Origin of the sequence: Trujillonella humicola (assembly GCF_046233715.1) — a bacterium.
GTDB classification, from domain to species: domain Bacteria; phylum Actinomycetota; class Actinomycetes; order Mycobacteriales; family Geodermatophilaceae; genus Trujillonella; species Trujillonella humicola.
This window is the reverse complement of sequence record NZ_JBJNRJ010000007.1, coordinates 101,871-143,842: the sequence shown is the minus strand read 5'-3', so window position 1 is coordinate 143,842 and position 41,972 is coordinate 101,871. Positions and strand designations below refer to the sequence as shown.

The following is a 41,972-nucleotide window of genomic DNA, read 5'->3' as shown; positions in this document are numbered from 1 at the left end:
CATGTCCTGAGCTGGTCCTTCTGGCGCCGCAGACACCAGGCCCGGGCCCGCCGCTGTCACTACGTTCGAAGGGGTGCAGCCGACGAAGTGCGGCTGTAGTACCAGGACCCGTGCTCGGCCAGCCAGGCGGCCCGCCGGCGGGAGGCCTGCGCCAGCCAGGCGTCCTGCACCACCTCGGCCAGCTCCTGCCGGCTGAGCTCCTCCAGTCGCGAGGCGCGCACCAGCACGGACGGGTGCCCGTCGAAGTGCGGGGTGGTGAAGAACGGCGTCGACCCGTCCTGCACCAGCGCCAGCTTGTCGGCCTCGGACTCCACCCAGAACACGATGACGTCGGTCAGCCGCTCCCCCGTCTCCGGGTCGACGGCGTCCGGCCGCGGCGTCCGGAAGAAGACGAACGACTTGCCGCCGACCTGGTAGATCGCGTTGCCCTTGCCGCCGTCGACGACGGTGACGTGCGGCATGGCCAGCGCGAGCTCGTGCACGTCCTCGACGCGGGCCGGCCGGTCAGCGGTCACGACCGGCAGCGTAGGACCGCCCGGTGCGGCTGCGCAGTCCCCTTCCCGTGGCCGTCCCGCGACCGCGCTCGAGCCGGCGTCGGCGGGAGGTCGATCAGGTCGGGCGGCCGAGCCAGCGCAGCACGGCGAGCACGCGCCGGTGGTCGTCGTCGGACTCGTCGATCCCGAGCTTGAGCATGATGTGCGCGATGTGGGTCTCCACCGTCTTGACCCCCACGAACAGCGCGGTGGCGATACCCCGGTTGGACCGCCCCTCGGCCATCAGCCGGACGACGTCGCGCTCCCGCTCGGTGAGGGTGTCGAGCGCCCGCAGGGTGGCGCGCTGCGCCGAGAGGACGGCGACCAGCTCGGGGTCGACCACCGATCCGCCGGCGGCGACCGTTCCGACCGCGTCGGCCAGCGTCCGCTCGTCGGCGACGCGCTCCTTGAGCAGGTAGCCGGTGCCCCGGCCGACGGCGAGGACGCGCAGCGCCGAGGGCACCGACACGTACATCGACAGCAGCAGCACACCGACCGGCGACCCTGCCGCGCGCAGGGCCTCCAGCGCCCGCACGCCCTCGTCGGTGTGCGTGGGCGGCATCCGGATGTCGACCACCGCGGCGTCCAGGTGGTCGGCGGCGGCCACCTGGAGGAGGTCCTCGGCCGTGCCGACCTCCGCGACGACGTCCAGCCCGCAGCTGTCCAGCAGCCGGCTGACGCCCCGGCGCATCAGCACCGCGTCGTCGGCGACCGCGACCCGCAGGCTCACGACCCGGCCCACGGGAACCCGGCCGCGGCCGACTCCGGCAGGCTCCCCGTCGCTCGATCGGCGAGCGGGAGGACGACGCTCAGCCGGGTGCCGCCCGCGGGCGGGCTGTCGACCCGCAGCCGCCCGCCCACCGCCTCGACCCGGTCGGCGAGCCCCCGCAGGCCGGAGCCCTCTGGGTCGGCTCCCCCGGCCCCCTCGTCGGCGACCTGCACCTCCAGCCGGTCACCGTCGACCGCCGCCCGCAGCGAGCACGCGGCGGCCAGCGAGTGCTTCGCCGCGTTGGTCAGCGCCTCGGCGGCGGTGAAGTACGCCGTCGCCGCGACCACCTCGGGCAGCGGCTCGGGCACGTCGACGTCCACGTCGACCGGCAGCGGGCTGCGCGCGGCGAGCTCCCGCAGCGCGGCCTCCAGCCCGCCCTCGGTGAGCACGCTGGGGTGGATCCCGCGGGCCAGCTCCCGCAGCGAGGCGAGCGCCTCGGCCAGCAGGTCCCCGGCGTCGGACAGCTGCCCGGCGAGCTCGGCGTCCCCGCGCGCCGAGGCCTGGGCGTGGGCGATCCGCAGGCTCATCGCGAGCGAGACCAGCTGCTGCTGCGAGCCGTCGTGCAGGTCCCGCTCGATCCGCCGGCGTGCGGCGTCCCCCGCCCCCACGATCCGGGCCCGCGACTCCTGCGCCTCGCGCAGCGACGCCTGCAGGTCGCGGGTGAGCCGCTCGTTGTCCGCCGCCAGCCGCAGCGCCGCCGCCAGGGACTCCAGCAGGGGGCGGCTCTCGGCCAGCGCCGGGTCGTGCAGGACCAGGGCGACCGGCTGCTCCGGGCTCCCCACCAGGAGGCGGGCCAGGTCGCGGTCGAGCCGGTCGGGGTCGACCCGCCGCCCGGCGCTGTCACGGTGCACCCGGTCCCCGTCGTCCCACCACAGCAACCGCATCCGCGGATCGCCGACCGCGGCGCTCAGCGCCTGCTCCCACGCCGCCCGGTCGGGCCCGCCCCCGGCAGCCGCGACCAGATCCACGACACGGCCACGCATCGTCCGCAGGTGCACGAGACCCGCCACGTAGGCCAGCGGCACGGCCGACACGATCGGCTGCTCCAGGTACTGCGAGTTGATCCCCCAGACCTCGATGCCGAAGAAGGCCTGCAGGTCGAAGCCGAGGCTCAGCGCGGTCCACAGGCCGAAGGCCAGCGGCATGAGGAAGGCGACCGAACGCAACGGCGCGCTGCTGCGCGCCCAGCGGACGAGGACGAGCGTCAGCGCCGCGGCGTACAGCACGGCGTGCATCCACTGCCCGGTGACGTCGTGCAGCGTCGCCACGAGCTCGGGATCGGCCGGCAGCGCCAGCGGGTTGGGGAGGCAGTCGCACCAGCCCCACGTCCCCGCGTCTATGAAGAAGGCACGCAGCAGCGACCGGCCCGCGTAGAGCAGGAGCAGCCCGGTGACCACCGCGCGGGACCACACGTCGCCGAGCCGGCCGCGGGGGTAGGCCAGCGCGATCCACGGGGCGAGCGCGTCGACCCACCCCTGCCCGGCGAACAGCAGCGACCAGGACCAGTGCTCGGTGAGGAGCGCCACCCCCAGCGTGCCCACCGCCCGGGAGTACGAGACGGCGAGCATGAGGACGGCGGGCGTGCGGCGCGGCGACAGCTGCCACACCAGAGCGGCGCAGACCGCGTAGACGACCCCGACCGCGGCGTCGAACACCTGGTAGCCCAGCTGCGGGCGGAAGGGGCTGGCGGCGAACGGGATCTGCCCCAGCACGTTGCCGACGACGGCGACACCCACGGCGCCGGCGAACAGGGCATCGAGCGGCCGGAGCCGGCGACCGGTCGGGACGAGCGTCATCGCAGCACCTCCCGCACCGCGGCCGGCGAGAGGTCCGCCTTGCTGAGGAACCCCTCGGCGCCGGACCGCTCTATCCGGCCGCCGTAGTCGCTCCGGTCCCGGCTGGAGATCAGCACCACCGCGGCTCCCGAGCGCTGCAGCGCCGGCACCAGGTCGAAGCCCTCGCCGTCGGTCAGCATCACGTCGAGCAGCACCAGGTCCGGCCGCAGGACGGCGGTGATCGCCACGCCCTCCGCGCTGCCGGCGGCGTCGCCGACCACGTCGAAGGCATCCAGCGCGAGGAGCTCCCGGAGCTGCGCCCGGAAGCCGTCGTGGTCGTCGACGATGACGACACGGATCGCCACCGGGCCATCCTGGCCGCATCCGGCGCCGCACGGGTCAGGGACAGCCCTGATGTGCCGGCCCCGGCGCGGCGACAGCGTTGCGCCATGACCACTCCACGAGTTCCTCCCCGCCCCTGCGCCCCGCTCCGCCGTCTCGGCACCACCGCGCTGGTCACCGCCGCCCTCCTCGGCGCCGGCGGCACGGCCGCGGCGGCCGCCCCGGTGCCGCCCGAACCCTCGTGCGCCCAGGTCCTGGCCCGCGCCGCGCAATGGCCGGGCAGCATCCGCGTCGACGGGCAGACGGTCCGCCTGTACTCCGACGCCTACGCCAGTCGTCTGGCCGGCTCGGCGGCCTGCACCGCACCCGGCGCGTAGACCGACCCGTCCCACCCGAGGGTCGCCTCGGTGGCGTAGGACCGGGCGCGGGCGGGCATCGCCCCCGTCGTGACCCGCCCGGGAGACGACCGTCCGTCCACGGCCTCCGGTGCCGGGGAGCCCGCCCCACCGGTCGCCGAGCCGACCGTCCGGCTCGACCGGCGGCCGGCATCCGGCCGGAGGGGCGAGACGGCCGGCGGCCGGCCGCCGCGGCCCGCCCACCCCGACGACGAGGCCACGGTCGACCTCCCCCGCCCCGCACCGCCGATCCGCCAGCCGACGGTGCCGTTCGGCACGCCGGTACCCGTCAGGGTCACCGTGCGCCCGCGGGTCCACCCCCGCCGCCGCCGGACGTGGCCGTGGATCGCGGCCGTGGTCGTCGCGCTGCTCGTCGTCGGCGCCGTCCTGGCCGTGATGCTGCTGCGGGGGGACACCGTCGACACCCGGCTCGACGCGCCGGGGACCGCGCCGGCCGCCCCGGGGCCGCCGTTCCCGGGCTCCGCGATCGCCGGCTGACACGATGGGCCCGTGTGCACCGTCGTCGTCCGCCGGTCGGAGGGGCAGCCGGTGCGGATCCTGGCGCTCCGCGACGAGTCCACCGCCCGCGCGTTCGACGACCCGGGGCGGTGGTGGCCGGATCACCCCGACGTCGTCGGCGGCCGCGACCGGACCGCCGGCGGCACCTGGTGCGCCACGCACGTCGGCACCGGGACGACGGCGCTGCTGGTCAACCGGCCGGCCAAGCGTGACGCCGACCCCGGGGCGCCCAGCCGCGGCGTCCTGCCCCTCCTGGCGGCCGAGCGCGGGTTCGACTGGCCCGCGCACGTCGACCTCCGGGGGATGGCCAGCTTCGCGCTGCTGCTCGCCACCCCCGAGCGGGCCGTCACCTGGGACTTCGACGGCTCCGACGTCCGCGTCACCGAGCACCCACCGGGCACCCACATGCTCACCTCCGGCGGCCCGGAGGACCTCAAGGCCGACCGCTTCCTGGCCGATTTCGCGGCCGCCAGCTACCCCGACGGCTGGCGCGACCGGCTCGAGCCGCCGCAGGACGACCAGGGCGCGCTCGTCGTCCGCCACGAGGAGGACGGCCGGGTGTGGGCGACCGTGTTCGCCGAGCTCATCGAGGCCCGGCCCGGCGCGCTGCGGATCGAGCACAGCCGGCGGCCGTGGACCGGCGAGCCGTGGCAGGTCCTCGAGGTGTGAGACCCGGCCGGCGCGCCGTCCCCGCCGGTGGTCGCACGATCAGGTGAATCGAGCCTGAACCGGCTCACTCCGGGTAGTCGCCGCCCCGACACACCCCAGCAGACGGAGGCCCCGCCATGAGCCAGGACACCTCGCACACCGGCCACCCCCCGGCCGGCACCAGGCAGCAGGGCAACGGACTGGCGATCGCCGGCTTCGTCTGCGGCCTGGTGGGCCTGCTGTTCTTCTCCGTCATCCTCGGCCCGCTGGCGATCGTCTTCGGTGGCATCGGCCTCAACCGCGCCCAGCGCGGCGCCCCGCACAAGGGCCTGTCCATCGCCGCCATCGTCCTCGGCGTCGTCGACCTGATCCTCTTCGTGGTCCTCGTCGTCGCGGCCGCCAACAACGGCGGGTCGTTCACCTTCAACGTCGGCTGAACGCCGCTGCGGTGACCACCCTGCGCCCCGAGCTGTCGGAGGCCCAGGCCCGGCGCCTGCTCGTCGAGCGCACCGTCCTCGACGAGCAGGCCCGCGCCGCCCACGAGCGCGACCCCGGGTCGTGGGGTCTGCGCACCTGGCTCGGCCCGCTGCTGGTCCTGGCCGGCGTCCTCGTCCTGGGCCACCTCGTCGCGCGCTACGACGGGCCCGGCGGCGTCGCCCTCGCCGTCGCCGTCCTCATCGGCGGCGAGCTCCTCGTGCTCGCCGCGCTGCTCGCGTTCGGCCGCCCCGTCGCCGCCCGGGCAGGCGGCTGGCGGGCGGCCTTCGGTCTCGACCGGGTCCGGCGGCACGACTGGCTGCCCTGGCTCGTCGGGTTCTGCGTCATCTACGCCTGCCGGACGGCGGTCGTGTTCGTCGCCGCCGTCCTCAGCGACGGCCGCGCACTGGAGGAGTCGTCCAACCTGCCGACCGGCGACCTCACGCTGCTCGGGATCGTCGTGCTGGTCCTCGCGGCGGTCGTGCTCGCCCCGGTCACCGAGGAGCTGATGTTCCGCGGGCTGCTGCTGCGCAGCTTCATGCGCCGGATGCCCTTCTGGCCCGCCGCGCTGCTGTCGTCGCTGCTGTTCGCGCTCTTTCACGTGCACCAGGTCCAGACGCTGCTGGGCGCGGTCACCCTGGCCCTGTCGGTCGGCGTGCTGGGGGTGGGCGCCTGCTTCGTCGTCCGGATCACCGGCCGCCTCGCGCCGGCGATGATGATCCACGCGACCTACAACGCCCTGGCGCTCGTGATCGCCCTCGCGACGGCCGCCTGACGTCCCGCGCTGACCCGGCGCCGGGCCGGGTAGGTGGCCCGGCATGAGAGCGCGTCATGCGGCGGTCGCGGCCGCCGGCACCTGGGTCGATCCCGACGACGGCATCCGGTACCCGGCCGGTGAGGTGCACGCCTGGGAACCCGGCCGCAACGAGACCGTCTGCGGGCTCTCGTTGCACCGGTCGGCCCTCTCCCGGTTCCCGCACGTGGGCTGGGCCGACGTGCAGCCCGAGTCGGGCCGGCACGCCGAGGAGGTGCGCGCGGTCTGCCGCCGCTGCGCGGCCGGCACCGGGGCCCGCCGCGACGAGCGCGGTTGGACCCGGAGGAACCCGCGGCCGTGACCGACGGCGCGGCGGTCAGGTCGCCTTGCCGGGCAGGGCCGCGGTCGCGTCGCGGGCGATCCCCGGGTCGCTGACCATCGACTGGATGCCCGCGGTGAGGCCGCCGATGACGTCGGTGCGCAGCCGGGACAGGAACTGGGTGGAGATCCGCCAGCCGTCGTCCTCGCGCCGGTAGGTCTCGTGGTAGTAGCCGTACCCCTGGATCGGGGTCTCGGGGAACCCGACGTAGTCGAACATCGGCCACAGCCCGGTCGCGGTGGTCGGCGAGAGGATCTCCAGCACCGGGGCGTGGAACTGGTGCACGGTCGGGACGGCGTCGATCGCCCCCCGCACCATCTCCACGAAGGCGTCCCGCCCCTCGACGGCCAGGTCGTTCTCCGTGCCCCAGCGGAAGTCCGCGGTGAAGAGCTGCGCCCAGGCGTCCCACTGCTTGGTGTCGAGCAGGTAGGAGTACCGGGCCTTGAGCTGCCGGATCTCCTCGAACGTGGACAGCTGGTCCGGTGTGAAGGCGGTCACGACGGGGCATGGTGGCGTGCCGGGCACGGTCTCGACAAGACCTCCGCGGCGGTGCGGGGGCACCATGGGGGGCCAGGGGCCACCCCGGCTCCCGGGGAGGTGGCGACGGCGATGCTGGCGACGTCCGTGGCGGATGCCTTCGCGCTCGCCGACCTGACCGTCCGGCAGCTGTGGGTCAGGTACCTCGCGCTCGGCGGGGACGCCGACGAGGTGGAGGTCGACGCCTTCGTGCACGAGCTCGCCCCGATGTCCCGGCGGGAGACCGACGTCCTGGTCCACACCCTCAACGAGCGTCTCCAGGACCTGCGCCGACCGATGCGCCTGCCCTACAGCTGGTCGGCGTCGGGCGGCCCGCCGCCGCGCTCCCCGGCGGCCACGCTGCTGCTGCTGCAGGCCCGCGCCGCCCGCCGGCGCGCCGCCGACGTGCGCGACCGGGCCCGTCGGGCGCTGCACCGGTCCGCCGAGACGCGGGCCGTCGCGGTGGCCGCGCTCGAGCAGGCCGCGACCCTGTGCCACCGGAACGCGGCGCGGCGGGAGGCGCTGACGGCCCGGGGCACCGCCGGCGGGCCGCGCCCGGAAAGCGGATGCCCTACCGTCGGAGGATGACGGTGGACTCCGACCCCCCGGGAGAGCCCGCCGCCACCGATCCCGCCGACCTGGCCGGGATGATGAGCCGGGTCGCCCGCTCCCTGCAGGAGGAGCACGGCGACGTCGAGTCGACCCTGCACACCATCACCTCCACCGCGGTCGGGCTGGTGCCCGGCGCCGGCCACTGCACGGTCACCTACGTGACCGGCCGCCGGTCGGTGGAGGCGCGGGCCGCGACCGGGGACCTCCCCCGGCTGGTCGACCAGACGCAGAACGACCTCGGCGAGGGGCCCTGCCTGGACTCGGTCTGGGAGCAGCGCACGGTCCGCATCGACGACATGCGCGCCGAGCAGCGCTGGCCGCGGTTCGCGCGCGCCGCCGCCGCTCGGGGTGCGCTCAGCTCGCTGAGCTTCCAGCTGTTCGTCCAGGGCGACACCCTGGGCGCCCTCAACGTCTACGCCGAGACCCCGCACGCCTTCGGCGAGGAGTCCGAGGACGTCGGCCTGCTGCTGGCCTCGCACGCGGCGGTCGCCCTGGCCGGCGCGCAGCACGAGGAGAACCTGCAGCGAGCGCTGAGCAGCCGTGACCTCATCGGCCAGGCCAAGGGCATCCTCATGGAGCGGTTCAGGCTCACCGGGGACCAGGCCTTCCAGGTCCTCGCCCGCGTCTCGCAGCAGACCAACCGCAAGCTGGTCGACATCGCCGACGAGCTGTGCACCAGCGGGGCGCTACCCGGTCCGTCGTCCTGATCCCGCCGGCCGGCGCCACGCCCGCGCCCGCACGTCGGCGATCTCCAACCGGATCCGCACCGTGTCCGAGCGCAGCTCCCATGCGCGACGCCGGGCCGCCAGGGCCGACGAGCGCAGGGCGAGGGCGTCGCGGACGAGCGGAGAGAGCTGAGCGGCCATCGCGAGAACCGTTCCGGTGCCCCTGCCGGGGCCGGCAGGCGGCTCCCGCGGGCCGTTGCGTCGACCGCCGGGGACCTGGACCCGGACGACGCCGGGACCTGCCCCCAGCGTGGCACAGTCCGCTGCCCGTACCGGCGTCGCCCCCGGAGGTCCGCGTGCCCGAGCCCTACCGCGTCGGTGTCCTGAACGACATGGCCGCCGGTCCCGGCGGCCCGGCCGGTGACCCCGCCGACCTGCTCCGGGTCGCCGTCGAGGAGCTGCAGGAGGCCGGCCGGCTGGACCGCGACGTCGAGTTCCTCCCCGCCTACGGCCTGGGCCTGCCCGAGGGGACGGCGGCGGCGGTCGAGCGCGCCTACGCGCGGCTGGTCGACGACGACGTCCTGCTCGTCGTCGGGCCGGCGATCGGCGACAACGCGCTGGTCGTGACCCCGCTGGCCGAGCGGGACCACGTGCCGACGATCAACTGGGCGGGCACCGAGCGGGGCCGCGGCGAGTGGATGTTCCACCTCCAGGTCGGCTCGCACGAGGACGAGTCGCTGGTCATCGCCCGCCACCTCGCCGCGGTGGGTGCCCGCCGCGTCGGCGTGGTGCACGACCGGTCGCCGATCGGCCGCCGGCACCTGCAGTTCCTCCAGGACGAGGCCGACGTCCTCGGCGTCCGCCTGTCCGGGACCGCCGGCGTCGCGGTCTCGGCGGAGGACGCGGGCGTGGAGGTGGGGGCGGTCCTCGACGGGGCGGACGCCGTCGTCTACCTCGGGCTCGGCCTGGCCGCGCCGGCCGTCGCCCGCGCGGTGACGGCCGCCGGGTTCGCCGGGCCACGGGTGATGAACACCTGCGGGCTGCGCGGCTACGCCCCCGACGTCGCACGGGTGATCGACGGCTGGGTCTACGTGGACATGGTGTCCGACGCCAACACCACGCTGGCGGATCTGCGCCGCCGGCTGGGCCCGCGCGACCGGCCGGGGTTCGGCGTGGCCTACCAGTACGACATGGGCCGGCTCGTCGCCGAGGGGCTCGCCCGCGCGCCGGAGCGCACGCGCGGCGGCGTCCGCGAGGGCCTGGAGGCGATCAAGTGGTTGCCCGCGGCGCAGGGGCACGAGGGCACGCTGCTCGGGTTCGGCCACCGGGACCGGGGCGCCCTCCACGGCCGCTACCTGGTGCTGCGCCAGTGGCGGGACGGCGTCACCGTCGAGCTGTAGCCGTCGTCCCGCCGCGCGCGGTGCGGCGGGGCGTCCCTTCTCCCCCGTGCGAGGGAGTCGGGGCCCGCGACCCCTTGGGAGGATTCCCGGGTGACCGGCCTCCCCCGCGACTGGAAGCGCCAGTGGGCCGACCACCCGTGGGCGGTCGACGCGCTGCTGGCCGTGGTCGTGCTGACGGTCTCGCTGCAACCGCTGCTGCGGCCGGCCTCGTGCGGCTGCCCGCCCACACCGTGGTGGGGGTGGGCGGTGGTGGTCGCCCAGTGCCTGCCGCTGGTCTGGCGCCGCCGGTTCCCGTTCACCGTGAGCCTGGTCTGCGGCGCGCTCACCGCGGTGCAGGGGCTGAGCTCGCTGCCCGACCCGGCGGTCTACTTCGCCGGCCTGGTCGCGATGTACAGCGTGGCCGCGCACGCCACCCGCCGGCTGGCCCTGGTCGCCGCCGGCATCGCGACGGTCTCCATCGGCCTGGCGCTGCTCTCCGACGGCAGCTCCGCCGACGTCGAGGACTGGACGATCCTCTACCTGACCTTCGCCGCCGCCTGGCTGCTCGGTGACGGCGCCCGCAGCCGCCGGCTCGCCGCGGCCCGGGCCGAGGAGCGCGCGGCCTCCCTGGAGCAGACCCGGGCGGCCGAGGCGCGGCAGGCCGTCGTCGAGGAGCGCAACCGGATCGCCCGGGAGATGCACGACGTGCTCGCCCACTCGGTCAGCATGATGGTCGTGCAGGCCGAGGCCGGACCCGTCGTCGTCGAGCGCGACCCCGAGCGGGCGGTGCAGGCCTTCGACGCCATCGGCGCGGCGGGCAGGGGCGCGCTCACCGAGCTGCGCCGGCTGCTCGGCGTCCTCCGCGAGGACGAGGCGGGACCGCTGGCGCCGCAGCCGGGCCTGGACCGGCTGCCCGACCTGGTCGACTCCGTCCGGGCCGCCGGGGTGGACGTCGCGTGGACCCCGCCGACCGGGCTGCCGCCGGTCCCCGCGGCGCTCGGCCTCGCGGCTTACCGGATCGTGCAGGAGGCGCTGACCAACGTGGTGAAGCACGCCGGACCCGCGCGGGTCGACCTGCGGATCGGGACCGACCGCGACCGGCTCCGCATCGACGTCACCGACGACGGGCTGGGCGGTGGCGGGCCGGGCGGGACCGCGGGCGGCAGCGGCGGCCGCGGGCTCGAGGGCATGCGCGAGCGCGCCGCCGCGGTCGGCGGGTCGGTCCTCACCGGGCCCGGTCCCGACGGCGGCTGGCGGGTGACCGCCGAGCTGCCGCTCGCCGCGGTGCCGCAGCGGTGAGCACCCGGGTGCTGCTGGCCGACGACCAGGGGCTGGTGCGGGCCGGGTTCCGGATGATCCTCGAGGCCCAGGACGACCTGGTGGTCGTCGGCGAGGCCGGGGACGGCGAGCAGGCCGTGGCGCTGGCCCGGCGGGAACGACCCGACGTCGTCCTCATGGACATCCGGATGCCCCGGCTGGACGGCATCGCCGCCACCCGCGCCGTCGTCGCCGACTCCCCGGCCACGCGGGTGCTCGTGCTGACCACCTTCGATCTCGACGAGTACGTCTACGCCGCGCTGGAGGCCGGCGCGAGCGGCTTCCTGCTCAAGGACGTCGGCCGCGACGACCTCGTGACCGCCGTCCGGGTGGTGGCCGCCGGCGAGGCGCTGCTGGCGCCCTCGGTGACCCGGCGGCTGCTGGCCGACTTCGTCCGCGCGCGTCCCGCCCCGGCTCCGGTGGTCCCCGCCGGGCCGCTCACCGCCCGCGAGCAGGAGACGCTGGAGCTGCTGGCCCGCGGGCTGTCCAACGCCGAGATCGCCGCACGCATGGTCGTCAGCGAGCACACCGTGAAGACCCACGTCGGCAACGTGCTCATGAAGCTCGGCCTGCGGGACCGGATCCACGCGGTCATCCACGCCTACGAGCACGGGATCGTCCGCCCCGGCGCCTGATCTGCCCTCACCTCCCGGGCAGAAGTGCAGTTCTGCACCGGGCAGAAGTGCAGTTCTGCACCGGGGGTCCGCCGGCGGAAGGGGTCCGCCGGCGGAGGGATCCGGGAGCGGCCCTCCCCCGCGCGGGGGAGGCGGCAGACCGCCGGTGCGCGGGAGGCGGGCGAGGGGGCCCGGTCGGGAGGGTGGTCGCACCCCGTCCCGACCGAGGAGACCGCCATGTCGCTCCCCCGCCTCGCCGCCTGGTGCGCCCGCCACCGCCGGCTGGTCCTGCTGCTGTGGGCCGCCGTCCTCGTCGGCGGCGTGCTCAGCGCCCCGGCGCTGTTCGGCCGCCTCTCCGGCGACGTGGGACACATCGACGGCAGCGAGTCCGCGCGGGCCGGCGAGCTGCTGCGCGAGGCCGCCCCCGGCGGCAGCACCATCGCCGCCGTCCTCGACGGCCGCCCGGCCGGGGAGCTGCGGCCCGAGGTGGACCGGCTGGCCACCGAGCTGGCGGCGCTGCCCGGCGTGGCCTCGGTCGTCACGCCGTGGTCCGGCGGCGACGCCGGCCTGGTCGCCACCGACGGCGAGGCGGTCGCCGTGGCCGTCACCTTCGAGGCCGGCCCGGGAGGCCGGGCCGCCGTCGACGACGCCGCCGCCCTCCTCCGGGACGCCGACGTGCCGCGCGCCGTCGTCGGCGGCGGTCCGCTGCAGGACGACGAGATGGACCAGCAGGCCGCCAGCGACCTCGCCCGCGCGGAGATCGTGTCCATGCCGATCGCCCTCGTGCTGCTGGTCGTCCTCTTCGGCGGGGTGGTCGCCGCCGGCGTCCCGGTGCTCGTGGCGCTGGCCGGCGTCGCGGCGACCCTGGGTGCGCTGCTGCTGGCCACCGCGGTCGCCGACGTCTCGGTGTACGCCGTCAACGTCGTCACGATGCTCGGCCTGGGCCTCGCCGTGGACTACGGCCTGCTGCTGGTCTCCCGCTTCCGCGAGGAGAAGGCGCTGACCGGCGATGCCGACACAGCGCTGCGCGCCACGTTCGCCACCGCCGGGCGCACCGTCGCCTTCTCCGGCTTCACGGTGGCCGCGGCGCTGAGCGGGCTGCTGGTGTTCCCCGACGACTTCCTGCGCTCGATGGGGCTCGCCGGCCTGGCGGTCGTGCTGCTCGACCTGGTCGCGGCCCTCACCCTCGTGCCGGCGCTGCTCGCGGCGTGGGGACGGCGGATCCGCCCGGCCCCGGCCCGCGCCACCGGCGACGGCTTCGCCCGGCTGGCCCGCCGGGTACGGCGGCGGCCGGTGCTCGTGCTCGTCGCGGTCGGCGGGGTGCTGGTGCTGGCCGCCACCCCGTTCCTGGGCGTGCGCTTCGCCGACCCCGACGCGCGGTCGCTGCCGGAGTCGTCGGCCTCCCGGCAGCTGGCCGAGCTCGCCGAGGACCGGTTCCCCGGCGCCGCCGACGTCGACCCCGTCACCGTCGTCCTGCCCTCGCCGCTCACCGCGGCGCAGACCGTGGAGCTGGCCGGCCGGCTCGCCTCGCTCGACGGCGTCCGGGACGTGTCGGTGCGCCCGGACACCCCCGGGCTGACGGTGCTCGACGTCGCGCCGGAGGGTGAGGCGCAGGGGCCGGTCGCGATGCGCCTGGTGGACGACGTCCGCGCCCTCGGCACGGGCGCCCTGGTCACCGGGGACGCCGCCGAGCTGAGCGACTACCAGGACGCGCTGGCGCAGCGGCTGCCCTGGATGCTCGCGGTCATCGCCGTGGCCACCACGGTGCTGCTGTTCCTGTTCACCGGCTCGCTGGTCGTGCCCATCAAGGCGCTCGCCCTCGGCGCCCTCAGCCTGGGGGCCAGCTTCGGGGCGCTGGTGTGGGTGTTCCAGGACGGCAACCTGGGCGCGCTGGTCGGCACCGAGGCGCTGGGCAGCCTGAGCATCACCACCCCGGTGATCGTGCTGGCGATCGCGTTTGGGCTGTCGATGGACTACGAGGTGTTCCTGCTCGGCCGGATCGCCGAGGAGCACCGCCGCACCGGCGACAGCGACCTCTCCGTCGAGCGGGGGCTGCAGCAGACCGGGCGGATCGTGACCGCGGCGGCGGCGCTGATCATCGTGGTCTTCGCCGGCTTCGTGGCCGGCGGCTTCTCCCCGATCAAGCAGATCGGGCTGGGCCTGGCGCTGGCGGTGCTCGTGGACGCCACGCTCGTGCGGATGCTCCTGCTGCCGGCGGTGATGACGCTGATGGGCCGGCGCAACTGGTGGGCCCCGCGGCCGCTGCGCCGGCTGCACGACCGGCTGGGGCTCACCGAGGGGACGCCGGCCGCCGTCCCGGCTCCCGCGCCGGTGCCCGCCGCCGACGCCCCCGAGCCCGTGCCCGTCCCCGCCTGAACCCGCCGCCCACCGAGGCATAGGAAGCTCTACCCACGTCCTCGAGGGCTGGACGTGGGTAGAGCTTCCTATGCCTGACGTGGGACGGCGTGGGGTGACCCGGGTGGCCGGTCCCGCCGGGCGGGCCGGTCAGGCCGCGGGCTCGGGCTCCAGCGCGGCCGGCAGCCCCATCCGCTCGAACAGGCCGGTGTCGAGGTCGAGGAAGCTGGAGATGTGGGCGATCTGCCCCTCCTCGATCTCCAGCACGTGCAGCGCCCACGGCACGTGGCCGCCGGCCGCGGTCGGCCGGTACTGCGCGAAGGCCGGCGAGCCGTTGGCGCGGGTCTCGACCAGGCGCGAGTTCCGGCAGCCCGAGCCCGGGCCGAGCATCCACGCGCCGATGTCCTCGCGGCCGCGCAGCCACATCTCGAACGGCGGCATGTGCTGGGTCGCGTCCTCCCGCAGCAGCGCCACGAACGCGTCGATGTCGTAGCGCAGGAACGCGTCGGTGTAGCGGTCGAGCAGGTCCCGGTGGTCCTCGCTCAGCGGCCGCTCGTCGAGCTCGCCGCCGACGGCCGCCAGCGTGGCCCGGGCGCGCTGCAGGGCGCTGTTGACCGAGGCGACGGTGCTCTCCAGCAGCCTGGCCACCTCCTCGGCGCGCCAGCGCAGCACGTCGCGCAGCAGCAGCACCGCCCGCTGGCGGGGCGGCAGGTGCTGCAGCGCGGCGACGAAGGCCAACCGGATCGACTCCCGCGCCACCGCCTGCTCGGCCGGGTCGGCGTCCTCGGCCACCACCTGGCGGTCGAGCACCGGCTCGACCCAGGCGTCGGCCGGCCGCTTCGCCGCCAGCGAGGCCTCGACCGGCTGCCACGAGGTGCCCGACAGGTCCATCGGCAGCGCCCGGCGGTTGCGGCCGTTGAGCTGGTCGAGGCACACGTTGGTGGCGATCCGGTAGAGCCACGACCGCAGCGCCGACCGGCCCTCGAAGTCGGCCAGCCCGCGCCAGGCCCGCACCATCGTCTCCTGCACCGCGTCCTCCGCGTCGAAGGACGAGCCCAGCATGCGGTAGCAGTAGCCGGTCAGCTCCCGGCGGTGCTCCAGCAGGCGCGGGTCGAGCTCGCTCGGCAGGACGGTCGTCACGGCTCCTCCTGAGGTGGCTGGGGAGGCGCCAGCACACCACAGGGGACCGACAGGACGGGAGCCCCTGCGGCTACTGGTAGCTGACCAGTTCCGGCAGGGGCACCACCTGGGTGACGGTCTCCTGCGGGGTGAGCATCGGCTGGTCCTCGTCGATGAAGTTCTTCCAGCCCCACCACACCGGCGGTGCGTCGGCGCGCAGCGCCTGCCAGGTCGCCTGCTTCGACCCCTGCGGGCCCTGCCCGTCGGCGTGGATCAGCACCGCGAGCTCGTCGCGGGAGAGGTCCAGCCGCTCCCGGCCCGGGAGCATGTCGAGCCGGAACTGGTGCAGGACCAGCAGCTTCTGCGGCAGCGCGTTCTCCCGCGTCAGGTCGGCCAGCCAGGTGACGACCCGGTTGACCTCCTCGATGTCCACCGAGCCGATCTGGGTCAGGTGCACCTGGTTCGGTTCGAGCCGCCACTCCGGGTCCAGCGCCAGCCCGACGTGGGGCAGCTCGAGCAGCGGCCGGTACAGCTCGGCCTGGGTCACGAAGTCGGTCCGGCCCGGCTGCAGGTCCAGGAAGACGTAGACGCCGGCCTCGCCGGCCGCCTCGACCCAGGGGCGCAGCACCTCGATGTCGGCCTCGGTGGAGTAGTTGCCGTCGGGGCCGGCGAACTCCGAGGCCACCGTCGCGATGATCTCGAAGGAGGGGACGACCGTCGCGTCGACGAGCGGCTCGTACTCGGCGGCGTACTGCCGGGCGCGGTCGATGGCGCCGTCGACGTCCTGCTCGCCGAGCAGGCCGAGCGCCGCCGTCCCCGGGTGGCCGTAGAGCGCGATGAGCAGCTTGCCCGGGAACAGCGTCTGGCCGCCGCCGGGCAGCTGCTCGCCGGTGGCCGCCGTCTCCAGCTTCCAGTCCAGGCCGTCCTCGGCGTCGAGGTCGGCCCCGAGGGCCACCACCGACTCCGGCTGCTCCTCGGCCATCAGGTCGACCAGGTCGGCCGAGGCGCGCGGGTCCGCGACGCCGTCGGTGACGTGCACCCGGGCCCCGGCCGCCCGCGCGGTGGCCACGGCGGCGAGGGACTCGGGGCTGCCGGTGGTGAGCACCAGGGTCCCGGTCAGCGGCTCGGGCCTGTCGACGGCGGGCAGCCGCCCGTCACCGTCGACGTCGTCCGCCGGGGACCCGTCCTCGGGCACGAGCGCGACCGGCTGCTCGGGGTCGAGCGCGGCGACCGCGGCCACCGCGCCGTCCTCGGCGACCTCCTCGGCGTCCCCGAGGTCCAGACCCGTCGCGTCCTCCACGGCGCCGGGGTCGGCGGCGACGCGGACGACGTCCACGCCGGCGTCCTCGGCGGTGGCCTCCCCGACGGCCAGCACGGTGGTCACCCCGAGCCGCTCCAGCTCGTCGGTGGCGGCGGACGATCCGCCGCGGGCGGGCTCGAGCAGCAGCGGCACCCCGAGGCCGGCGGCGGCCGAGGCGCCGAGCAGCTCGCCGGCGCGGTCGCCGTCGCGGGCCAGAACCGCGACCCCGGCCTCGTCGAACAGCGCCCGGCTGGCGCCGGCGGCGGCCGCGACGGGATCGGCGTGGCCGACCACGGTGAGCCGCTCGTCGGGCGCCGAGGTCCCGACGGTCGCGGTGCCCCGCTCGTCCCGGTCCGGTCCCTCGCCGTCCCCGCCCGAACAGGCACCGACCAGCAGGACGGCCAACCCGGCCGACCAGATCCTCCTGCGCACGACAGCCGCTCCTCCCCCGGCCCGCGCCGGCGGCACCGTCGCCGCCGTCCGAGGCCGGTGTCGACAGTAACGACCTCCCCGCACGGGCCGGGTCCTGGACACCGGCCGCAGGCCGGCGGGAGCATCGCCGTCGCCATGCCCGCCGAGCCCCCGCCGCCGAACCCTCGCCCCCGTGCATCCGCCCCGCCGTCGGGCCAGCCCGACACGGGACCGGCCGGGTGGCGGGATCGGCCCGGAGCCGCCGCGGCCGCAGGTTCGACGCCATGACGTCCAGCACGCAGAGCCCCGGCACGCGAGCCGGCACCGTCCGCCTGCCCGCCGTCCCCGCCGCACCCGGGCCCCGGCGCACGGTCGTCCGGCAGCTCGGCGTCGACACCGGCTACGCGCTCGCCTCGTTCCCGGTGGCGCTCGCCGCCTTCGTCGTCGTCGTTCCCGGGCTGTCTCTGGGCGTGGGCCTGCTGGTGGTCTGGGTGGGGGTCGCCGTCCTCGCCCTGACCCTGGTCGCCGCGCGCGGCCTCGCCACCGCCGAGCGGGCCTGGCTCCCCGCGGTGCTGCGGCGGGAGCTGCCCCGGCCGGTCTACCGGCGGGCCGAGGGGTCGGCGCTGCGCCGGCTGCTGACGCCGCTGCGGGACGCGCAGTGCTGGCTGGACGCCCTGCACGCGGTGGTCCGCCTCCCGTTCGCGATCCTGTCGTTCGGCGTCACCGTCGCGTTCTGGGCCGGCGCCCTCGGCGGGCTGACCTGGGCCGCCTGGGGCTGGGCGCTGCCCGACGGCCCCGACGACCAGGACCTGCCGGAGCTGCTCGGGTTCGGCGACGGCTACGCCGTCCGGGTCGCCTTCCACGCCGCGCTCGGGCTGCTGCTCGCGCTGCTGCTGCCCGTGGTCGTGCGCGGTGTGGCGGTGCTGCAGGCCCAGGTCGGCCGGGCGCTGCTCACCTCCCGGGCCGCCGCGCAGGAGCAGGTCGAGCGGGCCACCCGGGGCCGGGACGCGGCCGTCGCCGCCGAGGCCGTGGCGCTGCGCCGGCTGGAGCGTGACATCCACGACGGCCCGCAGCAGCACCTGGTGCGCCTGGGCATGGACCTGGCCCGTGCGCAGCGGCAGCTCGACCGCGACCCCGCCGCCGCCCGCAGCACGCTCGGCGAGGCGGCCGGCCTGGCCCGCGAGGCGCTGGAGGAGCTGCGGGCGCTCTCCCGCGGCATCGCACCACCGGTGCTCGCCGACCGCGGGCTGGCCGCCGCGCTCGCCGCGCTGGCCGCGCGCCCGCCGGTGCCCGTGGAGCTCTCCGTCGACCTGCCCGGGGAGCGGCTCGCGCCGGCGGTGGAGAACACCGCCTACTTCGTGGTGAGCGAGGCCCTGGCCAACGTGGCCAAGCACAGCGGCGCGTCGGTCTGCCGGGTGGCGGTCTCCCGGGCCGACGGCGGCCTGCTGCGGGTCGTGGTCGAGGACGACGGGCACGGCGGGGCCGTGGCCGCGCCCGGGCACGGCCTGGCCGGCCTGGCCGACCGGCTGCGCGCCGCCGACGGCACCCTGGCCGTGGACAGCCCCCGCGGCGGCCCGACCCGGCTGACCGCCGAGGTCCCCGGCGCGTGATGCGGGTCGTGCTGGCCGAGGACTCGGTGCTCCTCCGCGAGGGCCTGGTGCGCCTGCTGGAGGAGGCCGGGACCGAGGTCGTGGCGGCGGTCGGCGACGGACCGTCGCTGGTGCGGGCGGTCACCCGCTTGCGGCCCGACGTCGCCGTCGTCGACGTCCGGATGCCGCCCACGCACACCGACGAGGGGCTGCGCGCCGCGGTCGAGGCCCGCGCCGCCGCGCCCGGGACGGCGGTGCTCGTCCTCTCCCAGTACGTGGAGGTGGCCTATGCCGACGAGCTGCTCGCCGACGGCCGCGGCGGGGTCGGCTACCTGCTCAAGGACCGCGTGTCCGACCTGGACCAGCTGATGTCGGCGCTGTCCGACGTCGGAGCCGGCGGCACCGTGCTCGACCCGCAGGTGGTGGCCCAGCTGTTCGCCCGGCGGCGGGCCGACGACCCGGTGCGCCGGCTCACCCCCCGCGAGCGGGAGGTGCTCGGCATGATCGCCGAGGGGCACTCCAACGCCGCGATCGCGCGGCTGCTCGTCGTCACGCCGGGAGCGGTCGAGAAGCACACCCAGCGGATCTTCGCCAAGCTCGGCCTGGCCCCCGACGAGGACCGCAACAGCCGGGTGATGGCGACGCTGGCCTACCTGCGCAGCTGAGGGCGGGGCGCCTGCGCAGCCGACGGCCGGGCGGCTCAGGCGTCGCGGCCCAGCGCGCGCTCGATGTTGCGCGCCATCCGGCTGAGCACGAGGACGGTGCGCTCGTACTCCTGCCGGGACAGCCCGTCGGCCGCGTGCCGCCGCACCCGGCCGATCGCCCGCTCCAGCCGCTCGTGCGCGATCCGTCCCTCGGCGGTCAGCGCCAGCGCCCCGGTGACCCGGTCGACCCAGCCGCGGCCGTAGAGGTCCGCGGCGATCGCCGGGAGGTGGCCGTCGAAGTCGGCCAGCGCCCGCGCCAGCGCGGCCTCCTCGGCCGGTGCGCCCGCCAGGGTGTGCAGCACCTGCCAGTGCCTGCGGGTCAGCCCCTCCCCGGCCACGGCGGCGTCCACCACGTCCTCCAGCAGGGCGTCGAGGTGCTTGACCCACCACCCGATGGGCCGCTGCGCCGGATCCATGGGCGGCATCCTGGCACCGACCCGGGCCGGATGTCCCCGGCCGCAACCCGTTGGCGCACCGCCGTCCCCGGCCGGTAGACACGAGCCGTGGACGACCTGACCGCCCGGCTGCGCCCGGTGACCGCCGACGAGTGGCCCGCCTTCGGCCGGGCCATGACCACCGGATTCGGCGAGGACTCCTCCGAGGAGTGGCTGGCCGCGCCGCCCGCGACCGCGGAGCTGGACCGCTCGCTGAGCCTGTGGGACGGCGACCGGGTGGCCGCCACGGCCGGCGTCTACAGCCGCGAGCTGACCGTCCCGGGCGCCGTCGTCCCGTGCGCGGGCGTCACCTGGGTGACCGTCTCGCCCACGCACCGCCGCCGCGGCGTGCTGACCGCGATCATGCGCCGCCAGCTCACCGAGCTGCACGACCGGGAGCGGGAGCCGGTGGCCGCGCTGTGGGCGTCGGAGGGCGCCATCTACGGCCGGTACGGCTACGCCCCCGCGGCCTGGCGCGGCGGTCTCACCGGCCGGACGGCCGAGCTCGCGTTCCGCCGCGACGTCGCCTTCGGCGCAGGCCGGGTGACGCCGGTGCCCCTCGAGGCCTACCGCCCGGCCGCCGCGGCGGTGCACGAGCGGCTGCGCCGCCAGGTGCCCGGCACCATGGCCCGGACCGGCGCGTGGTGGGACCAGATCCTGGAGGACCGCCGCGACCGGCGCGGCGGCGCCTCGGCACGCCGGTACCTGCTGCACACCGAGGACGACGGCTCGGTGACCGGGTACGCCGCCTACCGGGTGCGGCCGCGGTGGGACGACGACGGGATGGCCGACAGCACGCTCAACGTCGAGGAGGTGCGCGCGGAGAGCACGCAGGCGTACGCGGCGCTGTGGCGGTACCTGTTCTCGATCGACCTGGTGCGCACGGTGCGGGCCCCGCACCAGTCGCCCGACGACCCGCTGCGGTACCTGCTGGCCGATCCGCGGGCGCTGCACGCCCGGCCGGTCGACACGCTGTGGGTGCGGCTGGTCGACGTCGGCCGCGCGCTGGCCGCCCGCCGCTACCCGACCCGGATCAACCTGGTGCTCGAGGTCCGGGACCCGTTCTGCCCGTGGAACGACGGGCGGTGGGCACTCACCGCGCACCCCGCCGGCGGCTTCTGCGCGCCCACCGACAGCGACCCCGACCTGGTGCTCGGCGCCGAGGACCTGGCGGCGGCCTACCTCGGCGGGGTCTCGCTGGCCACGCTGCAGGCGGCCGGCCGGGTCACGGAGGTCAGCCCGGGTGCGGTGACGCTGGCGGCCACCGCGTTCTCCTGGCCGGTCGCCCCCTGGTGCCCCGACGACTTCTGAGGAAGGACCCCGCCACCTCGGCCTGCCGGCAGGGTCCCGCCGCGAGCGCGCGAGCGGTGGGGGGCCGGGAGGTCCTCTCTCTCGCACGCTCGGCGCGGGCCCCTGCAGCGCGGCCGTTCTATCCCGGTCGCGTGCCGTCCCACTCCTCGAGCGGCGCGCAGTGCCAGCGCCACGACGCGAGCGGCTCGACCCCGGGGAGGGCGCCGCGGCCGGTGGCCCACCGCAGCGCGGCGGCCGGCTCGGCGTCCGGCGGGACCCAGGGGAACAGCCGCACGACGACGACGTCGGCCAGGTCGGCCGGCGGTGCCCAGTCCAGGCCGAGCGCGTCGGCGACGTCACCGGTGTGCACCAGCAGCTCGGCCGCGCCCATGGCCGCGAAGCCGGAGGCGTCGGGCCGGCCCCAGTCGTGCCATCCCCGCTCCCCCGGGTGCGCGCCGTCCACGGTTCGGGCCAGCACCTCGGCGGCCGCCGCCTGCTGGCGGAGCAGCTCGGGCAGGTCGGCCTCCGGTCGCCGGCCGAGGGTGAAGCCGTCGGTGCGCTCCGGCCCGGCGGCCAGGTCGTGGGCGTACCGGACCAGGCAGCCGGTCACGTGGGCGACGAGTCCGGCGACGTCGTCGGCCATCGCCGGGACCCGGGCGGTGCCGTCGGGCACCGGGGCGAGCAGCGCGCGGGCCGCTGCGGCAGCCCGCCGCAGCTGCGCGCCGGTCATCCCGCGGACGCCTCCGAGCGGGTGGGCAGCCCGCCGGCCGGGCGGTGCCGATCGCGCTCGTAGTCGGCGATCAGCCCGATGCGGCGCGCGTGCCGCTCGTCCCCGCTGAAGTCCGTGGCCAGGAAGTGCAGCACCAGCCCGGTCGCCTCCTCCACGCCGTGCTGGCGGGCGCCGACGGCCACGACGTTGGCGTCGTTGTGCTGGCGGGCGAGCTCGGCGGTGGCGGTGTTCCAGACCAGCGCGGCGCGGACGCCGGGCACCTTGTTGGCCGCGATCTGCTCGCCGTTGCCCGACCCGCCGATGACCACGCCGAGGCTGCCCGGCTCGGTGACGACCCGCTCGCCGACCTCGAAGCAGAAGGGCGGGTAGTCGTCCTGGGCGTCGTACTCGAACGCTCCGCAGTCGACCGGCTCGTGCCCGGCCGCGGCGAGGGCCTGCATCAGGTGGTCCTTGAACTCCAGGCCCGCATGGTCGGTGCCGACGAAGACGCGCATGGCCCCGAGTCTGTCAGGCTCACCGGGTGCCGGTGCCGGGTGTCGACGGGTGGCGGGGCCGCTGGGCGGGCGCCCTGCCGGAGGGCCGGACGGCGCGGCTGCTGGTCCCCGACTCCTGCGCGGCCGCCCGGACGGCCCGCCGGATCCCCGACGGGCAGGCGCAGCGCGCGGGCTCCGGCGACCGGGACGCCCGCGACCGGCCCATGCGGGTGTCGTGGTGACCTTCGTCGAGGTCGCCGACGGCGTGTTCGTCCGGCGGCACGCCTCGCTGGACCTGAACTGCGGGCTGGTGGTCGGCGACGGCGCGTGCCTGGTGGTCGACACCCGCTCGGACCTCGGCGAGGCCGCGGACCTGATCGCCGCGGTCCGCCGGGTCACCCCGCACCCGTGGAGCGTGGTGAACACCCACGCCCACTACGACCACTGCTTCGGCAACGCTGCCTTCCGACCGGCCGCGGTGTGGGGGCACCGCAGCTGCGCGGCGAGGTTGCGGGCCACCGGCGAGGCGCAGCGGGCGGCGCGGGTGGCCGAGCTGCGCGCCGGAGGGGACGACGCCGGCGCGCAACGGGTCGCCGCGGCCCCGCTGGACCCGCCGGACGTGCTGGTCGACGACGTCGCGGTGCTCGACGTCGGCGGGCGGGAGGTGCTGCTGCGGTTCCTCGGCCGCGGGCACACCGACGCCGATCTGGTCGTGGAGGTGGAGACCGCCGGCGACGGCACCGTGCTCTTCGCCGGCGACCTGGTCGAGGAGGGCGCGCCGCCGGCGTTCGACGACGCCTTTCCCGCCGACTGGCCGGCGACGCTGGGCCGGGTGCACGCCCTCGCCCGCGGCCCCGTCGTCCCCGGGCACGGCGCGGTGGTGGACGCGGCGTTCGTCGGCACCCAGCGGGAGGAACTGCTCGCGGTGCTGGCCGCCGTCCGCGCCGGGCGGCCGGACCGCGGTCCGTACGACGAGGCGACCATGGCCGTCGCCGCGCGCCGCCACGCCCTCCCGGGCTGACCGCCCGCGCGGCCCGCAGCAGATCCACGGCGCGGGGGGCCTGTACGCGACCGGCCGGCGTCCCTACATTTCCCGCGACGGGCGGTCGCCGCAGGACCTGCCGGGTGCCGGTCCGACCGTCCCGGTGGGTGGGCAGAGACCATGCCGGACGACCAGCGCCTCCCTCGACCGGCCGTGCGCCGCTGGGCGGTCGCCGGTGCGGCCGCCGTCCTGCTGGCGGGGTGCACCGCCGCACCGGCCGACCGGCCCGCCGCCGACCCGGCGCCGGGGTGCCCGGCGGGGCGGGCGGCGCCGGACCCCGCCCGCCCGGTCGTCTCGCTGGACTTCCGGCTGGCGGACGACCGCCGCGCCGTGACCGGGACCGAGGCCGTGACCCTCACCCCGGACCTGCCCGTCGACCAGCTGTGGTTCCGGCTGGTCCCCAACGCGCCGCAGTCCGCGCCGAACCGGCTGACCGTCGACGCGGTGCGCGGGCCGGAGGTCGCCGGCGGCGGGCACGTGGACGCCTCCGCCGCCGCGGGGAGCCCCGGCGGCCTGTACCGGGTGGACCTGCGCGGCACCGTCCCCGCCGGCACCCCGGTGAGCGTGGAGCTGGACTTCACGCTGCGCCTGACGGCCGAGCGGACACCCGCCGGCTTCGACCGCCTGGGGGCCGCCGACGACGTGACGTGGTGGGCCAGCGGCTTCCCGCTGCTCACCTGGGAACCCGGCGTGGGATGGGCCCGCGACCCGTTCGTCGAGGTGAGCGGGGAGACGACGGCGGCGGCCGCGGCCGACACCACGATCCGCGTCTCCGCCCCCGAGGACCTCGTGGTGCTGATGACCGGGGCCCAGGACCCGCCCCGCCCGGCGCCCGGCGGCCGGCGGGTGTGGACGTCGCACGAGCCGGTGTCCCGCGACGTCAGCGTGGCCGCCGGGGCGTTCGAGACCGCGACCGCGCGGACCGGCGACACCAGGGTCACCGCCGGCGTGCTGCCGGGTGCCGGCCCCTCCGCCGGCGAGCTGGCGGCCGACACCGTCGATGCGATCCGGCTGCTCGAGGCGCGCTTCGGGGAGTTCCCGTACCCGACGCTGACCGCTCCGCTGGTCAGCGACGACGGGGGCGGCGGCGGCGAGGAGTACGCCTCGTCGATCCTGCTGGGCAGCGACGACTTCGGGCTGGTGGTGCACGAGGTCGCGCACATGTGGTTCTACGGGATGGTCGGCAACTCGCAGTTCCGGGACCCCTGGCTGGACGAGTCCTTCGCCTCGTTCGCCGAGGGCGCCGCCCCGGACGGGCACACCCACGAGGAGGACCTGGACGTCCCCGGTGACGTGGGCAGCCCGATGACCGGCTTCGCCGACCAGGACGACTACGAGCAGCGCGTCTACGGCAAGGGCGCCGCCGCGCTGGAGGCGGCGCGGTCGGCCGCCGGCGCCGAGGACTTCGACGCCGCGCTGCGGTGCTACGTCGACCGGCAGGCGTGGACGATCGCCCAGCCGGCCGACCTCGCACGGGCGCTGGCCGACCTCCCCGAGGCCGTCGACGTCCTGCTCCGGGCGGGCGCGCTGGATCGGTCCGACGTCGGCTGAGCCACCCATCGGGCCCCGCTCGCGGTCACGGCGGGGGCACGTCCTGCGGCCCCGGCCGCCGGTCCCGGCGCGCCCCGGCCGGGACATCGCAGGCGCGACGCGCGCCGTTCCGCGGGCGCCGGTGACGGATCGTCACCGGCGCATGGCGGGTCGTCGGAACGCGCGACGACCGCCCGGGACCTTCTGCTCGGGTGGCTCGGCACGTGCTTGACCGTTGATGGACCCGCTACGAGGTTGCTGCCCTCCGGGGACCGCAGGGTCCCGGAGGTGCCGGGGCAGCACCGACGCTGTCCGGGTACGTGCACCGGGAGGCGCCATGACCCCGAGCGTTCGACGGACCGCTCGCCCGGGTGCGCCCGCCCACCGCCGGCCACCCCGCACGGGTCGCCGCCCGCGGACCGGCTGCCCGCCGGCCGCGTCCGGTCCCCCGGCCGGTCCCCTCCGCGCCCCGAAGCTCCTCCGGGGCGTCGCCGACGACCGCCCGCCGTCGCGCCGAGGAGCGTGACCCCGACCGCTTGGATCCCCGATGACCTCGATCAGAGTCGATCGCCCCCGCCCCTCGACCTCCGCTCCCGGCGCGCCACCGCCGCCGGTCGCGGTCCCGGCCGGCCCTCCCGCCCGGTGAGGGGGCCGTCGTGCCCGTCATCGAGGCTCCCCACGCGTTCCACGAGGACGACCTCTTCGTCGACCTGCGGAAGTCCTTCGGCCACTCGCTGTTCCTGAAGTGCGAGGGCTTCAACTTCGCCGGCTCCATCAAGCTCAAGGCAGCCCGGGAGATGGTCGAGGCCGCCGAGCGGGAGGGCCGGCTGACCGCCGACACCGTGCTGGTCGAGTCCTCCTCGGGCAACCTCGGGGTCGCGCTGGCCGTGCTCGCGGCGGCCGAGGGGCGCCGGTTCCTCTGCGTGACCGACGTGCGGTGCAACACCGCCACCCGGCGGCTCATGGAGGCCCTCGGCGCCGAGGTGCACGTCGTCACCCAGCCGGCGGGCACCGGCGGCCTGCTGGGCGCCCGGCTCGAGCACGTCCGGCGGCTGTGCGCCCTCGACGATCGCTACCTGTGGCTGAACCAGTACACGAACCCGGGGAACTGGCGGGCCCACTACCGGTGGACCGCACCGGCGATCGCCCGGTCGTTCCCTGCGCTGGACGTGCTCTTCGTCGGCGCGGGGACCACCGGCACCCTCATGGGGTGCGCCCGGTTCTTCGCCGAGTGGCACCGGCCGGTGCGCATCGTGGCGGTCGACGCCGTCGGCTCGGTGACGTTCGGGCGCCCGGCCGGCAGGCGGCTGATCCCCGGGCTGGGCGCCGGTGTGCGGCCGGCCCAGCTCGACGAGAGCTTCGTCGACGAGGTGCTGTGGGTGGAGGAACGCGACACCGTCCGCGCCTGCCACCGGCTGGCCCGTAGCGGCTTCCTGTTCGGCGGCTCCACCGGCACCGTGGTCAGCGGGGCGATGAGCTGGCTGGCCCGGCACGACGGCTGCGACCTGACGGCGGTGGCCATCGCCCCCGACCTGGGTGAGCGGTACCTGGACACGGTGTACCAGCCCTCCTGGGTGGAGGAGGCGTTCGGCACCGACCTGCTCGCCGCCGAGGGGCGCGACCCGGTGGCCCGCGGCACGGACGCGCTGGTCCGGTGACCGCGGACCTGGTGGACGGGGCCGCCGCGGACCCCGTCGCCGCACCCGCTCCCGGACCGGCCTCCGTGCCGGTCCGGGAGCTCGCCGCCGCCCTCGCCGACGTCCTGGCCGACGTCCTCGGGGTCGACGACGTACCGCCCGACGCCCACTTCTTCGACGACCTGGGCGCCGACTCGCTGCTGATGACCCGCTTCTGCGCCCGCGTCCGCAAGCGCGGGGACCTGCCGGCCGTCGCGATCCGCGACGTCTACCAGCACCCGACGATCGCCGGCCTGCTCGCCGCACGGGAGGAGGCCGGCGGCCCCGATCCGGAGCGGGCGCTGGCCGCCGAGCTCGCCGGCGTGCTGGGGGTCGACGACGTACCGCCCGACGCCCACTTCTTCGACGACCTGGGCGCCGACTCGCTGCTGATGACCCGCTTCTGCGCGCGCGTCCGCAAGCGCGGCGACCTGCCGGCCGTCGCCGTGCGCGACGTCTACCAGCACCCGACGGTGCGCGCGCTGGCCGCCGCGGTGGCGAGCCCCGCGGCGCCGGCCGAGCCGGCACCGCCTCCCGCCGCGGCCGCCGCACCCGGCCCCCTGGCCCCGGCCCCGGGCCGCGCCCCCCCCGCCACCCCCCGGGCCCCCCCCCCGGCCCCCGGGGCCGGGCCCGCCGGCGCCGCGCGCCGGCACCGCCGCGTACCTGCTGTGCGGCGCCGCCCAGCTCCTCCTCTTCGTGGCCTACGTCGCGGGCTTCGCCGAGGTGGTCACCGCGGGGCACGGGTGGATCTCCGGAGCCGCCGGCGCCGCCGACGTCTACGCGCGGGCGGTCGTGTTCGGCAGCGCGCTGTTCCTCGGCATGTGCCTGCTGCCGATCGCCGCGAAGTGGGTGCTGATCGGCCGCTGGCGACCGACCAGGATCCGCGTCTGGAGCCCGGCCTACCTGCGGTTCTGGCTGGTCAGGACCCTGATCCGGGCCAACCCGCTGGCCTTCCTGGTCAACGGCTCCCCGCTGTACGCGCTGTACCTGCGGGCGCTCGGGGCGAGGGTCGGCCGCGGCGTCGTCGTGTTCGGCCACGCCGTGCCCGTGTGCACCGACCTGCTGACCATCGGCGCGGGGACCGTGATCCGCAAGGACTCGCTGATCGCCGGCTACCGCGCCGTGGACGGCTGGATCGAGACCGGGCCGGTGACCATCGGCCGCGACGTCCTGATCGGCGAGGCGACGGTGCTCGACATCGACACCGGCCTGGGGGACGGCGCCCAGCTCGGGCACTCCTCGTCGCTGCACGCCGGCCAGTCGGTGCCCGCCGGCGAGCACTGGCACGGCTCCCCCGCCGTCCGCACCGACGTCGACTACCGGACGGTGCCCGACCGCCGCTGCGGGCGCCTGCGGCGGGGGGGCTACGCCACCACCCAGCTGCTGACGACGGCGCTGGTGTACCTGCCGCTGGTCCTGGCCGGGATCGACTTCCTGCTGGTGGTCGACCCCGCGGTGGCCGGGATCCTGGCGCCGGCCGCGATCGATGCGACCGGCTGGGCGCTGGTCGGCGAGGCACTGGTGGTCTCGGCGGTGGTGTTCGCCACGCTCGTGGTCGGCGGGCTGCTGCTGGTCGCGGCGCTGCCCCGGCTGCTGGCGCTCGGCCTGCGCCCGGGGCAGGTCTACCCGCTCTACGGCCTCCGGTACTCCCTGCACCGCACGATCCACCGGCTGACCAACGGGAAGTTCTTCCCGTACCTGTTCGGGGACAGCTCCTACATCGTCGGCTACCTGCGCTGGATCGGCTGGGACGCCTCCCGGGAGGAGCAGACCGGCTCGAACTTCGGGACTCAGATGCAGCACGAGAGTCCGTACCTGGTCGGCGTGGGCGCCGGCACGATGGTCGCCGACGGGCTCTCGGTGATGAACGCCGACGTCACCAGCACCTCGTTCCGGCTGTCGCCGCTGTCGATCGGCGCGCACAGCTTCCTGGGCAACCGGATCCACTACCCGGTCGGCGCCCGCGTCGGGGACGACTGCCTGCTGGCCACCAAGGCGATGGTGCCGATCGACGGCCCCCTCCGCACCGGCGTCGGCCTGCTGGGCTCGCCACCGTTCGAGATCCCGCGCACCGTGCTGCGCGACAGCCGGCTCAACCCCCTCCGCGAGCCGCGGGAGGTGCACCGCCGGCTGCGGGCCAAGAACCGGTACAACCGCCACTCGATCGCGCTCGCGCTGCTCGTGCGGTGGGGGCACGTGTTCGGCCTCACCGTCCTGGCGCTGGCCTGCGCGCACTACTACGGCCGGTTCGGGGCGCCCGCCGTGGCCGTGGAGATCCTGCTGGCCACCCTGTTCACGGCCGTCTACTTCGTCCTCGTCGAGCGGGCGGCCACCGGCTTCCGCCCGCTGAGCCCGCGGTCCTGCTCCATCTACGAGCCGTACTTCTGGTGGCACGAGCGCTACTGGAAGCTGGTGATCCCGGAGTTCGACCGGGGCTTCGCCGGGACGCCGTTCAAGAACCTCGTCTCCCGCGCCCTCGGCACCCGGCTGGGCCGGCGGGTGTTCGACGACGGCTGCTTCCTCCCCGAGCGGACCCTGGTCACGATCGGCGACGACGCCACCCTCAACGCCGGCACCGTGGTGCAGTGCCACTCGCAGGAGGACGGCGGCTTCAAGTCCGACCGCACCCGGCTCGGCGACCGGGTCACCCTCGCGGTCGGCGCGTTCGTGCACTACGGCGTCGCGATCGGCGACGACGCCGTCCTCGCGCCCGACAGCTTCCTCATGAAGGGGGAGGAGGTGCCGGCGGGTGACCGGTGGAGCGGCAACCCCGCGCAGCCGGCCGGTCCCGCCGCCGGCCTCCCGGCCGGCGGTCCCGCCGCGCCCGAGCCGCGGCAGCCGGCGGTGGCGCGATGAGCAGCGCCGTGGTGCCCCGCCCCCGCTCCGGACCGGACCGGGAGCTCCGGCACGAGCCGGTGCCGGCCGGCGACGCGACCCCCGTCCCGCGCTGGGCCAGCGCCCCCGGGCCGGGGACGGTGGACGTCGAGGCGGTGCTGCCGGACGGCGTCGCGGCAGCCGTGCGCCGGCTCGCGGCCGCCCTGGCGGTGCCCCGGTCGGCGGTGCTGCTCGCCGCGCACGCCGTCGTCCTCGCGGCCCTGTCCGGCGAGCGGGAGGTGGTCACCGGCCTGGTGCCCGCCGCGGGGGAGCCGCCCCGCCCCTGCCGGGTCGCCACGGACCGGCCCTCCTGGCAGGACCTGGTGCAGGAGGCCGCCGCCGAGGTCCGCGCCGGGGACGCCGCCACCGGGGAGGGGCCGGTGCCGGTCGAGGCGGTGCTCGACCCGGACGGCGCCGGCCCGCTGCCCGGGGGCGCGGTGCTGCGGATCGGCCTCGCCGGGGACCGGCTGGTGGTCCGCGCCCGCGCCGACGCCCTCGACCGCGCCGCCGCCGCCCGCATCGCCGGCTACCACCGCACCGCGCTGGCGCTGCTGACCGCCGATCCCGGCGGCGACCCGCACGCCGGCTGCCTCCTGTCGCCCGAGGAGCTGCGGTTCCAGCTGGAGGACCTCGCCGGGCCGGTCCGCGACCTGCCCGACCGGCGCGTGCACGAGCTGGTCGAGGAGCAGGCCCGCTCCCGGCCGGACGCCGTCGCCGTGGTCTGCGGCGCGCGCTCGTGGACCCACCGCGAGCTGGACGCGCGCGCCAACCGGCTGGCCCGGGCCCTGCTGGCCCGCGGCCTGCAGCCCGAGGACGTCGTCGCCGTGGTCACCGAGCGCGACCTGGACTGGCCGGCCGCCGTCCTCGGGGTGCTCAAGGCCGGCGGGGCGTACCTGCCCGTCGAGCCGCACTTCCCCGCCGACCGCATCGCGACCACCCTGCGCCGCGCCGGCTGCCGGCTGGTGCTCACCGAGCCCGGCGCCACGGCGTCCCTCGACCGGGCGCTGGACGAGCTGCCGGGCGTGCAGCGGCTGCTGGTCGGCGACGCCTGCGCCGAGGGGCACGACGACGGCCCGGTCGGGGTGCGGGTCGGGGCGGGTCAGCTGGCCTACCTCTACTTCACCTCCGGCTCCACCGGCGAGCCGAAGGGGGCGATGTGCGAGCACGCCGGGTTCCTCAACCACGTGCTCGCCAAGATCGACGACCTCGGCATCACCGAGGGGCAGGTCGTCGCCCAGACCGCACCGCAGTGCTTCGACATCTCGCTGTGGCAGCTGCTCGCCGGGCTCGTGGCCGGCGGCCGCACGCTGGTCGTCGAGCAGCCGGTGATCCTCGACGTCGCGGCGTTCGTCGACACGCTGGTCGCCGGCCGGGTCGCCGTCGTCCAGGTGGTGCCCTCCTACCTCGACGTCGTGCTGGCCCACCTGGAGCAGCACCCCCGGGCCCTGCCGGACCTGCGCTGCGTCTCGGTCACCGGCGAGGCGCTGAAGCCGGAGCTGGCCGCGCGCTGGTTCGCCACCGTGCCGGACGTTCCGCTGGTCAACGCCTACGGGCTCACCGAGACCTCCGACGACACCAACCACCACGTGCTGCGCCGCCCACCCGAGGACGGCCGGGTGCCGCTGGGCCGGCCGATCGCCAACGTCCGGGTGCTCGTCGTCGACGATCGGCTGGACCCGGTGCCGCTGGGCGCCCCCGGGCAGATCGTCTTCTCCGGCGTCTGCGTGGGCCGCGGCTACGTCAACGACCCCGAGCGCACCCGGCGGGCCTACGTGCCCGACCCGCACCGGCCGGGCGAGCGGCTCTACCTCGCCGGCGACCTCGGCCGCTGGCGGCCCGACGGCACGCTCGAGTTCCTCGGCCGCCGGGACGCGCAGGTGAAGGTCTCCGGCTTCCGGATCGAGCTCGGCGAGGTCGAGAACGCCCTGCTGCAGGTGCCGGGCGTCCGCGACGGGGCGGTCGTGGTCGTGGACCGCGGCGGCTCGCCCGCGCACCTGGCCGCATTCTGCTCCGGCCCGCGGCCGGTCGACCCGGACCTGGTCCGGTCCCGGCTGGCCGCCACGCTGCCGGGCTACATGGTGCCGACGGCGATCTGGTGGCGCGACGCGCTGCCGCTGACCGCCAACGGGAAGGTCGACCGGCGGGCCCTGGCCGTGCTGGCCGCCGAGCTGTCCGCCGGCGCACCGCCGGTCGCCGGCGCCTCCCCCGCCGGCGCCTCCCCCGCCGGCGACCGGCCGCGCACCGACGCCGAGCGGCGGCTGGCCGCCGCGTGGGCGGCCGTGCTCGGCGTCCCCGAGGACCGGATCGGCCGGTCCGACTCCTTCGTCGAGCTGGGCGGCACGTCGCTGTCGGCCGTCAAGCTCGCCGTCGCGCTCGACCGGGCGATCTCGCACCGGGACGTCCTGGCCGTGCCCGTGCTCGCCGACCTCGCCGACCTGCTCTCCGGAAGGCCCTGACCATGCTGCGTTCCTCCCCGCCCCTGTCCCTGCCCGCGCCGGACCTCGCGCCCGGCCGCCCCGCCGTCCTGCCCGCCGAGGCCGGCGGCGAGCCCGCCCGGTGGGCGGCCGCGCACCGGGCCGCGCTGCGCGGGCTCGTGGCCGAGCACGGCGCCGTCGTCGTCCGCGGCCTCGGCCTGCGGGACGCCGACGACGTCGCGGCCACCTTCGCCGCGGCCGCCGGCACGCTCGTCCCCGAGCGCGAGGCGTTCGCGCCCCGCGAGGTCCGCGGCCCGGGGGTGCACGGGGCGACCCCGTGGCCGGCCGGCCAGCAGATGTGCATGCACCACGAGCTGAGCTACCGGCTGGAGGTGCCCGGCCTGCTGCTCTTCGCCTGCCTGGTCGCGCCGGCCGAGGGCGGGGCCACCCCGCTCGCCGACGCCGCCGCCGTCCTCGCCGCCCTGCCTCCCGCCCTGGTCGACCGGTTCGAGCGCGAGGGCTGGCTGCTGGTGCGCACCTACGGCGACGACATCGGCGCCTCCTGGGCCGAGGCCTTCGGCACCGGCGACCGGGCGGCCGTCGAGGCCGCCGGCCGCGCCGACGCCATCGAGCTGGAGTGGCTGCCCGACGGAGGGCTGCGCACCCGCCAGCGCCGCCGGGCCGTGGTGCCCCACCCGCTGACCGGCGCGCGCTGCTGGTTCAACCAGGTGGCCTTCCTCAGCGAGTGGACCCTCGACCCGGAGGTGCGCGAGTACCTGGTCGAGGAGCACGGCCCGGACGGGCTGCCGTTCACCACCCGCTTCGGCGGCGGCGACCCGGTCGGCGAGGACGTCGTCGCCCTGCTCACCGAGGTCTACGACGCGCACACCGTCCGCGAGCCGTGGCAGGCCGGCGACCTGCTGCTGGTCGACAACGTCGCGACCGCGCACGCCCGCGAGCCCTACCGCGGTGCCCGCGAGGTGCTCGTCGGGCTGGCCGATCCGGTGCGGTTCACCCCGCCCTCCGGCGAGGGAGCGCTGCGGTGAGCGTCGTCCCGTCGTTCGCGGTGGTGCCGGGCGCCCAGGTGCAGGAGGTGCTGCACGGCCGGGAGAAGGAACTGGTGGACCTCGTCGAGGCCACCTACCGGCTGCACGGCTCCGGGGGGACGGTGAACCCCCCGTCGTACTTCCTGCGCTTCCCCGACCGGCCGACCGCGCGGATCATCGCGCTGCCCGCCTCGCTCGGCGGGCCGGACCCGGTGCACGGGATGAAGTGGATCTCCAGCTTCCCGGAGAACGTGGCGGCCGGGGTGCCCCGCGCCTCCGCCGTGCTCATCCTCAACGACGCCGCCACCGGCTACCCGTTCGCCTGCCTGGAGAGCTCGGTGATCAGCGCGACCCGGACGGCGGCGTCGGCCGCCCTGGCCGCGGACCGGCTGACCCGCACTCGCGCCCGCCCGGCCCGCGTGGGCTTCGTCGGCACCGGCCTGATCGCCCGGTACGTGCACGGCTTCCTCACCGGCACCGGGTGGTCGTTCGACCGGATCGGCGTGCACGACCTGTCGGCCGAGAGCGCCGCCGGCTTCCGCGGCTACCTGCACCGGGCGGGCACCGCCGCGGAGGTGGTCGTGCACACCGAGGTGGGGTCGCTGATCGGCGACAGCGACCTCGTGGTCTTCGCCACCGTCGCCGCGCGGCCGCACGTGCACGAGCCGCGGTGGTTCGACCACGCCCCCGTGGTGCTGCACCTGTCGCTGCGCGACCTGGCGCCGGAGGTGCTGCTCGCCGCGGTCAACGTCGTCGACGACGTCGAGCACTGCCTCAAGGCCGAGACCTCCCCGCACCTCACCGAGCAGCTGACCGGCAGCCGCGACTTCCTGGCCGGCACGCTGGACGACGTGCTGACCGGGCGGATCGAGGTGCCCGGGGACCGGACGGTGGTCTTCTCCCCCTTCGGCCTCGGCGTGCTCGACCTGGCCGTGGGCCGCTTCGTCCACGACGAGGTGGCGCGCACCGGCGGCCTGCACGTGGTCGGGGACTTCTTCTCCGAGCTGCGCCGCCACGGGTGAGCACCTGCGACCTCTGGTGGGCGCGGGTCGGCGACCTGCGGCCGGAGCACGACGCGCTGCTGCCGCCGGCGGAGCTGCGCCGCCGGGACCGGTTCGCCCGGCCGGCCGACCGGCGGAGGGCGACGGCGTCGGCGGTGGTGCTCCGCCTGGTCCTCGGCCCGGTGCTCGGCCTGCCGCCGGCGCTGGTCCCCGTGGAGCGCGGCTGCCCCCGCTGCGGCCGGCCGCACGGGCGCCCCCGGCTGGCCGGCGGCCCGGAGGTGTCCGTGGCGCACGCCGGTGACTGCCTGGTCGTCGCCGTCTGCGCGGACCGGCCGGTGGGCGTGGACGTCGAGGAGGTCGCCGGGTTCTGCGACACCGGCCTGGCCGACGTCGTCCTCGCCCGGGAGGAGCGCCGGCCGCCCACCCCCGCCGGCCTGGCGACGACGTGGACCCGCAAGGAGGCGCTGCTGAAGGCGACCGGGACCGGGCTGGACGCCGACCCGGCGGGCCTGGTGCTGTCGGCGCCCGGAGAGCCACCGCGGCTGCTCCGCGGCGACGTCGGGCCGGCGTGGCTGGTCGACCTCGCCCCGCCCGCCGGCCTGGTCGGGGCGCTGGCCGTGCTGGGGGACGCCCCGGTGGCGGTCCGCGAGCGCGACGCGGCCGCCCCGTTGCGGGCCTCCCTCGCGCGGCCCGCCCCTACGTGAGGCGGCGGACCACCGGCAGCGGCAGCACCCGCAGCAGCGCCGAGACCGGCCGCCACGGCCACTCCGGCACGTAGGCCCGCACCGGTTCGCGCTCGATCGCCGAGACCAGGGCGTCGACGCCGGTGTCCAGGCCGACGGTGAACGGTCCGCGGCGGCCCACGTTGAGGTCGGTCGCGATGTAGCCGGGCAGCACCGTCGTCACCCGGATGCCGGTGCCGAGCAGGTCGGAGCGGATGCCCTCGGCCAGCGCGTTGAGCGCCGCCTTGCTCGCCCCGTACGCCGTCCGCGTGCCGCGCATGCCGCGGACCGAGGCGACCGAGGAGATCAGCACCAGGTGCCCGTGGCCCTGGGCGCGGAACAGCTCGACGGCGGCCTCGCACTGCGCGTGCGTGCCCAGCACGTTGGTGAAGAGCGTGGCGCGGTTCGCCCAGCCCGCGCCGGTGCCGACCGGACCGCCCTTGCCGATGCCGGCGTTGGCGACGAACCGGTCGAGGCCGCCGAGCTCGCCGGCCAGCGCGGGCACGACCTCGTCGACGGCGGCGGCGTCGTCGACGTCGAGGGCGGCGGTGACCACCCGGATGCCGGGGTGCGCGGCCAGCAGCTCCTCGCGCAGGGCGTCGAGCAGCTCGGTGCGCCGGGCGACGAGCGCGAGGTCACGGCCGCGGGCGGCGAACCGGCGGGCCATGCCCGCCCCGAGGCCGGAGCTCGCGCCGGTGATCAGGATCCGCTGACGGGTGGGACTCGGCACCGCCCGAGGATGCCATTCCCGCCGAAGTGGCCACTCCGGCGGGCACTCGGCTCAGGCGGTGCGGCGCAGCTGCAGGGTGTCGGCGGGGACCGAGTCCAGGTCGGGCCCGCTGAGCCGGGTGCGCTTGAGCTCCCAGAAGTCGGGCAGGTTGGCCAGCAGGACCGCGCCGTCGAACGCCTTGCCGGCGTCCTCCCCGGTGGGCACCCTGCTGATGACCGGACCGAAGAAGGCGACGCCGTCGATGTGCATGACCGGGGTCCCGACGTCGTCGCCGACCGGGTCCATGCCGGCGTGGTGGCTCTTCTCCAGGACCTCGTCGTACTCGGTGGAGGTGGCCGCCGCGGCCAGCGCGGTGGGCAGGCCGACCCGCTCGAGCGCCGGGACGACCAGCTCGTCGAGCTCCACGCCCTCGTGGTGGCGCAGCGTGCCCATGGCCGTGTAGAGGTCACCGAGGACCTCGTCGCCGTGCTGCTGCGCCGCGGCGATCGCGACCCGGACCGGGCCGATCGCCTTGGTCATCATCTGCTGGTAGTCCTCCGGCAGGTCGCGCCCGCGGTTGAGCACCGCGAGCGACATGACGTGCCAGTGCAGGTCGATGTCGCGCACCTTCGCCGCCTCCAGCACCCAGCGGCTGGTCAGCCAGGCCCAGGGGCACAGCGGGTCGAACCAGAAGTCGACGCGGGCCCTCACGGGTGCGCTCTGCACTGCCTCGGTCATGCGTGGTGCTCCTCGGTTCGGCTGTCGGCCGGCACCGTGCGCACCGGCTCCCTGCGGGCTGCCAAGTCCTCCGCCGCCCGGGATGTTCCCTCCCGGGTCCAGCCCGGCGGCGCGTCGTCCCCGCGTGGGAAGCTGCCCGGCGTGGCTGTACCCAACCTGACCCGCGCCGACGCGGCCGTCCGCGCGCGCCTGCTGGCCGTGCGCGGCTACGACCTCCACCTCGACCTCACCGACGGCGCCGGGCACCCGGGCACGTCGACCTTCCGGTCCACGACCACGGTGGAGTTCGACTGCCGCGAGCCGGGCGCGAGCACGTTCATCGACCTCGTCGCCGACGCGGTGCACTCGGCCACCCTCAACGGCGAGGCCCTCGACGTCGCCACCTACACCGAGGACGGCGGACTGCCGCTGCCGGGCCTCGCCGAGCGCAACACCCTCGAGGTCGTCGCCGACTGCCGGTACTCCAACTCCGGGGAGGGCCTGCACCGCTTCACCGACCCCGAGGACGGGCAGGTCTACCTCTACACCCAGTTCGAGCCGGCCGACGCCAAGCGGGTGTTCGCCTGCTTCGACCAGCCCGACCTCAAGGGCACCTACACGGTGCACGTGGTCGCCCCGTTCGACTGGCAGGTCGTCTCCAACACCGGCGGCCGCACGATCGAGGCCGGCCCCGGCGGCTCGCAGCTGGTGCACTTCGAGCCGACCAAGCGGCTGTCGACCTACCTGGTCGCGCTGATCGCCGGCCCCTACGCCCGGGTGACCGACGAGCACGACGGCATCCCGCTGGGCCTGTACTGCCGCGCGACGCTGGCCGAGCGCCTGGACCCCGAGGCGCTGTTCGCCGTCACCAAGCAGGGCTTCGACTTCTACCACCGGGTCTTCGACTACCCGTACCCGTTCGACAAGTACGACCAGCTCTTCGTGCCCGAGTTCAACGCCGGGGCGATGGAGAACGCCGGGGCGGTCACCTTCCTCGAGGACTACGTCTTCCGGTCCCGGACCAGCCGGGCGCGCTACGAGCGGCGCGCCGAGACGGTCCTGCACGAGCTCGCCCACATGTGGTTCGGCGACCTGGTGACCATGCGCTGGTGGGACGACCTGTGGCTCAACGAGTCCTTCGCGACCTACATCAGCACGCTGTGCCAGGCCGAGGCGACCGAGTTCACGACCGCCTGGACGACGTTCGCCAACACCGAGAAGGCGTGGGCCTACGCGCAGGACCAGCTGCCCTCCACCCACCCGATCGCCGCCGACATGGTCGACGTCGCCGCGGTCGAGGTGAACTTCGACGGCATCACCTACGCCAAGGGCGCCTCGGTGCTCAAGCAGCTGGTGGCCTACGTCGGCCGCGACGAGTTCCTCGCGGGCATCCGCCGCTACTTCCGCGCCCACGAGTACGGCAACACCACCCTGGCCGACCTGCTCGACCCGCTGTCGGAGGCCACCGGCCGCGACCTCACCGAGTGGTCCCAGCAGTGGCTGCAGACCAGCCAGGTCAACACCCTGCGCCCGGTGTTCGAGCTGACCGACGACGGCCGCTACCGGACCTTCGCCATCGAGCAGACCGCCGTCCCCGAGCACCCGCACCTGCGCCGGCACCGGCTCGCCGTCGGGCTCTACGACACCGGTCCGGAGGGGCTGACCCGCACCACGCGGGTCGAGCTGGACGTCGACGGTGAGCGCACCGAGGTGCCGCAGCTGGCCGGGCACCCGGCGGCCGCGCTGGTCCTGGTCAACGACGACGACCTGACCTACGCCAAGCTGCGGCTCGACGAGCGGTCGCTGGCGACCCTGCGCACGGCGATCGGCACCCTGTCCGACCCGCTGGCCCGGGCGCTGTGCTGGTCGGCGGCCTGGGACATGACCCGGGACGCCGAGCTGCCGGCGCGCGAGTGGGTGCAGCTGGTGCTGGCCGGGATCGACGCCGAGACCGAGATCAGCGTGGTGCAGTCGCTGCTGGCCCGGGTGCAGTCGGCGCTGACCTCCTACGCCGACCCGCGCTGGGCCGACGTCGGGTGGCGGGCGCTGGCCGACAAGGCCCTGTCGGCGCTGGAGGCCGCCGCCCCGGGCAGCGACGAGCAGCTGCAGTGGTCGCGCACCCTGGCATCCGCCGCCCGCACCGACGAGCACGCCGCCGTGCTGCGCGGGCTGCTCGACGGCACCCGCGCGGTCGAGGGGCTGGAGGTCGACGCCGACGCGCGCTGGGCGTTCCTCAACGGGCTGGTCGCCATCGGCGCGGCGGGGGACGCCGACATCGACGCCGAGGCCGAGCGGGACGCCACCGCCACCGGCGTGCGGCGGGCGGCCACCGCCCGGGCACTGCGCCCGACGGCCGAGGCGAAGGAGGAGACCTGGCGGAAGGCCTTCACCGACGCCAGCATCCCCAACGCGGTGCACGAGGCCATGCTGGCCGGGTTCTGGCACCCGGCTCAGCGGGAGCTGACCGCCGGGTACGTGGAGCGCTACTTCGCCGACATCCGGCCGCTGTGGGAGAACCGCCCCGGGGAGATCGCCAAGAACGCGGTGCAGTACCTGTTCCCGCCGGTCGTCGAGCTGCGGACGGTGCAGGCCGCCGACGCGTGGCTGGCCGAGCCCGAGCACCCGGCGTCGCTGCGCCGGCTGGTCGCCGAGGGCCGGGACGGAATCGCCCGGTCGCTGCGCGCCCGCGAGCGGGACGCCGCCGAGAACGGCTGACCGTCCGGACCGTCGTCGGCCGCGGAGCCCGGGCCCGGTGCGGGGTCCCGGGCCCCGCGCGTTCCGGGGCCGCCCCGTCACGATTGGGCCTCGGACCTGCTCCGCAGCAGCGCCACGGGCCTAGCGTCCGGTCATGCGGCCCTCCCGGAGCACGGCTGTCGCGGCACTCGTCCTGGCGCTGCTCGCGGCGCTGCTCGCCGGGTGCACCGGCGGCGGCGCCGACTCGGGGAGCTCCGGTGGCGGCGGCGCCGTGGGCCTGCCCGAGCCGGGCGGCGCGGAGGACTCCGGGGGCGGCGACGGCGGCGGGTCGGCGGACCCCGCCGCCGACGCCGACCGGCAGGTGGTCGCCACCGCCACCGCCACCGTCGTCGTGGACGACCCCGCCGAGGGCGCCGATCAGGTCGGCGAGCTGGTGGCAGCCGCCGGTGGCCGGGTCGAGGAGCGCACCGAGTGGGCGGCGTCCGGGACCGACGCGGACGACGCCACCGCCGAGCTCGTGGTCCGGGTCCCGGCGGGAGAGCTGGACGGCGTCCTGGACGACCTGACCGGCGTCGGCGACGTGCAGAGCGTGTCGGTGACCCGTTCGGACGTGACCGCCGCCGTCGTCGACCTGGACGCCCGGATCACGGCGTTGCAGACGTCGGTCGGGCGCCTGCTGGCCCTGCTGGACGGAGCCGCCGACACCGCGGCGCTGCTGGCGGTCGAGTCGACGCTGGCCGACCGGCAGGGGCAGCTGGAGTCGCTGCAGGCGCAGCGGGCGTTCCTGGCCGACCAGGTGGCCCTGTCGACCCTCACCGTGCGCCTGGTCCGGGAGGGGGTGCCCCCGGCAGGCGGCCCGGACGGCTTCGTCGAGGGGCTGGGGGCCGGGTGGCGGGGCCTGACGGCAGCCCTGAGCGGCGCCGTCCTGGTGCTCGGCGTCCTGCTGCCGTGGCTGCTCGTGGCGGTGCCGGTGGCCGGGCTCGCGCTGGTGGGGGTCCGGCGGACCCGGCGCCGTCCCGCCGCGGCGACGGCGGGCGCCCCGGACGACGCGACCGCCTGAACGGGCACGGCCCGCCGGCCGCCCGTCAGTGCGTCCGCAGGCCCCGCGGGTGGCCGGCCTGGTCGGACAGCTGGCGCAGCCCGTTGACGATGCCGCCCACCAGGTCGCCGGCGGCGAAGGAGTTCGTCATCGAGAGGACCGCGAGGGCGCAGGCGCGGTCGGGCAGCCGGCGCGCCGCCCCGTGGCCGGTGACGACCTCGACCACCCGCTGCCCCGGCGAGACCGCCAGCAGCACGGACTCGGCCGGGTCGCCGCCCGAGGTGGCGTGCAGCTCCTCGGCGCGCGAGCGGGTGCGCTGGCCGAGGTCGCCGAGGTAGAGGGTGAACCGCAGGCCGGTCTCCCGCGAGGACATGGTGAGCGCCTCGTCCAGGCGGGAGAGCTCCTGCAGGCTGAACGGCCCGCTGCCGGGGCCCTCGACCTCGTCGGTGCGCGCCGGGTCGGTGTAGGCGGTGGCCGTGTCGTGCGACGTGGCCTCGATCGAGCGGGTCATCGCCGGCCTCCGGGGACGATCTGGGGTGCGGTGGTCATGGGGCGGGGCTCACCAGGTCCCGCGCGCGCCGCCGAGCGGCCCGCTGGGCACCGGGGCGGGACGAGCCGGGGCCGAGCGTGCACCGGCACCCGCGGGGAGCTCGTGCCCCGCGCCGCCCGGCTCCTGGTACACCGACGAGCCGATCGCCTTGGGGTCGCCGTCGTGGTTGCCGGCCGCGGGCCCGTGCAGGGGGTGCGGCTCCCACCAGACCGGCTCGTGGTCCCACGGCTGGCCCGGCTTGTAGCGGGCCTTCTTCGTCCGGCCCGGGAGCAGGGTCAGGACCACGAAGAAGAGGATGATCCCGAGCGGGATGACCCCGTAGACGAGGATGGTCTCGGCGACGCTCACACCCGACAACCTACCGGCTGGCGGTGGTCGACCCGCGGTCATGTCCCGGCCCGGCGGGTGCCGGCGCGGCCCCCGGTTCGCGCCGCCGTCCGGCACCGCCCGGCGACTCCCGCGGGCGACGTGCCCCTGCCCCGTGCGGACCTCCGCGCGTGCGGAGCGCTCGCTCGGTAGACAGGGACCGTGGACCTGACCCGCGCTGCCGCCGAGGCCCTCGACGCCGCCGACCCGCTCGCCGGGTTCCGCGACCGGTTCGTCGTCGCGGACGACGCCCTGCTGTACATGGACGGCAACTCGCTGGGCCGGCTCCCGCGTGAGACCCCGGCCGCGCTGGCCCGGGTCGCCGCGGAGCAGTGGGGCGCCGGGCTGGTCGGCTCGTGGTCGTCGTGGATCGGGCGGGCGACCGAGCTCGGCGACCTGCTGGCCGGCGGGGTGCTCGGCGCGCGGCCCGGCGAGGTGCTGGTGGGCGACTCGACGTCGGTGGACCTGTACAAGCTGATCTGGGCCGGCGCCGACGCCCGGCCGGAGCGCGACGTCCTGGTGTGCTGCGCCGACGACTTCCCCACCGACCGCTACCTCGTGGCGGGCGTCGCCCGGGCGCGCGGGATGCAGGTGCGGGAGGTGCCGGCCCACATCGACGAGGGGCTCGACCTCGACGTGCTGGCCGCGTCGCTGGACGAACGGGTGGCGGTCGTCGTCCTCTCGGCGGTGGCCTACCGCTCCGGTGCGCTGGCCGACCTCGCCGCGGTCACCCGGCTGGTGCACGAGGCCGGCGCGCTGGTGCTCTGGGACCTCTCGCACGCCGCCGGCGCGGTCCCGGTCGGGCTCGAGGCGATCGGCGCGGACCTGGCCGTGGGCTGCACGTACAAGTACCTCAACGGCGGCCCGGGGGCGCCCGCCTTCCTCTACGTGCGGCGCGAGCTGCAGGACCGGGTGCGCCAGCCGATCTGGGGGTGGTTCGGCCAGCGGGACCAGTTCGCGATGGGCCCGGTCTACGACCCGGCCCCGGGGATCGAGCGCTTCGGTGTCGGGACGCCGCCGGTGCTGGCGATGGCGGCGGTCGAGGTCGGCGTGCGGCTGGTCGCCGAGGCCGGCGTCGACCGGCTGGCCGCCAAGGGCCGGGCGATGACGGACCTGCTGGTGGCGCTCTCGGACGCGTGGCTCGCGCCGTACGGCGTGGCGGTGGCCTCGCCGCGCGACGCCGCCCGCCGCGGGTCGCACGTCAGCCTCGCCCACCCGCGGGCGTGGCAGGTGACCCAGGCACTGGTCGACCGCGGCGTCGTCCCGGACTTCCGGACGCCGGACCGCGTGCGCCTGGGCCCGGCGCCGCTGTACACCCGGTTCACCGACGTCTGGGACGCGATGGACCGCTTCCGCGACGTGCTGGCCACCGCCGCGCACGAGGCCTACCCGACCGAGCGCCCCCGCGTCACCTGAGTCCCCTTCCGCCGCAGTGGGGGCGTCGGGGGCTGGGGGGCGCGGGGCGCGAGCGCCGGCGGGGGGCCGGCGGGGGGGCG

At 76.5% G+C, this 41,972-nt stretch carries 41 protein-coding genes and 1 pseudogene; 28 read left to right on the top strand and 14 right to left on the bottom strand.

Going from position 1 to position 41,972, the window contains the following annotated elements; genetic code table 11:
- Window positions 1–59 precede the first annotated feature (59 nt).
- From ACK586_RS06280 to ACK586_RS06265, 4 genes are all read right to left on the bottom strand, one after another.
- Window positions 60–515 (bottom strand): MmcQ/YjbR family DNA-binding protein, encoded by a 456-nt coding sequence (locus tag ACK586_RS06280; RefSeq protein WP_409329598.1) that lies wholly within the window; start codon window positions 513–515, stop codon window positions 60–62.
- 94 nt (window positions 516–609) lie between these two features.
- Window positions 610–1,263, bottom strand: coding sequence for a response regulator transcription factor (locus ACK586_RS06275; RefSeq protein WP_409329597.1), 654 nt, complete (start codon window positions 1,261–1,263; stop codon window positions 610–612).
- Window positions 1,260–3,098 (bottom strand): histidine kinase, encoded by a 1,839-nt coding sequence (locus tag ACK586_RS06270; RefSeq protein ID WP_409329596.1) that lies wholly within the window; start codon window positions 3,096–3,098, stop codon window positions 1,260–1,262. Before ACK586_RS06270 ends, ACK586_RS06275 begins: the two co-directional genes overlap by 4 nt.
- Complete coding sequence (locus tag ACK586_RS06265) at window positions 3,095–3,442, bottom strand: response regulator (RefSeq protein ID WP_409329595.1); 348 nt, start codon at window positions 3,440–3,442, stop codon at window positions 3,095–3,097. The genes ACK586_RS06270 and ACK586_RS06265 overlap by 4 nt, the downstream gene beginning before the upstream one ends.
- Before the next feature lie 84 nt (window positions 3,443–3,526).
- On the opposite strand from ACK586_RS06265, the gene ACK586_RS06260 reads away from it, so the two are divergent.
- From ACK586_RS06260 to ACK586_RS06235, 6 genes are all read left to right on the top strand, one after another.
- Entirely contained in the window at window positions 3,527–3,796 is a 270-nt protein-coding gene (locus ACK586_RS06260) for a hypothetical protein (protein ID WP_409329594.1), read from the top strand.
- A gap of 69 nt (window positions 3,797–3,865) precedes the next feature.
- Window positions 3,866–4,312 (top strand): hypothetical protein, encoded by a 447-nt coding sequence (locus tag ACK586_RS06255; RefSeq protein ID WP_409329593.1) that lies wholly within the window; start codon window positions 3,866–3,868, stop codon window positions 4,310–4,312.
- Window positions 4,313–4,324: 12 nt separating this feature from the next.
- The gene (locus ACK586_RS06250; protein WP_409329592.1) at window positions 4,325–5,002 is read left to right on the top strand and encodes an NRDE family protein; all 678 of its coding nucleotides are present in this window, start codon (window positions 4,325–4,327) and stop codon (window positions 5,000–5,002) included.
- A gap of 116 nt (window positions 5,003–5,118) precedes the next feature.
- The gene (locus tag ACK586_RS06245; RefSeq protein WP_409329591.1) at window positions 5,119–5,418 is read left to right on the top strand and encodes a DUF4190 domain-containing protein; all 300 of its coding nucleotides are present in this window, start codon (window positions 5,119–5,121) and stop codon (window positions 5,416–5,418) included.
- A gap of 11 nt (window positions 5,419–5,429) precedes the next feature.
- Entirely contained in the window at window positions 5,430–6,230 is an 801-nt protein-coding gene (locus tag ACK586_RS06240) for a CPBP family intramembrane glutamic endopeptidase (RefSeq protein WP_409329590.1), read from the top strand.
- A 43-nt stretch (window positions 6,231–6,273) separates the two neighbouring features.
- Window positions 6,274–6,570 carry a hypothetical protein gene (locus ACK586_RS06235; protein WP_409329589.1) on the top strand — a complete coding sequence of 99 codons (297 nt, stop codon included), beginning with the start codon at window positions 6,274–6,276 and terminating at the stop codon, window positions 6,568–6,570.
- 15 nt (window positions 6,571–6,585) lie between these two features.
- On the opposite strand, the gene ACK586_RS06230 is transcribed toward ACK586_RS06235, so the two are convergent.
- The gene (locus ACK586_RS06230; protein ID WP_409329588.1) at window positions 6,586–7,086 is read right to left on the bottom strand and encodes a nuclear transport factor 2 family protein; all 501 of its coding nucleotides are present in this window, start codon (window positions 7,084–7,086) and stop codon (window positions 6,586–6,588) included.
- Between the two features lie 111 nt (window positions 7,087–7,197).
- Between ACK586_RS06230 and ACK586_RS06225 the strand changes: the two genes are divergently transcribed.
- The 6 genes from ACK586_RS06225 to ACK586_RS06200 all read left to right on the top strand — a co-directional run bounded on the left by ACK586_RS06225 (window position 7,198) and on the right by ACK586_RS06200 (window position 14,067).
- Complete coding sequence (locus ACK586_RS06225) at window positions 7,198–7,692, top strand: hypothetical protein (protein WP_409329587.1); 495 nt, start codon at window positions 7,198–7,200, stop codon at window positions 7,690–7,692.
- The gene (locus ACK586_RS06220) at window positions 7,689–8,423 is read left to right on the top strand and encodes a GAF and ANTAR domain-containing protein (protein ID WP_409329586.1); all 735 of its coding nucleotides are present in this window, start codon (window positions 7,689–7,691) and stop codon (window positions 8,421–8,423) included. The genes ACK586_RS06225 and ACK586_RS06220 overlap by 4 nt, the downstream gene beginning before the upstream one ends.
- Window positions 8,424–8,737: 314 nt before the next feature.
- Window positions 8,738–9,781: an ABC transporter substrate-binding protein gene (locus ACK586_RS06215; RefSeq protein ID WP_409329585.1), complete on the top strand. Its 1,044-nt coding sequence runs from the start codon at window positions 8,738–8,740 to the stop codon at window positions 9,779–9,781.
- 90 nt (window positions 9,782–9,871) lie between these two features.
- Entirely contained in the window at window positions 9,872–11,059 is a 1,188-nt protein-coding gene (locus tag ACK586_RS06210) for a sensor histidine kinase (protein ID WP_409329584.1), read from the top strand.
- Complete coding sequence (locus tag ACK586_RS06205; RefSeq protein WP_409329583.1) at window positions 11,056–11,712, top strand: response regulator; 657 nt, start codon at window positions 11,056–11,058, stop codon at window positions 11,710–11,712. The genes ACK586_RS06210 and ACK586_RS06205 overlap by 4 nt, the downstream gene beginning before the upstream one ends.
- 216 nt (window positions 11,713–11,928) lie before the next feature.
- The gene (locus tag ACK586_RS06200) at window positions 11,929–14,067 is read left to right on the top strand and encodes an MMPL family transporter (protein WP_409329582.1); all 2,139 of its coding nucleotides are present in this window, start codon (window positions 11,929–11,931) and stop codon (window positions 14,065–14,067) included.
- Window positions 14,068–14,196: 129 nt separating this feature from the next.
- On the opposite strand, the gene ACK586_RS06195 is transcribed toward ACK586_RS06200, so the two are convergent.
- Complete coding sequence (locus ACK586_RS06195; RefSeq protein WP_409329581.1) at window positions 14,197–15,186, bottom strand: sigma-70 family RNA polymerase sigma factor; 990 nt, start codon at window positions 15,184–15,186, stop codon at window positions 14,197–14,199.
- Between the two features lie 70 nt (window positions 15,187–15,256).
- Entirely contained in the window at window positions 15,257–16,897 is a 1,641-nt protein-coding gene (locus ACK586_RS06190; protein ID WP_409329580.1) for a hypothetical protein, read from the bottom strand.
- Window positions 16,898–17,160: 263 nt separating this feature from the next.
- On the opposite strand from ACK586_RS06190, the gene ACK586_RS06185 reads away from it, so the two are divergent.
- Window positions 17,161–18,486 carry a sensor histidine kinase gene (locus ACK586_RS06185; RefSeq protein WP_409329579.1) on the top strand — a complete coding sequence of 442 codons (1,326 nt, stop codon included), beginning with the start codon at window positions 17,161–17,163 and terminating at the stop codon, window positions 18,484–18,486.
- Complete coding sequence (locus tag ACK586_RS06180; protein WP_409329600.1) at window positions 18,486–19,130, top strand: response regulator; 645 nt, start codon at window positions 18,486–18,488, stop codon at window positions 19,128–19,130. The genes ACK586_RS06185 and ACK586_RS06180 overlap by 1 nt, the downstream gene beginning before the upstream one ends.
- A gap of 35 nt (window positions 19,131–19,165) precedes the next feature.
- Here the strand turns inward: ACK586_RS06180 and ACK586_RS06175 are convergent, their stop codons facing one another.
- Entirely contained in the window at window positions 19,166–19,585 is a 420-nt protein-coding gene (locus ACK586_RS06175; protein ID WP_409329578.1) for a hypothetical protein, read from the bottom strand.
- An 87-nt stretch (window positions 19,586–19,672) separates the two neighbouring features.
- Here ACK586_RS06175 and ACK586_RS06170 point away from each other — a divergent pair, with 87 nt between their 5' ends.
- Window positions 19,673–20,914: a GNAT family N-acetyltransferase gene (locus tag ACK586_RS06170; RefSeq protein WP_409329577.1), complete on the top strand. Its 1,242-nt coding sequence runs from the start codon at window positions 19,673–19,675 to the stop codon at window positions 20,912–20,914.
- A 118-nt stretch (window positions 20,915–21,032) separates the two neighbouring features.
- Here ACK586_RS06170 and ACK586_RS06165 read toward each other — a convergent pair whose 3' ends face one another.
- Window positions 21,033–21,623, bottom strand: coding sequence for a hypothetical protein (locus ACK586_RS06165; protein WP_409329576.1), 591 nt, complete (start codon window positions 21,621–21,623; stop codon window positions 21,033–21,035).
- On the bottom strand, window positions 21,620–22,117 hold the full coding sequence (locus ACK586_RS06160; RefSeq protein ID WP_409329575.1) for a ribose-5-phosphate isomerase: 498 nt from the start codon (window positions 22,115–22,117) through the stop codon (window positions 21,620–21,622). Before ACK586_RS06160 ends, ACK586_RS06165 begins: the two co-directional genes overlap by 4 nt.
- 26 nt (window positions 22,118–22,143) lie before the next feature.
- On the opposite strand from ACK586_RS06160, the gene ACK586_RS06155 reads away from it, so the two are divergent.
- The 10 genes and pseudogenes from ACK586_RS06155 (at window position 22,144) to ACK586_RS06110 (ending at window position 34,383) form a co-directional block, all read left to right on the top strand.
- Window positions 22,144–22,338, top strand: coding sequence for a hypothetical protein (locus tag ACK586_RS06155; RefSeq protein ID WP_409329574.1), 195 nt, complete (start codon window positions 22,144–22,146; stop codon window positions 22,336–22,338).
- Window positions 22,335–23,117, top strand: coding sequence for an MBL fold metallo-hydrolase (locus ACK586_RS06150; RefSeq protein WP_409329573.1), 783 nt, complete (start codon window positions 22,335–22,337; stop codon window positions 23,115–23,117). The genes ACK586_RS06155 and ACK586_RS06150 overlap by 4 nt, the downstream gene beginning before the upstream one ends.
- A 141-nt stretch (window positions 23,118–23,258) precedes the next feature.
- Window positions 23,259–24,689, top strand: a complete 1,431-nt coding sequence (locus tag ACK586_RS06145; RefSeq protein WP_409329572.1) for a M1 family aminopeptidase — start codon at window positions 23,259–23,261, stop codon at window positions 24,687–24,689.
- Window positions 24,690–25,324: 635 nt separating this feature from the next.
- Entirely contained in the window at window positions 25,325–26,326 is a 1,002-nt protein-coding gene (gene sbnA, locus ACK586_RS06140) for a 2,3-diaminopropionate biosynthesis protein SbnA (protein WP_409329571.1), read from the top strand.
- A pseudogene (locus ACK586_RS06135) lies at window positions 26,323–26,829 on the top strand (acyl carrier protein); the annotation flags it as partial. The gene sbnA and the pseudogene ACK586_RS06135, both read left to right, overlap by 4 nt.
- 178 nt (window positions 26,830–27,007) lie before the next feature.
- Entirely contained in the window at window positions 27,008–29,200 is a 2,193-nt protein-coding gene (locus ACK586_RS06130) for a Pls/PosA family non-ribosomal peptide synthetase (protein ID WP_483409969.1), read from the top strand.
- Window positions 29,197–31,674 (top strand): non-ribosomal peptide synthetase, encoded by a 2,478-nt coding sequence (locus ACK586_RS06125; protein ID WP_409329569.1) that lies wholly within the window; start codon window positions 29,197–29,199, stop codon window positions 31,672–31,674. Before ACK586_RS06130 ends, ACK586_RS06125 begins: the two co-directional genes overlap by 4 nt.
- Before the next feature lie 2 nt (window positions 31,675–31,676).
- On the top strand, window positions 31,677–32,678 hold the full coding sequence (locus ACK586_RS06120) for a TauD/TfdA family dioxygenase (RefSeq protein ID WP_409329568.1): 1,002 nt from the start codon (window positions 31,677–31,679) through the stop codon (window positions 32,676–32,678).
- Entirely contained in the window at window positions 32,675–33,700 is a 1,026-nt protein-coding gene (gene sbnB / locus ACK586_RS06115) for a 2,3-diaminopropionate biosynthesis protein SbnB (protein ID WP_409329567.1), read from the top strand. Before ACK586_RS06120 ends, sbnB begins: the two co-directional genes overlap by 4 nt.
- Entirely contained in the window at window positions 33,697–34,383 is a 687-nt protein-coding gene (locus tag ACK586_RS06110; protein WP_409329566.1) for a 4'-phosphopantetheinyl transferase family protein, read from the top strand. Before sbnB ends, ACK586_RS06110 begins: the two co-directional genes overlap by 4 nt.
- On the opposite strand, the gene ACK586_RS06105 is transcribed toward ACK586_RS06110, so the two are convergent.
- Together ACK586_RS06105 and ACK586_RS06100 are read right to left on the bottom strand one after the other, a co-directional pair.
- A complete protein-coding gene (locus ACK586_RS06105) occupies window positions 34,376–35,131 on the bottom strand; it encodes an SDR family oxidoreductase (protein WP_409329565.1) in 756 nt (251 codons plus the stop codon). The genes ACK586_RS06110 and ACK586_RS06105 overlap by 8 nt on opposite strands.
- Window positions 35,132–35,182: 51 nt before the next feature.
- Entirely contained in the window at window positions 35,183–35,848 is a 666-nt protein-coding gene (locus ACK586_RS06100; protein ID WP_409329564.1) for a mycothiol-dependent nitroreductase Rv2466c family protein, read from the bottom strand.
- A gap of 141 nt (window positions 35,849–35,989) precedes the next feature.
- On the opposite strand from ACK586_RS06100, the gene pepN reads away from it, so the two are divergent.
- Complete coding sequence (gene pepN / locus ACK586_RS06095) at window positions 35,990–38,542, top strand: aminopeptidase N (RefSeq protein WP_409329563.1); 2,553 nt, start codon at window positions 35,990–35,992, stop codon at window positions 38,540–38,542.
- A gap of 133 nt (window positions 38,543–38,675) precedes the next feature.
- Complete coding sequence (locus tag ACK586_RS06090) at window positions 38,676–39,581, top strand: DUF4349 domain-containing protein (RefSeq protein WP_409329562.1); 906 nt, start codon at window positions 38,676–38,678, stop codon at window positions 39,579–39,581.
- 25 nt (window positions 39,582–39,606) lie between these two features.
- Here the strand turns inward: ACK586_RS06090 and ACK586_RS06085 are convergent, their stop codons facing one another.
- Complete coding sequence (locus tag ACK586_RS06085; RefSeq protein WP_409329561.1) at window positions 39,607–40,071, bottom strand: DUF5130 family protein; 465 nt, start codon at window positions 40,069–40,071, stop codon at window positions 39,607–39,609.
- A 48-nt stretch (window positions 40,072–40,119) separates the two neighbouring features.
- The gene (gene ctaJ / locus ACK586_RS06080) at window positions 40,120–40,458 is read right to left on the bottom strand and encodes an aa3-type cytochrome oxidase subunit CtaJ (protein ID WP_409329560.1); all 339 of its coding nucleotides are present in this window, start codon (window positions 40,456–40,458) and stop codon (window positions 40,120–40,122) included.
- Window positions 40,459–40,638: 180 nt separating this feature from the next.
- Between ctaJ and kynU the strand changes: the two genes are divergently transcribed.
- Complete coding sequence (kynU, locus tag ACK586_RS06075; RefSeq protein WP_409329559.1) at window positions 40,639–41,892, top strand: kynureninase; 1,254 nt, start codon at window positions 40,639–40,641, stop codon at window positions 41,890–41,892.
- Window positions 41,893–41,972 lie beyond the last annotated feature (80 nt).

Coding starts and splice junctions, on each gene's coding strand:
- ACK586_RS06220 (WP_409329586.1), top strand. CDS start 7,689: ATGACGGTGGACTCCGACCCCCCGGGAGAGCCCGCCGCCACCGATCCC.
- ACK586_RS06160 (WP_409329575.1), bottom strand. CDS start 22,117: ATGCGCGTCTTCGTCGGCACCGACCATGCGGGCCTGGAGTTCAAGGAC.
- ACK586_RS06090 (WP_409329562.1), top strand. CDS start 38,676: ATGCGGCCCTCCCGGAGCACGGCTGTCGCGGCACTCGTCCTGGCGCTG.
- ACK586_RS06245 (WP_409329591.1), top strand. CDS start 5,119: ATGAGCCAGGACACCTCGCACACCGGCCACCCCCCGGCCGGCACCAGG.
- ACK586_RS06100 (WP_409329564.1), bottom strand. CDS start 35,848: ATGACCGAGGCAGTGCAGAGCGCACCCGTGAGGGCCCGCGTCGACTTC.
- ACK586_RS06175 (WP_409329578.1), bottom strand. CDS start 19,585: ATGGATCCGGCGCAGCGGCCCATCGGGTGGTGGGTCAAGCACCTCGAC.
- ACK586_RS06180 (WP_409329600.1), top strand. CDS start 18,486: ATGCGGGTCGTGCTGGCCGAGGACTCGGTGCTCCTCCGCGAGGGCCTG.
- ACK586_RS06120 (WP_409329568.1), top strand. CDS start 31,677: ATGCTGCGTTCCTCCCCGCCCCTGTCCCTGCCCGCGCCGGACCTCGCG.
- ACK586_RS06200 (WP_409329582.1), top strand. CDS start 11,929: ATGTCGCTCCCCCGCCTCGCCGCCTGGTGCGCCCGCCACCGCCGGCTG.
- ACK586_RS06125 (WP_409329569.1), top strand. CDS start 29,197: ATGAGCAGCGCCGTGGTGCCCCGCCCCCGCTCCGGACCGGACCGGGAG.
- ACK586_RS06260 (WP_409329594.1), top strand. CDS start 3,527: ATGACCACTCCACGAGTTCCTCCCCGCCCCTGCGCCCCGCTCCGCCGT.
- ACK586_RS06165 (WP_409329576.1), bottom strand. CDS start 21,623: ATGACCGGCGCGCAGCTGCGGCGGGCTGCCGCAGCGGCCCGCGCGCTG.
- ACK586_RS06235 (WP_409329589.1), top strand. CDS start 6,274: ATGAGAGCGCGTCATGCGGCGGTCGCGGCCGCCGGCACCTGGGTCGAT.
- ACK586_RS06225 (WP_409329587.1), top strand. CDS start 7,198: ATGCTGGCGACGTCCGTGGCGGATGCCTTCGCGCTCGCCGACCTGACC.
- ACK586_RS06270 (WP_409329596.1), bottom strand. CDS start 3,098: ATGACGCTCGTCCCGACCGGTCGCCGGCTCCGGCCGCTCGATGCCCTG.
- ACK586_RS06085 (WP_409329561.1), bottom strand. CDS start 40,071: ATGACCCGCTCGATCGAGGCCACGTCGCACGACACGGCCACCGCCTAC.
- ACK586_RS06145 (WP_409329572.1), top strand. CDS start 23,259: ATGCCGGACGACCAGCGCCTCCCTCGACCGGCCGTGCGCCGCTGGGCG.
- ACK586_RS06185 (WP_409329579.1), top strand. CDS start 17,161: ATGACGTCCAGCACGCAGAGCCCCGGCACGCGAGCCGGCACCGTCCGC.